This is a genomic window from Undibacterium sp. Di27W (assembly GCF_049340345.1).
GTDB lineage: Bacteria > Pseudomonadota > Gammaproteobacteria > Burkholderiales > Burkholderiaceae_D > Undibacterium.
In genome coordinates, this window is sequence record NZ_JBMPOS010000013.1 from 171,184 (window position 1) to 228,854 (window position 57,671).

At 50.4% G+C, this 57,671-nt stretch carries 57 protein-coding genes and 1 riboswitch (2 of these 58 only partly in view); of the genes, 31 read left to right on the forward strand and 26 right to left on the reverse strand.

Translation table 11 applies throughout. The features are described from left to right. Both ACO0LF_RS23855 and ACO0LF_RS23860 read left to right on the forward strand, forming a co-directional pair. On the forward strand, positions 1–343 hold the 3' end of the coding sequence (locus tag ACO0LF_RS23855) for an ADP-ribosylglycohydrolase family protein (RefSeq protein ID WP_423018544.1). The gene continues 554 nt to the left of window position 1, outside the view; the window shows 343 of its 897 coding nt (coding positions 555–897); its start codon lies beyond the left edge, outside the window; its stop codon occupies positions 341–343. 2 nt (positions 344–345) lie between these two features. Further along, on the forward strand, positions 346–987 hold the full coding sequence (locus tag ACO0LF_RS23860) for an alanyl-tRNA editing protein (protein WP_423018546.1): 642 nt from the start codon (positions 346–348) through the stop codon (positions 985–987). An 81-nt stretch (positions 988–1,068) separates the two neighbouring features. On the opposite strand, the gene ACO0LF_RS23865 is transcribed toward ACO0LF_RS23860, so the two are convergent. Then, positions 1,069–1,539 carry a hypothetical protein gene (locus ACO0LF_RS23865; RefSeq protein WP_423018548.1) on the reverse strand — a complete coding sequence of 157 codons (471 nt, stop codon included), beginning with the start codon at positions 1,537–1,539 and terminating at the stop codon, positions 1,069–1,071. A gap of 177 nt (positions 1,540–1,716) precedes the next feature. Between ACO0LF_RS23865 and ACO0LF_RS23870 the strand changes: the two genes are divergently transcribed. After that, complete coding sequence (locus tag ACO0LF_RS23870; RefSeq protein ID WP_423018550.1) at positions 1,717–2,877, forward strand: hypothetical protein; 1,161 nt, start codon at positions 1,717–1,719, stop codon at positions 2,875–2,877. A gap of 392 nt (positions 2,878–3,269) precedes the next feature. On the opposite strand, the gene ACO0LF_RS23875 is transcribed toward ACO0LF_RS23870, so the two are convergent. The 7 genes from ACO0LF_RS23875 to ACO0LF_RS23905 all read right to left on the reverse strand — a co-directional run bounded on the left by ACO0LF_RS23875 (position 3,270) and on the right by ACO0LF_RS23905 (position 11,281). Next, positions 3,270–3,695, reverse strand: a complete 426-nt coding sequence (locus ACO0LF_RS23875; RefSeq protein WP_423018552.1) for a YidB family protein — start codon at positions 3,693–3,695, stop codon at positions 3,270–3,272. Positions 3,696–3,833: 138 nt separating this feature from the next. Then, positions 3,834–4,559, reverse strand: a complete 726-nt coding sequence (locus ACO0LF_RS23880; protein WP_423018554.1) for a 16S rRNA (uracil(1498)-N(3))-methyltransferase — start codon at positions 4,557–4,559, stop codon at positions 3,834–3,836. Positions 4,560–4,595: 36 nt separating this feature from the next. Then, entirely contained in the window at positions 4,596–5,003 is a 408-nt protein-coding gene (locus ACO0LF_RS23885) for a DUF350 domain-containing protein (protein ID WP_423018556.1), read from the reverse strand. 8 nt (positions 5,004–5,011) lie between these two features. Further along, entirely contained in the window at positions 5,012–6,145 is a 1,134-nt protein-coding gene (locus ACO0LF_RS23890; protein ID WP_423018558.1) for a glutathionylspermidine synthase family protein, read from the reverse strand. Further along, positions 6,145–6,654 (reverse strand): hypothetical protein, encoded by a 510-nt coding sequence (locus tag ACO0LF_RS23895; RefSeq protein ID WP_423018560.1) that lies wholly within the window; start codon positions 6,652–6,654, stop codon positions 6,145–6,147. The genes ACO0LF_RS23890 and ACO0LF_RS23895 overlap by 1 nt, the downstream gene beginning before the upstream one ends. 27 nt (positions 6,655–6,681) lie before the next feature. Then, complete coding sequence (gene speE, locus ACO0LF_RS23900) at positions 6,682–7,917, reverse strand: polyamine aminopropyltransferase (protein ID WP_423018562.1); 1,236 nt, start codon at positions 7,915–7,917, stop codon at positions 6,682–6,684. 10 nt (positions 7,918–7,927) lie between these two features. After that, positions 7,928–11,281 (reverse strand): SNF2-related protein, encoded by a 3,354-nt coding sequence (locus ACO0LF_RS23905; protein WP_423018564.1) that lies wholly within the window; start codon positions 11,279–11,281, stop codon positions 7,928–7,930. 194 nt (positions 11,282–11,475) lie between these two features. On the opposite strand from ACO0LF_RS23905, the gene tkt reads away from it, so the two are divergent. From tkt to ACO0LF_RS23950, 9 genes are all read left to right on the forward strand, one after another. Further along, entirely contained in the window at positions 11,476–13,479 is a 2,004-nt protein-coding gene (gene tkt, locus ACO0LF_RS23910; protein ID WP_423018566.1) for a transketolase, read from the forward strand. Between the two features lie 14 nt (positions 13,480–13,493). Further along, complete coding sequence (locus ACO0LF_RS23915; protein ID WP_423018568.1) at positions 13,494–14,093, forward strand: GNAT family N-acetyltransferase; 600 nt, start codon at positions 13,494–13,496, stop codon at positions 14,091–14,093. A gap of 217 nt (positions 14,094–14,310) precedes the next feature. Next, the gene (gap, locus tag ACO0LF_RS23920) at positions 14,311–15,324 is read left to right on the forward strand and encodes a type I glyceraldehyde-3-phosphate dehydrogenase (RefSeq protein WP_423018570.1); all 1,014 of its coding nucleotides are present in this window, start codon (positions 14,311–14,313) and stop codon (positions 15,322–15,324) included. 129 nt (positions 15,325–15,453) lie between these two features. After that, positions 15,454–16,134 carry a signal peptidase I gene (gene lepB / locus ACO0LF_RS23925; protein ID WP_423018572.1) on the forward strand — a complete coding sequence of 227 codons (681 nt, stop codon included), beginning with the start codon at positions 15,454–15,456 and terminating at the stop codon, positions 16,132–16,134. Positions 16,135–16,285: 151 nt separating this feature from the next. Beyond that, the gene (locus tag ACO0LF_RS23930) at positions 16,286–16,759 is read left to right on the forward strand and encodes a BON domain-containing protein (RefSeq protein WP_423018574.1); all 474 of its coding nucleotides are present in this window, start codon (positions 16,286–16,288) and stop codon (positions 16,757–16,759) included. Between the two features lie 167 nt (positions 16,760–16,926). Continuing rightward, entirely contained in the window at positions 16,927–17,388 is a 462-nt protein-coding gene (locus tag ACO0LF_RS23935) for a cache domain-containing protein (RefSeq protein WP_423018576.1), read from the forward strand. Positions 17,389–17,894: 506 nt separating this feature from the next. Further along, on the forward strand, positions 17,895–19,994 hold the full coding sequence (locus ACO0LF_RS23940) for a S8 family serine peptidase (protein WP_423018578.1): 2,100 nt from the start codon (positions 17,895–17,897) through the stop codon (positions 19,992–19,994). 156 nt (positions 19,995–20,150) lie between these two features. Beyond that, on the forward strand, positions 20,151–20,771 hold the full coding sequence (locus tag ACO0LF_RS23945) for a hypothetical protein (protein ID WP_423018580.1): 621 nt from the start codon (positions 20,151–20,153) through the stop codon (positions 20,769–20,771). Between the two features lie 260 nt (positions 20,772–21,031). Next, on the forward strand, positions 21,032–22,564 hold the full coding sequence (locus ACO0LF_RS23950; protein WP_423018582.1) for a DUF4214 domain-containing protein: 1,533 nt from the start codon (positions 21,032–21,034) through the stop codon (positions 22,562–22,564). A 69-nt stretch (positions 22,565–22,633) separates the two neighbouring features. Here the strand turns inward: ACO0LF_RS23950 and ACO0LF_RS23955 are convergent, their stop codons facing one another. Beyond that, the gene (locus tag ACO0LF_RS23955; protein ID WP_423018584.1) at positions 22,634–23,413 is read right to left on the reverse strand and encodes an IclR family transcriptional regulator; all 780 of its coding nucleotides are present in this window, start codon (positions 23,411–23,413) and stop codon (positions 22,634–22,636) included. Between the two features lie 280 nt (positions 23,414–23,693). On the opposite strand from ACO0LF_RS23955, the gene ACO0LF_RS23960 reads away from it, so the two are divergent. The 16 genes from ACO0LF_RS23960 to ACO0LF_RS24035 all read left to right on the forward strand — a co-directional run bounded on the left by ACO0LF_RS23960 (position 23,694) and on the right by ACO0LF_RS24035 (position 38,934). Then, positions 23,694–24,092 (forward strand): diacylglycerol kinase, encoded by a 399-nt coding sequence (locus ACO0LF_RS23960; RefSeq protein ID WP_423018586.1) that lies wholly within the window; start codon positions 23,694–23,696, stop codon positions 24,090–24,092. Between the two features lie 11 nt (positions 24,093–24,103). Next, positions 24,104–25,138 (forward strand): nicotinate-nucleotide--dimethylbenzimidazole phosphoribosyltransferase, encoded by a 1,035-nt coding sequence (gene cobT, locus ACO0LF_RS23965; protein ID WP_423018588.1) that lies wholly within the window; start codon positions 24,104–24,106, stop codon positions 25,136–25,138. Positions 25,139–25,165: 27 nt separating this feature from the next. Then, the gene (locus ACO0LF_RS23970) at positions 25,166–25,933 is read left to right on the forward strand and encodes an adenosylcobinamide-GDP ribazoletransferase (RefSeq protein ID WP_423018590.1); all 768 of its coding nucleotides are present in this window, start codon (positions 25,166–25,168) and stop codon (positions 25,931–25,933) included. Continuing rightward, positions 25,934–26,482 (forward strand): histidine phosphatase family protein, encoded by a 549-nt coding sequence (locus tag ACO0LF_RS23975; RefSeq protein ID WP_423018592.1) that lies wholly within the window; start codon positions 25,934–25,936, stop codon positions 26,480–26,482. A 55-nt stretch (positions 26,483–26,537) separates the two neighbouring features. Continuing rightward, complete coding sequence (locus ACO0LF_RS23980) at positions 26,538–26,882, forward strand: PilZ domain-containing protein (protein ID WP_423018594.1); 345 nt, start codon at positions 26,538–26,540, stop codon at positions 26,880–26,882. A 104-nt stretch (positions 26,883–26,986) separates the two neighbouring features. Beyond that, a riboswitch (cobalamin riboswitch) is annotated at positions 26,987–27,226 on the forward strand. Between the two features lie 137 nt (positions 27,227–27,363). Beyond that, on the forward strand, positions 27,364–29,244 hold the full coding sequence (locus ACO0LF_RS23985) for a TonB-dependent receptor domain-containing protein (protein ID WP_423018596.1): 1,881 nt from the start codon (positions 27,364–27,366) through the stop codon (positions 29,242–29,244). A 129-nt stretch (positions 29,245–29,373) separates the two neighbouring features. Beyond that, complete coding sequence (locus ACO0LF_RS23990; protein ID WP_423018678.1) at positions 29,374–30,432, forward strand: FecCD family ABC transporter permease; 1,059 nt, start codon at positions 29,374–29,376, stop codon at positions 30,430–30,432. Continuing rightward, on the forward strand, positions 30,432–31,193 hold the full coding sequence (locus tag ACO0LF_RS23995; protein ID WP_423018598.1) for an ABC transporter ATP-binding protein: 762 nt from the start codon (positions 30,432–30,434) through the stop codon (positions 31,191–31,193). The genes ACO0LF_RS23990 and ACO0LF_RS23995 overlap by 1 nt, the downstream gene beginning before the upstream one ends. Before the next feature lie 8 nt (positions 31,194–31,201). Beyond that, a complete protein-coding gene (gene cobO, locus ACO0LF_RS24000) occupies positions 31,202–31,837 on the forward strand; it encodes a cob(I)yrinic acid a,c-diamide adenosyltransferase (RefSeq protein ID WP_423018600.1) in 636 nt (211 codons plus the stop codon). Next, positions 31,831–33,144, forward strand: a complete 1,314-nt coding sequence (locus ACO0LF_RS24005; RefSeq protein WP_423018602.1) for a cobyrinate a,c-diamide synthase — start codon at positions 31,831–31,833, stop codon at positions 33,142–33,144. Before cobO ends, ACO0LF_RS24005 begins: the two co-directional genes overlap by 7 nt. Further along, positions 33,141–33,719, forward strand: coding sequence for a bifunctional adenosylcobinamide kinase/adenosylcobinamide-phosphate guanylyltransferase (gene cobU, locus ACO0LF_RS24010; protein WP_423018604.1), 579 nt, complete (start codon positions 33,141–33,143; stop codon positions 33,717–33,719). Before ACO0LF_RS24005 ends, cobU begins: the two co-directional genes overlap by 4 nt. Beyond that, on the forward strand, positions 33,713–34,666 hold the full coding sequence (gene cbiB / locus ACO0LF_RS24015) for an adenosylcobinamide-phosphate synthase CbiB (RefSeq protein ID WP_423018606.1): 954 nt from the start codon (positions 33,713–33,715) through the stop codon (positions 34,664–34,666). Before cobU ends, cbiB begins: the two co-directional genes overlap by 7 nt. Beyond that, positions 34,659–35,702, forward strand: a complete 1,044-nt coding sequence (gene cobD, locus ACO0LF_RS24020; RefSeq protein WP_423018608.1) for a threonine-phosphate decarboxylase CobD — start codon at positions 34,659–34,661, stop codon at positions 35,700–35,702. The genes cbiB and cobD overlap by 8 nt, the downstream gene beginning before the upstream one ends. A 53-nt stretch (positions 35,703–35,755) precedes the next feature. Next, a complete protein-coding gene (locus tag ACO0LF_RS24025; RefSeq protein WP_423018610.1) occupies positions 35,756–36,673 on the forward strand; it encodes a cobalamin-binding protein in 918 nt (305 codons plus the stop codon). Further along, complete coding sequence (locus ACO0LF_RS24030) at positions 36,670–37,479, forward strand: cobalamin-binding protein (RefSeq protein ID WP_423018612.1); 810 nt, start codon at positions 36,670–36,672, stop codon at positions 37,477–37,479. The genes ACO0LF_RS24025 and ACO0LF_RS24030 overlap by 4 nt, the downstream gene beginning before the upstream one ends. Positions 37,480–37,494: 15 nt before the next feature. Then, positions 37,495–38,934, forward strand: coding sequence for a cobyric acid synthase (locus ACO0LF_RS24035; protein WP_423018614.1), 1,440 nt, complete (start codon positions 37,495–37,497; stop codon positions 38,932–38,934). Here the strand turns inward: ACO0LF_RS24035 and ACO0LF_RS24040 are convergent. From ACO0LF_RS24040 to ACO0LF_RS24060, 5 genes are all read right to left on the reverse strand, one after another. Beyond that, complete coding sequence (locus ACO0LF_RS24040; protein ID WP_423018616.1) at positions 38,931–39,338, reverse strand: hypothetical protein; 408 nt, start codon at positions 39,336–39,338, stop codon at positions 38,931–38,933. The two genes, ACO0LF_RS24035 and ACO0LF_RS24040, sit on opposite strands and share 4 nt — an antisense overlap. 77 nt (positions 39,339–39,415) lie before the next feature. Then, entirely contained in the window at positions 39,416–41,017 is a 1,602-nt protein-coding gene (locus ACO0LF_RS24045; RefSeq protein ID WP_423018618.1) for a PepSY-associated TM helix domain-containing protein, read from the reverse strand. A gap of 11 nt (positions 41,018–41,028) precedes the next feature. Next, complete coding sequence (locus ACO0LF_RS24050) at positions 41,029–41,325, reverse strand: hypothetical protein (RefSeq protein WP_423018620.1); 297 nt, start codon at positions 41,323–41,325, stop codon at positions 41,029–41,031. After that, positions 41,315–41,581 (reverse strand): hypothetical protein, encoded by a 267-nt coding sequence (locus tag ACO0LF_RS24055; protein ID WP_423018622.1) that lies wholly within the window; start codon positions 41,579–41,581, stop codon positions 41,315–41,317. The genes ACO0LF_RS24050 and ACO0LF_RS24055 overlap by 11 nt, the downstream gene beginning before the upstream one ends. 81 nt (positions 41,582–41,662) lie before the next feature. After that, positions 41,663–43,615: a TonB-dependent receptor domain-containing protein gene (locus tag ACO0LF_RS24060; RefSeq protein ID WP_423018624.1), complete on the reverse strand. Its 1,953-nt coding sequence runs from the start codon at positions 43,613–43,615 to the stop codon at positions 41,663–41,665. 190 nt (positions 43,616–43,805) lie between these two features. Between ACO0LF_RS24060 and ACO0LF_RS24065 the strand changes: the two genes are divergently transcribed. Next, positions 43,806–44,354 (forward strand): MarR family winged helix-turn-helix transcriptional regulator, encoded by a 549-nt coding sequence (locus tag ACO0LF_RS24065; protein ID WP_423018626.1) that lies wholly within the window; start codon positions 43,806–43,808, stop codon positions 44,352–44,354. A 24-nt stretch (positions 44,355–44,378) separates the two neighbouring features. After that, complete coding sequence (locus tag ACO0LF_RS24070) at positions 44,379–44,777, forward strand: DUF1398 family protein (RefSeq protein WP_423018628.1); 399 nt, start codon at positions 44,379–44,381, stop codon at positions 44,775–44,777. Positions 44,778–44,796: 19 nt separating this feature from the next. On the opposite strand, the gene ACO0LF_RS24075 is transcribed toward ACO0LF_RS24070, so the two are convergent. Then, positions 44,797–45,615: a hypothetical protein gene (locus ACO0LF_RS24075; protein ID WP_423018630.1), complete on the reverse strand. Its 819-nt coding sequence runs from the start codon at positions 45,613–45,615 to the stop codon at positions 44,797–44,799. A 137-nt stretch (positions 45,616–45,752) separates the two neighbouring features. Here ACO0LF_RS24075 and ACO0LF_RS24080 point away from each other — a divergent pair, with 137 nt between their 5' ends. Continuing rightward, the gene (locus ACO0LF_RS24080; protein WP_423018680.1) at positions 45,753–46,121 is read left to right on the forward strand and encodes a FapA family protein; all 369 of its coding nucleotides are present in this window, start codon (positions 45,753–45,755) and stop codon (positions 46,119–46,121) included. Between the two features lie 21 nt (positions 46,122–46,142). Here the strand turns inward: ACO0LF_RS24080 and ACO0LF_RS24085 are convergent, their stop codons facing one another. From ACO0LF_RS24085 to ACO0LF_RS24135, 11 genes are all read right to left on the reverse strand, one after another. Then, the gene (locus ACO0LF_RS24085; RefSeq protein ID WP_423018632.1) at positions 46,143–46,835 is read right to left on the reverse strand and encodes a tetratricopeptide repeat protein; all 693 of its coding nucleotides are present in this window, start codon (positions 46,833–46,835) and stop codon (positions 46,143–46,145) included. Positions 46,836–46,869: 34 nt separating this feature from the next. Further along, on the reverse strand, positions 46,870–47,544 hold the full coding sequence (locus ACO0LF_RS24090) for a hypothetical protein (RefSeq protein ID WP_423018634.1): 675 nt from the start codon (positions 47,542–47,544) through the stop codon (positions 46,870–46,872). 14 nt (positions 47,545–47,558) lie between these two features. After that, entirely contained in the window at positions 47,559–48,206 is a 648-nt protein-coding gene (locus tag ACO0LF_RS24095; RefSeq protein WP_423018636.1) for a CatA-like O-acetyltransferase, read from the reverse strand. A 73-nt stretch (positions 48,207–48,279) separates the two neighbouring features. After that, on the reverse strand, positions 48,280–49,215 hold the full coding sequence (tal, locus tag ACO0LF_RS24100; protein WP_423018638.1) for a transaldolase: 936 nt from the start codon (positions 49,213–49,215) through the stop codon (positions 48,280–48,282). A 33-nt stretch (positions 49,216–49,248) separates the two neighbouring features. Further along, positions 49,249–50,307, reverse strand: a complete 1,059-nt coding sequence (selD, locus tag ACO0LF_RS24105; RefSeq protein ID WP_423018640.1) for a selenide, water dikinase SelD — start codon at positions 50,305–50,307, stop codon at positions 49,249–49,251. Positions 50,308–50,461: 154 nt separating this feature from the next. Beyond that, positions 50,462–51,925, reverse strand: coding sequence for a DEAD/DEAH box helicase (locus tag ACO0LF_RS24110; RefSeq protein WP_422951117.1), 1,464 nt, complete (start codon positions 51,923–51,925; stop codon positions 50,462–50,464). 421 nt (positions 51,926–52,346) lie between these two features. Next, the gene (gene bcsZ, locus ACO0LF_RS24115; RefSeq protein ID WP_423018642.1) at positions 52,347–53,519 is read right to left on the reverse strand and encodes a cellulose synthase complex periplasmic endoglucanase BcsZ; all 1,173 of its coding nucleotides are present in this window, start codon (positions 53,517–53,519) and stop codon (positions 52,347–52,349) included. An 89-nt stretch (positions 53,520–53,608) separates the two neighbouring features. After that, entirely contained in the window at positions 53,609–54,403 is a 795-nt protein-coding gene (fabI, locus tag ACO0LF_RS24120; RefSeq protein WP_110257315.1) for an enoyl-ACP reductase FabI, read from the reverse strand. Positions 54,404–54,682: 279 nt separating this feature from the next. Further along, on the reverse strand, positions 54,683–54,931 hold the full coding sequence (locus ACO0LF_RS24125; RefSeq protein ID WP_423018644.1) for a tetratricopeptide repeat protein: 249 nt from the start codon (positions 54,929–54,931) through the stop codon (positions 54,683–54,685). A gap of 176 nt (positions 54,932–55,107) precedes the next feature. Further along, the gene (locus ACO0LF_RS24130; RefSeq protein ID WP_423018646.1) at positions 55,108–56,445 is read right to left on the reverse strand and encodes a TldD/PmbA family protein; all 1,338 of its coding nucleotides are present in this window, start codon (positions 56,443–56,445) and stop codon (positions 55,108–55,110) included. Beyond that, on the reverse strand, positions 56,445–57,671 hold the 3' portion of the coding sequence (locus ACO0LF_RS24135) for a TldD/PmbA family protein (RefSeq protein WP_423018682.1). Its footprint extends 180 nt past the window's final position; only the last 1,227 of its 1,407 coding nucleotides appear in the window; its start codon lies beyond the right edge, outside the window; the stop codon is at positions 56,445–56,447. Before ACO0LF_RS24135 ends, ACO0LF_RS24130 begins: the two co-directional genes overlap by 1 nt.

The following is a 57,671-nucleotide window of genomic DNA, read 5'->3' on the forward strand; positions in this document are numbered from 1 at the left end:
GGGCAAAATTATTGACTGTTTACCGCAAACTGAGGTGCGTTCGAAACTGGTTCGTGCCCAGTCCATGGCCAGGGCAGGGTCTATGGATTTTCCAGTCTCTGTTTTAGGTAATGGTCATCATATGTCGGCACAAGATACCGTGCCTCTGGCCCTTTGGTGCTGCGCCCAGGCGCTGGAAGATTTTGAAAAGGCGATGTGGCTGACGGTAAGTGCTGGTGGTGATCGCGATACCTTATGCGCGATAGTTGGCGGTGTTGTCGCATCGTTTGTTGGTAACGAAGACATTCCTGATAACTGGAAAATATGTCGAGAGGTTTTGCCTGCCTGGTATCTTGAGGATTGAAATTGACGAAGAAAATTTTTTGGGAAGATCCCTATCAGACCCATCTGCTGGCGCAAGTAAGCAAGATTGAAGGCAATGATATCTGTCTCGCATCAACGATTTTCTTTGCGTTTTCTGGTGGCCAGGAAAGCGACACCGGCAGTATCGCTGGCCATACTGTTCTGGCTGCACGTAAAGACGGGTATGAGCTACTTTATACCTTGCCGGAGGGGCATGGCTTGCACCCGGGGCAGGATGTGCAGGTCTGTATAGATTGGGAAAGACGCTACCGTCTCATGCGTTTGCACTTTGCCGCCGAACTGGTACTGGAATTATTTTATAAATCACTTCCAGGCATAGGCAAGACCGGTGCCCATATCGCGCAAGATAAGGCGCGCATAGACTTTGTCTGGGGTGAGAGCATAGCTCCTTTGCTACCCGCTTATGCGGAACAAGTACAAGCTATCATAGCTGCCAATCTCGACATCAACTGCGCTTTTGAAGATGAATCCACAGAAAGACGTTATTGGGAAATTGCAGGATTTTCGTGCGTGCCCTGTGGCGGTACCCATGTCAGGCGCACGGGTGAACTAGGACAGATCAGATTGAAACGCAATAATATAGGCCGGGGCAAGGAGAGGGTAGAGATTTATCTCGTACCTTAAAAGTTACATGAACGGTTCAAATCTATAGCTACTTAATGAATGAAAAAAATGCCGGGATACCCGCGTCTACCCGGCTACGCCCTACCGTACGCGTAAAGTATCGACGAATCGACAAAGGGACTGGTCATCCCACTGGCAGCCAATGAGATCACCGGGCACATGTCGGTATTCCACAATACCTTTTGGGTAAAGATCGCTGAATCTGGTGTAAAAGCGATTTAACTTTATACCCTTGGAGGATACGCCAGATACAGCCACTATACGATCATTTTGCCCTCCAATGCCGCCATCTGCAAACAAAATGTCGCCAACAAGAAAAAAACGGTGTGGACGCACCACTATCGCGAGTTGGCCGCATGTCTCGTTAATTGTCAAGTTGCTGTCCAATTGCGAATTCATCCACAACTCTTTGAGCATTTTATCATTAAGTCGCCGATAATTCCTGTTGAGGTATTCGTATGATCTTAACCAGTGTTGCCAGTCTGAGGCTTTGTTGAGTTTGTTTTTTTTGACATATAAAACAGTTTTTTCCCACTGCTCTTCAGGGGTCAAGTAAGTTTTTGCGCGAACCATTTTTTAGAATATGAATAATAACGAATTGAAAAATTTTACATGCGGCTATAAAAAAATAGACAGTGAGTACAAGTTAATGTACACCGATTGTCATTTTTCTTAAAACATGCAAGGTTCATTTTAGTTATTCGCAAGTTCGAATAAAGGAAGGCCAGATTGAGTACGGTTTATCGCTACAGGGCAAGACCAGACTTGTTGCCAGCGTATTGGGAGCATTGGTATGAGCCGAATGAGTTTATCATTTTTTTATCAAGGCTGGCCTCAAAGCTGGCGCAAACTGATCAAGAGTGCATGTTTGCAGTTTGGTTTGCTTCACACGATATGAAAGTTTGGGGGAGGCATATTGATTTTGATATCAGTGCCTTGCCCTGGAGGATGGCAAATATAGAAGAAGATAAAACCTTTCTATTGTCGGTGATAGCGGCAGCTATCAATGATGTGACCACAAAAAATACAAGCAATGGAAGATACTACAATGACTTGAAGATCGCGTTTAGCAGGTTTGGTTTGCTTATTCAGGCTTTTTTACCTGAACATGCCAATTTGGATCAAGAAATAATTTGGGCATACAACGATAATCAGGAACCCAAAGAATTTCTAAAGTGCCCAGAAGACCAAGTTTATTTGCATAAAAATGGGTGTGTTGTTTGTGGTGGTCGACGCAAGAACCCGCAAAGTGAGCCTGATCCCAGATTTTTGCAGACAGAAAAGAAGCTTGAAGATGTAAATCGATATGGCAGTGGTTTTGTTGCTGGTACGCTGGTGCATACAGACAGTGGATTAGTGGCAATTGAGAAAATTCGGGTTGGCGATAAGTTGCTATCAACTTTTGGATATTGGCATAGCCCTGAATATATCCCAGTCTTGAACATTACTGTACATGAGGCCAGTGAGGTTTGGCTACTTGAGTACCATGATGGGGAATTGCCGTTTGATAATTTAGTGCTTACTGGGAATCAGCTATTTTCAAGGCATAGTGATTGGTACACGGTAGATAAATTGGCAGGTGAAAACATTGATTGTCTTCATTCCAGATTTAAATTTAGTCACTCGCAAGAGGTTCATCGAGTCCGCAGAATTCTGAAAACCGACAAAGACAATATAGGCTGGACGCATGCTGATAGTTGTAAATATGGGTCAACGGTAGATTTACGGGATACTCAGATAAAAGTGAGTAAAACATATGAAGAAGACAGCGTTAATGATTCTGCCTATGAAATAAACGAATATTTCAGTTACAGGGTTTATAAGCTTGATCTTGGAAAGTCTTGGTATTTCTTTGTAGGAAAATCGGGTATTTTCACTAAATCCATGTGAGTTTCAGTTCAGGTGATGGAGGATATGAGAATGCTACAGCAATATAAAACAGTCTTGTAATGTAGTATCAGTCTGGATAGTATGGCGAAGGACTGTGAATGTGCGGTTGTTTTGTATGCGATCGCAGCAGGCAGGTGCAATAATAATGCGAAATGTACCGCGAAATATAATTAGGGTTGGATGCAGTAAAGTGGTTGGGGGTGTAGACCAGGATACGGAGCAAGCACTTAGCTTGATAAAGGAAGCAGCAGAATTAGGCTATCGGGATGCGATATTGGAAATGCAAAAGATAGCTTCGGAAAAGTAGTGCGTACAAACTCGGATTATTTGAAAAACGGCGACGAAACTCTTAAGCTTCGTCGCCGTTTTTGCTTATGGCACGCAGCAGATGATTACTTCCCAAACAAAGAAGAAAACTGTTGCAGTACCGCTGACGGGTTGATGTTGCCAGCTTCTGGTACTTGTCCGTGAGGTGTCAGGTGGTCGATGATGCCGGGCAAAAAATCAGCCAGATGGCTGGCCGCACCTTCATGGGAAATACCGGCTGCATCCGCCAGTTGCTGTAGCTGTCCACCGCCCAGGACTTGCTGGATTTGTGTCGCAGAGACGGGCATATTTTGTCCTGAGCTTACCCAGGATTGTACGATGTCAGCCAGGCCAGCCTGATGAAAGGCACTGATCAGTGATTGCAAACCGCCCACGCCACCTGGCTGTTTATCTCCCAGCATGCCAACTACAGCCTGCATCAACGCGGCCTTGCCGCCATCATTTTGATTCGTACTACTCAGCATGCTTAAAGCGCTATCGAGTAAGCCCATGATCTTCCTTTTTGAATTGATAAACTACCGCAAGTGTAAATCCGGGTATCGACAGGAATTGTGAATTCTCTATGAAATTTGACAATGTTTTACGGCCAGTGAAATCTTGCCTGGTGGCAGGACAGCATACACATATGCTTACATGCCACCCCAGGCGGCATTGAGTATGGCGATGGCAGCCAGGCCAGCAGTCTCGGTACGCAAGATGCGCGGGCCCATCCCTAATGCCAGTACGCCATGTTTGATGGCCAGGTTTTCTTCTTCGTCGGAATAACCACCTTCAGGACCGACCATGAGGCTGACAGCTTGTGCCGGATGGTGGCGTGACCAGTCAGCCAGTGATTGTTCTGCGCGTGGTGTCAGCAATATTCTTTGATGCATGTCTTGCTGTCCCAGCCACTGGTTAAAATTCATCAGTGGTGCCAGGTGGGCGAGGCGATTGCGACCGCACTGTTCGGCGGCGGCGACGATGATGCCTTGCCAGTGCGCCTGTTTTTTCTCGGCACGTTCTGCTGATAGTTTGACGACACAGCGTTGTGCCGCCAAGGGCTGGATGGCGCTGACACCGAGCTCCATGGCTTTTTCTATGATCCAGTCCATCTTTGAGGCTTCAGGCAAGGCCTGGACCAGATTCAGTGAATAAGGCAGTTCACACTCTTCTGGTAAAAAAACTTTGACTTCTGCAGTCACATTTTTCTTGGCGACCTGAGTCAGGGTGGCAACGTAACTGCCACCTTCGCCATTAAAAATATGAATGTTATCGCCTACATTCTGGCGCAACACAAAAACATGGTGCGCGACTTCATCTGGAAGCGCTATGGTGGCCCCTATGCTTAAAGGGAGAGGGCAGTAAAAACGTGGCATACAAATTCTCTATATTCGGTAACTTTACTTCATTGTTCAGTAGGTCATGCAGGCAGCGTTCAGCATACCTAAACCCAGGCTCAAAGCACCAAGGAAGATGCCAGAGGAAATTTTATTTTCTGGTATGTCCGAGACGATGCCAGGTATCAGCAAACGGGCGATGCCAAAGGCCAGCAATTGTATGGCCAGAGCGATCCCTCCCCAAAAGCACATATCAACCAGGCTGATGCTATTGGCAATGGCTGAGGCCAGCGCCGTGCAATAACCCAGCACTGCACCAGACAGGCTGGCAGCGGCCGCCATATTGCCTGCGCGTATCAAGGCGATTTCACGATAAGGTGTGATGAAGATATAGATGACTATAAATATCGCCAGCAAGACCAGGGCAGCACCAATATGGCTGAAGAAGGCAACTAACCCGTGTGTCATTAATTGTTCACTCATGGGGCATCCTATTCGACAAAATAATGAGGAATGAAACGGCTGGTGTTTTTAGTGATCAGGGTTTCATCTTCGCGTATGCCTATGCCTGCAGGTTCGTCGCCCACTATCCAGGCACCGATAGAGGTATAAGCAGGTGTGATGCCATCATCAAATTTGGGCTGCGGCGCATATGCCTGGTAGATATAGCCTTCTTCACCATAGTCACCTCCAGTATGCATGACTTCACCATTGGCGTAGATGGAAATGTTTTCCCCCTCGCGTGAATACAGCGGTTTTTTTACATGGTTGCCACTGATGCGCCAGGCGTCAAAATAAGCAGGCAAGAGATTGGGGTGATTCGGGAACAGCTCCCACAAGATCGGTAATATGGCCTTGTTCGACAAGATCATCTTCCAGGCAGGTTCTATGATGCGCATAGGGCGCTTGAGCAAATGATTGGAAAAATCTTCGCGGCACAGCCATTCCCAGGGGTAGAGCTTGAACAGATTATCTATCCTGCTGTCTGCGTCATCGACGAATATACCTTCATCTTCATCCCAGCCCAGGGATTCTATGGCGCATTGTTTGGTGGCAAAGCCTGCCTGTATGGCAGTGTCACGCAAATACGAGAGATTGCCTTCATCTTCTTCATTGCCGCCTGCGCAGGCGAAATGCAACAGACCCTTGCCAGGAAATTTTTTCCATTGCGCTATGAGTTTTTCATGCAGGGAATTGAACTGGTCCGCGTCGGGAAATACATCCTGCAACCAATACCATTGGGCGACACTGGATTCGACCAGGCCGGTAGGCGTGTCGGCATTGTATTCCAGCATCTTGGGCGCACCTGTGCCGTCCCAGCTCAGGTCGAAACGACCGTACAGGGAGAATTCTTTAGCGCGCCAGCTGTCTTCGACCTGTGACCAGAAAGCCTGAGGTATGGCAAATTTTTCCTGCATACCTTGCTTGACCACATGGTCCACCGCCTGCAGCGACATCTGGTGCAAGTCCAGGCTGGCTTGCTCGAGGGTGTCGACTTGCTCGGCAGTAAAACGATAGGCATAGCGTTCATCCCAGTACAGACCATCGATGGAATGGTAAGTAAATCCCAGGGATTCAAACTGCTGTTGCCAGCCTTGGCGTGGTGTTAAAGAGTTGCGTATCATTAACCGCCCCCACTGCTACCACGCGCCGTGCCGCCAAAACCACCGCGGCTGATACCGCTGCGACTGCTGGTGGTGGTGCTGCGACTGATGGCATGATCACTAGCGGTGTTGCTCACGCCAAAATTTCTTTGCACGGTGTCCCGATAACCAGGGGAATAATAAGGGCCGAAAAAGCTGTGGGAGTAGCCAGTGTAGTTACTGCCATTGCTGCCATTTGTGCCTGTGTAGCTGCTGCCTGTAGAGGTGGCGGGCATGCTGGCGGCATTCAAGTCAGTGCTGGAGGCCACGGTTTCACAAGCAGTGCCATCACCCCAGTCCTTGCGGCAGTCTTCGAGGCTTTTATATTGATCGCGTATGGTGGTCAGCTCCTGGCTACCACTGCTACCAGTGCCATCAGCGGTATCGCTGCTGACGCTGCATGCAGTCAGGGCGGCGCTGGTCACCAGCATGAGCGGCAGGGTGCGGCTGACTCTGCGTTTGCCATATTGTTTGGTTTTTCCGGCACTCACGATTTCTCCTGTTTCCCTATGTAGAGATTAGGGCATCAGGTCTTTGACATAATTGGGTAAAGCAAATAATGCCTGATGCACCTCGCCATTGTAATACTTTAGCAATGGCAAACCACGGTGTTTAATCTGAAGATTTACCGTTGACGGTGCTATGGTTGATGGATTGCTGCACTTGCTGGCAATTGCCATGCCCCACAATGCACCATACAGGGGAATGAAGACCGTATAGGGATGCAATTGTGGAAACACCATGCTGAGTTTTTTCAAAGTCTCAGCAAAACGTTGCGGGTGATAGTAGGGGCTGCCCAGATGCAATACCAGCATGCCTTGCGCAGTCAGTCTTTGTGCGCATGCCCGGAAGAATTCTTCTGTCATGCAGGTGGCTGCCAGTGAACTGCCGTTTGAGCTGACTGGATCGGTCAGGTCCAGCAGTATCAGGTCGAATTGTTCTGTACTGTGATGAACATAGGCAAAACCATCTTCGTAGCGGTGTTGTATTTTTGGATCATTCAGCGCACCGCGATGAATGCTGCCCAGGTGCTGACGCGCCATCTTGACAACTTCTACATCAATTTCACACAGGGTGATGCTGCTGATGCTGGGGTGCTTGAGTAATTCTTCGCAAGAGCCACCATCACCACCGCCTATGATGAGGGCGGTGCGTGGTTCTGGATGGCTCATGGCCGCAGGGTGTACCAGGCATTCATGATAAAAAAATTCATCTTTTTCTGAAGTCATCATGGCACCGTCTATGCGCATGAGCTTGCCAAAATCGGTGGTATCGGCGATCTCTATGTCCTGCATGGGGCTGCTGCGGCGTGCCAACACCTGATTGATGCGGGTGGCCATAAAACTGTCTTCCGTCAGGGCTTCAAAGGCCATGGCCGGGCCATGCTCGCCTCTGCGCAATTCCTGGCGCGAGACAGTGCCTGGTTTGAATACCGCAATCAGCGCGTCGACTATCTGCCTGGCTTTGCTACCATTGTCATGATTGAAATTGCAAACATACACATCCAGCGTCACTGCATGACGTTCTGGCCAGGTATGGATGGCGACATGGGATTCTGCCAGCAGCAATGCACCGGTTACACCAGCCGGGCTGCCATCTTCATGGCTGAAGGGGTGAAATTTTTCCCCAACGATAGTCAGGCCAGCAGCGACGGTGATCTTACTCAGGCAGAGACGCAGGCTTTCCGGGCTGACGAAATATTCTGGCGCTGCTTCACAATTGAAGCAGTCGGCGGTCAGGTGTAAGCCTTCCATAAAACTTTCTTTAACTCAAAGGTTCGAAAATACCCTGCAAATCTTCTGCAGTCAGTTGCGCGCTGGCGATTTCACCCTGATCGAGTATGGCGCGTGCCAGGTCAGATTTTTTGATCTGCATTTCCTGTATCTTTTCTTCCAGCGTGCCCTTGGCAATCAGGCGGTAGACGAATACTGGTTTGTCCTGCCCTATGCGCCAGGCACGGTCGGTTGCCTGGTTTTCTGCTGCCGGGTTCCACCAGGGGTCATAGTGGATGACGGTATCGGCTGCAGTCAGGTTCAGGCCTACGCCACCCGCCTTCAGGCTGATAAGGAATAAAGGAACATCGCCTTCCTGGAAGCGCCTTACCACTTCTCCGCGATGTTCGGTATCTCCCGTCAACATGGCATAAGTGAGCTTTTTTTCTTGCAGGGCTTCGGCAATCAGGTCCAGCATGCTGGTGAATTGTGAAAAGACCAGTATCTTGCGGCCCTCAGACAGCAATTCTTCTACCATCTCTATAAGTTCAGTGAGCTTGGCCGAGGCAGGGGCTTTGCCCTTGCCCGTAGTAGTGCCGGTAATTTTGACTAATCGTGGATCGCAACAGACCTGGCGCAGTTTGAGCAAGGCATCCAGAATAATAATCTGGCTGCGCGCCACTCCTTTTTTTGCGATTTCATCGCGTACTTTTTTATCCATGGCGACACGCACGGTTTCATACAGGTCGCGCTGTGCTCCACTGAGTTCTATATGCCGGACTATCTCGGTTTTGGCAGGTAATTCAGTGGCGACCTTGTCCTTGGTACGCCTTAGCAAGAAAGGTTTGATACGGCGGGTCAACAAGGCGTGGCGTTGGGTATCGCCCAGCTTTTCTATAGGAGTGCGGAAATCCCTGGTAAAGCTTTTGAGATCTCCCAATAAACCAGGCATGAGGAAATTAAATTGCGACCACAATTCACCCAGGTGATTTTGTAAAGGTGTACCAGTCAGGCACAGGCGATGATTGGCTTGCAGCAGGCTGGCAGTCTGGCTGGCCTTGGCCTGGGCATTCTTGATGTACTGGGCTTCATCGAGTATCAATAAATGATAGCGATGTTGTCGCAAGCTGTCTTCATCACGCGGCAATAAAGGATAGGTAGTCAACACCAAGTCAACTTCAGGGATTTTTTCAAATAGCTTGTTGCGGTCCTTGCCCTGCAAGACCAGCACCCGCAAGCCGGGCGTGAAACGTTGAGCTTCGCTGGCCCAGTTATCCATCAGGCTGGTGGGGGCCACTACCAGTGCGGGCTGGGTCAGTCTGCCTGCTTCTTTTTCTATCAGGATATGGGTCAGGGTTTGTATGGTTTTGCCCAGACCCATGTCGTCTGCCAGGATGCCGGCCAACTGGTATTCACGCAAAAACTGCATCCATGCGACACCTTCTTTTTGATAATCGCGCAGACTGGCTTGCAAGCCAACTGGCGGGCTGATGCTATTGATACCGCCAAACTCTGCCAGGCGCTGGCCAAAGACTTGCTGGCGTTCGCCGCCTATCCAGCGTAGCTGCGTGGTGGCTGCTAATTCTGCCAGGCGCGCTGCATCCAGCATGGGGAGTCGTATCGCATCACCCTGGTGTTCATTGAAATACAATTCACCCAGGACCAGCAAAATAGGCTTGATACGCGCATAGGGCAGGGCGACCCGGCTGTTGTCGGACAGGTTCAGCAAGACTTGTTCATCATCAGCACGCTGGTTCAATTGGTGCACACTAAAATCTTGCGGGGCCTGGCGTATCAGGCCAACCAGCAAGGGCAGCAGGGAAATTTTGGTCTGGTTGACGACGATGCCCAGTTCCAGATCAAACCAGGTAGATTGCTGGTTTTCTTCTGCAACTTCGGCATACCAGTCTTCTACCACCTCCAGGTCGTAGCGATAATTATCCATCAGGCGCAAATCCCAGCCTTGCGCATCAAGCAGGGGTAATTGCTGGGTAGTGAATTTCAGCCAGGCGTTCTGGTCTCCCAGCACAAGTACATCGCCCAGGTTATGCTCACTGATATCTTCCAGGGAAAATCCCAGGTCAAGCAGGGTTTGCATAGCGGCCTGTTCTGCCCGTTTGTCGCGGGTAATGCTTTCCACAATGTCACCATTGCGGCGCATGATGCTGTCGCCTGGCATGTCGAAGGGGATAAGGGCGTCATCGTAGGAGTACTGCAGCAGGGCAAAGTCTACGGTTTCCCATGGATTGCGCTCATGGCTGCCCATGAGCAGCGAGGGGCGCAACTTGATGTCGTCGCGCTGGATTTTCTGCAATTCAGCGGGCATGGGTATGGTGTTTTGCAGGCCTAGCTCCAGCAGCTTATGTGCCATGGCAATGCGGGTTTTTTGACGCTCCAGCGCAATTGCCGGTGCTTCTTCTACCAGCCTGATCAGGGCAGGTAAATCCAGGTCAGCAGTCGTGGCTGCATGCAATTTGCCGCAGCTCTGAGGCGTCACTATCCAGGGCGGATCGGTAGGCAGTAAATAATATTCTTGAGGCAGGCTGGCGTTTTCAGACGACAATTGCCAGCGCAGACGCATAAAGTCCTGATCTTCCTGCCAAACCAGATTGGCATGCTGATGCTCATGAAATTCCAGTTTTTTTATGGAACTTTGCTTATTCTCCGTGCTCAGCCAGTATAGTTTTCCTGCTTTTGCTATGCGTTCAAGCAAGACGGCACCCATTTTTTCTCTAGGATTGTAGTAAGAGTAATAATAGGAATTCATCGTGCTCATATTGAACAAGGCCAGCAAATCGTAGTCATCGCCCTGGATGAAATGACTGGTGCGCATCACGTCGCGCACGGCCTGGGATAATTTGGTGTATTTCAGTTCGCCCTTGGCATTGAGTTTGGCCTTGCCTGGTATCAGGCGAACTTCCTTGCCATTTGCCAGCGTCGAGAGGGTAAAGATCAAAAAACCTTCATCAGGCTTTTCCTGTTTGCCAGGGGCAGTATAGCTATCGGCATGCCTGGCATTTTGTGCAAATTCCAGTTCATGCAACCATTTTTGCTCGGCGAAGCTGAGAGAGGCCGCGTTTGCAGGCTTGCCCGAGGGGGAGTTTTTTTGCTGATGATCTAAAATATTAAGCAAAACGGCAACCGTGTGCTTGCAGTTGTATTCCACTGGACAACTGCAGCCACCGAGAACCTCCTCCAGACTTCCCTGGTCATCAAAGACAAGTTCAATTTCCTGAGTATAAATATTGCGTCCGCTGCCTTGTACTTCAGACTCAATAAAATCATTTTCAAAACTCCATCCTTTGACTTTATTGTCATTTGCATAGCTTATGCCGCGTATAAAGGTTTCGCGGGGGAATTGTTCAGCTAAATCTTCCAGGGTGAAGCGGTGATTTTTTGATGGCATGTGTGCGTTTTTACTGGTAAAGCAAAGTGTTGAAGACAGAAATTAGTCTAATTTGTTGCCTGTTTATACTTCTAAAGAGTCGCAATTGTAGTATGGACCTCATGCTCTGGTAAAATATCGGGTTTTCGCGGGGAGAGTTTCATGTCCCCAGCTCGCAACACTGACCAGTTTTCTCAAGACTACCTTCTGACACCATGATTTCATCTCTTCAGCCAGCAACACTCACCAAAATGGCCAATGCAATTCGTGCCTTGTCCATGGATGCCGTACAAAAAGCCAATTCTGGCCACCCAGGCGCGCCTATGGGCATGGCGGATATTGCTGTTGCTTTGTGGAAAGGCTTTTATCGCCACAATCCGGCCAATCCTAAATGGATCAATCGCGATCGCTTTGTGTTGTCGAATGGACATGGTTCGATGTTGCATTACTCTTTGCTGCATTTGACAGGCTATGACCTGCCTATCGAAGAGATCAAGAATTTCCGTCAACTGCATTCCAAAACTGCCGGCCACCCTGAAGTGCATATTACGCCAGGTGTGGAAACGACTACTGGCCCACTGGGTCAGGGCATTACCAACGCAGTCGGTATGGCACTGGCTGAAAAACTGCTGGCAGCTGAATTCAATCAGGGTGACCTGAAAGTGGTTGACCATTACACCTACGCCTTCATGGGCGATGGCTGCCTGATGGAAGGTATTTCGCATGAAGCCTGTTCACTGGCTGGCACACTGCAATTGAATAAACTGATCGCTTTCTGGGATGACAATGGCATTTCCATCGACGGTCATGTTGAAGGCTGGTTCACAGACAATACCCCAAAACGCTTTGAAGCCTATGGCTGGAATGTCATCCCGGCAATTGATGGCCACAATGCAGAAGCCGTGGCTAACGCGATTGCTGCTGCCAAAACATCTGACAAGCCTACCTTGATCTGTTGCAAAACCGTGATCGGCAAGGGCTCACCAAATATGGAAGGCACGCACAATGTGCACGGTGCCGCCCTGGGTGATAAGGAAATTGCTGCAGTACGCGCCCATATCGGCTGGGAATATCCACCATTTGAAGTACCGGCAGACGTGTATGACGCCTGGGATGCCAAAGCTGATGGCGCCAAAGCCGAAGCTGAATGGAATACACAATTTGCAGCCTACACAGCCCAGTTCCCGCAAAAAGCGGCTGAGCTGACGCGCCGCATGAATGGTGATTTGCCTGCCAACTTTGATGAAGTGGTAGCGAATGCGATTGCATCCTGCGTAGAGAAAAAAGAAAACATCGCTACCCGCAAGGCTAGCCAGAACGCGATCCAGGCATTTGCCCCATCCTTGCCAGAATTCCTCGGCGGCTCTGCCGATTTGACAGGTTCCAACCTGACCAACTGGAAAGAAAGCATCGCTGTCCGTGGCAACCAGGCAGGTAACCATATCAATTATGGCGTGCGCGAATTCGGTATGAGCGCGATGATGAATGGTATCGCCTTGCACGGCGGCTATATCCCGTTTGGCGCAACCTTCCTGACTTTCTCTGATTACAGCCGCAATGCCATCCGTATGGCAGCGCTGATGAAAATCCGTACCCTGTTTGTATTCACCCATGACTCTATCGGCCTGGGTGAAGATGGTCCTACCCATCAATCCGTTGAGCACGTCTCCAGCATGCGCCTGATCCCTAACCTGGATAACTGGCGCCCATGCGACACAGTGGAATCTGCTGCTGCCTGGGCGCATGCAGTCAAACGCAATGATGGCCCATCGACCCTGATTTTCTCTCGTCAAAACCTGCCTTACCAAGAACGTAGCGCCCAGCAAATCGCTGATATCCAGCGCGGTGGCTATGTCTTGCAAGACGTGGCTGACGCAAAAGCTGTATTGATCGCAACCGGCTCTGAAATTGAACTGGCTGTTAAATCCGCGGCTGAACTGGCGCAACAAGGCATTGCTGTACGCGTGGTGTCCATGCCATCGACCGATGTATTTGACCGTCAGGATGCCGCCTATAAAGCAGCAGTATTGGGCAAGGGCTTGCCACGTATCGCCATCGAAGCCGGTGTCACCGACTTCTGGTATAAATATGTAGGTTTGGAAGGCGCAGTAGTTGGTATCGATACTTTCGGTGAGTCAGCACCGGCAGGCGTCTTGTTCAAATACTTTGGCTTCACTGTTGACAACGTCGTTGCCAAAGTAAAAGCGACTTTAGTTTAAGCTGGAAGACGGAATTGACAGACATTACTGTGAGCAGCATCAAAGAGGTCAGCCTGCGTCGTGCTACCGTAGACGATGCAGAGGCAATTGCTGCCGTGCGCGTGGAAAGCTGGCAAGCTACTTACCGTGGCATGATCCCGGATAATTATCTGGATGAAATGCGCGTAGAAGACAGCATGCTGCAATGGCGTCAGATACTGCAAGCCATGTCGCAGGCAGAAGACCGCATCTGCGTGTATGTGGCGGAAAGCGAAGGCCATATCATCGGTTTTGCATCCGGTATGATATTGCCTGAGCCTAAGCTGGGTATGCAGGCTGAACTGACCGCCATTTATCTGCGACCAGCCTGGCAGCGGTCTGGCATAGGCCGTCGCATGCTGCAAAAAGTAGCTCGTACCCTGCAGGCGCAAGGTGCAGAGAGTTTGCTGGTATGGGTCATCTCCGGCAATGATATCGCCCGCAATTTTTATGAAGAGCTGGGCGGTGCACTGTTGATAGAGCAGGCATTCAGCTGGGATGGCATGGATTTGATGGAAGTGGGTTACGGCTGGAGTGATTTGTCGGTGCTGATGGCATCGGTGAATGCCATGCGTACTCCTTCTTCACTGCACTGATTGTATTTTTGAAGACCGAAAAGCTCACCACGGAGACACGGAGACACAGAGAAAGGCAAGAGAACGGCAGCATCTTTTGAAATTGCCATTCGGATATCTTTAGTTTCCTCATGTTTTTCCTCTGTGTCTCTGTGCCTCTGTGTTGAGAGGTCTTAAGCTGTAAGTGCTCCGATTTTTATTTGTATTTATTGTTGTTTAGTCCTTTGGAGATAAAACCATGACGATTCGCGTCGCAATCAACGGCTATGGCCGTATCGGCCGCAACATCCTTCGCGCTCACTACGAAGGTGGCAAGTTCAAGAACGAGATCCAGATCGTTGCGATCAATGACCTCGGCAATGCAGAATCCAATGCCCACCTGACCCGTTACGACACTGCCCACGGCAAGTTCCCGGGCACAGTCACGGTCGAAGGCGACACCATGATTGTCAATGGCGACGAGATCAAGGTATTTGCAGAACGCAATCCAGCCAATATTCCTTGGGGTGAATTGAATGTTGATGTCGTGCTGGAATGCACAGGCTTTTTCACGACCAAAGAAAAAGCGTCTGCCCATCTGGCTGGCGGCGCGAAAAAAGTCATTATCTCTGCCCCGGGTGGCAAAGACGTTGACGCAACTATCGTCTACGGCGTTAATCACAATGTATTGAAAGCCACTGACACAGTGATTTCCAATGCATCCTGCACGACCAACTGTTTGGCACCTCTGGCCAAGCCTTTGAATGATGCTATCGGTATCGTCAACGGTTTGATGACGACTATCCATGCTTACACCAATGACCAGGTATTGACTGACGTCATGCATGAAGACTTGCGTCGCGCCCGTTCAGCGACCATGAGCATGATCCCGACCAAAACGGGCGCAGCAGCTGCCGTTGGCCTGGTCTTGCCAGAGCTGAATGGCAAACTGGATGGTTATGCCATGCGCGTGCCAACCATCAATGTATCCGTCGTTGATCTGACTTTTGTTGCTGCCCGTGACACGACAGTGGCAGAAATCAACCAGGTATTGAAAGATGCCTCCGAAGGTGCCCTGAAAGGTATCCTGGATTACAACACTGCACCGCTGGTTTCTGTGGATTTCAACCACAATCCAGCTTCCAGTACTTATGACGAAACACTGACAAAAGTATCTGGCCGTCTGGTTAAAGTATCGAGCTGGTATGACAACGAATGGGGATTCTCCAACCGTATGCTGGACACTACTGTTGCACTGATGCATGCAAAATAATCTGCCTAATCTGTTGTTCAGATAGTTTTTGCAGCATGCTTAAAAATACCCCGAACTTTCGGGGTATTTTTTTGTCTATTGAGGATAAGCTTGGTTCATTGAAAGATATTTTTGTTTTGGGAGATTGCTGTGAAGCTCAAGAAACTGTTGGCTGACAATAAAGGTTTCATCGTACTCATGCTAGGCATGGTCTTTGTGCGTAGCGCGCTGGCTGATTACTACATCGTGCCCACCAGTTCCATGTACCCGACCCTGCTGGAAGGTGATCGCGTGATTTGTGACCGTCTGGCCTATGATGTCAAACTGCCATTCACTGATGTCATTCTCAAGCATATGTCTGACCCGCAACGTGGTGACGTTGTCACCTTCACTTCCCCCGTTGATGGTGTACGCCTGATCAAGCGCCTGGTTGCTGTGCCGGGTGATGTAGTGGAGATGCGTGAAGAAAAGCTGTTTATTAATGGGGTTGCCGCCAGCTATGAAGCGCTGGAGCCGCGCAGTGACGATCATCTGACGCCAAAACGCGAATACAAAGGCCAGCAATTGGTTTACAAAGAACAGCTGGGCAGCATGCATCATGAAATGATCGTCATGCCCGAGCGCGAAGCTCTGCGCTCTTTCGCTCCCGTCAAGGTTCCAGAGGGTGAATATATGATGCTGGGGGATAATCGCGACAATAGCCACGATTCCCGCTACATAGGCCTGGTCAAGCGTGAGTTGATTACCGGCCAGGTAAAACGCCTGATGTATTCGCTCAATGGCGACCAGTACTATTCGCCACGATTTGATCGCTTTGGGGCGAAAATTTAAAAATAGACAGATAAACACACCCAAGTAAATCAAGAGACAGTGCTAATTACAGCACTGGTTTTTTTATGGGCAAGCACCATTCTGGAAAATTGTTTAATATGCAAACTGTGATTTAGCAGCTTTCATGATGTAGCCACCAGCCGGAGTGTGCATGCCCCTCGCCGCAAATCAAAGTTACTTTGCTTTTGTGCTCTTTCTATTCGGTATTCTGTTCTCAGGAGCTGGGCAAACCGAAGAGATAAGAAGCAATTATTTCAATGACCCTTTTCTCAACGTCACCGCAGCTATCAAAGATTGCCCTGTCCCTGCCGGCCCCATGCTCAATGGGGCACAAGCCAGGGCTGAAGCGCATTCGAGAATAGAACGTGGCACTAGTTGTTATCAGTCCGGGCAATGTCGACTGCCAAATTCCTATCTGTATGACCAGGAAATTATTCCCAGGGTAAAACGTGCAATTGAGGCGGATGGGCGTTTTGCCGACACCAGCATCTGGCTAGAAGGGCAGCGGCGCTTTGTCTGGTTGAAAGGTTGCGTGCAAACGCCAGGGCAGGCGAAAGAACTGGAGAAACTGGTGCGCAAACTGGATGATGTGGAAGGGGTGGTGAATTTGCTCAACTACAAATAAGCGACATGCGCTATGCTGGTAAGAGATTTCACCACACAATAATTGAATTATTGCGCTGCACAGTGATTATCACTGGACGATGGAAATTAATTAATGAATGATTGATGCTGTAAAGCAATGCCAACCAGGTCCAGGCACACTAACTGGATATAACAAGGAGATGGGTCATGAAATTAATCAGTAAATTGTTTTTGTTCGCTGCAATAGGTTTCTTTATGTCTTCGTCGGCGATAGCAAGGGAAGAACGCGGTACGACTGCCCAAGCGCAAGCCATGGTGAAAAAAGGAATCGCGTATATTAAGAAAAATGGCAAGGAAAAAGCCTTTGCCGATTTCAATGATACTGCGAACAAGGACTTTCATGATCGTGATCTTTACTTGTTTGTCTACGATATGAATGGTCTCAGCCTGTCCCATGGCGCCAACCCTAAAATGATAGGTAAGAATTTGATGGACTTGAAGGTGGAAGGCAAACCTATCATCAAAGATATGATTACTGTCTTGAAAACCAAGAATGAAGGCTGGATCGATTATCAATGGCCAAATCCTGTGACCAAGGCACTGGAAACAAAATCCAGTTATTTTGAAAAGATTGATGATTACTTTGTTGGTGCCGGTGCCTACAAATGATTTGTAAGGCTCCCCAAAAACAGGCCATTGCAATGCAATGGCCTGTTTTTTTAGAACCTTGATTAAGTGTTGGTGGCTACACAGGAAGTGCATCAGCACAGAAACTTGATAAGAGTTCTCTTCATGTCGCAGGAACGGCTTTCGCCGCGAGCATTTGGCCATGTCGAGTTTTATGGTCACCAGGGGCAGCGGACACGCTATGGCAGCAGCTCGGCTGAATTGCTGGTACAGAATGTTGCTGCAATCAGATTTAAGGTATTCCATCTTAAATAAATCCAGGCATTTTTAAAACCAGACTTGCAGGCTCTTTGCATCAAATTCTTGCAGCCAATTTTGTGAAATCTGCTAAATCGTGTGTTGGTAGCTTGCCCTGCCATTGTTTGCCAGATTGGACTTACCACTCATTCCCATTTGCATTATCGTTTCAATTATTGAAAGAACAATTGATTTATAGATAACATTGCCATATAATGTAGTCTTTTACATAACCGAATGAGTAGGGATTCATGCAAAAATATATAATCGAACCAGTAGCAGTTATCGCCAAGGCGCAGCTTGGTAAGGGCCATGCTGTCATACAGGCGTGTAAATTGCCTTTGTCCATTATGATGCTGGCAGTGTTGGGCGCATGTGGTGGTAGCGGGGGGAACTCAACGGCTTCAGGACAAGGGGCGAATCAGGCGGCTCCTAAAAATGCTGTCGCGGTTGCACCGGTCACGACTACGGCGGCGACTACTTGCTATGACGGAGGAATTAATAACCCCATTTCTGGAAACGATTCCTTTTATGAAAATGCCTGGCATTTAAAAAACACAGGTCCTACCCAGGTCGTGTCTGCCGTCAGCAATAATGGCCTCGCAGGCATAGACGCCAATGTTGAAAATGTGCATAAAGACGGCAAAGGCTGCACTGGCAAAGGGGTAACGATCGCCATCGTGGACAGTGGACTGGAAATTGGACATGAAGATCTGGCTGCCAATGTCTTGCCCGGCAAGTCCTGGAACTTTACCAACAATACGGATGATCCTAGTCCTCCAGTTGTGCAATCCAACGTTGATCATGGAACTGGTGTAGCCGGTGTTGCTGCCGCGGTAGGCTGGAATGGTCGTGGCTCACGTGGCACGGCACCATTTGCCTCTCTGGTAGCTTACCCAACCGTAGGTGTGACACCTGTTGCTGGCACTAGTCCCAGTGATATGACTTATCTTTCTTTCGGTGCCAGGAATTTAGCTGATAGTGTGCAGGGCGTAGTGACTTCTTTTGGTAACAGAGCCGATACAACTTCTATCTTTAACTATAGTGCCGGTGCCGACTTTGCAGCACCTGCCGCTATTGATGATTTCTCTCCTCTTGAACTGGCATCTAAATGGGGCACTGGTAATCTGCGTTCGGGCTTGGGGGCTATCTATTTCCAGGCAACCGGAAATGAATTTAGCGGCATGACAGGTCAGCTGCCAGATGGCACGAGCATGATGGTCAATTGTCATTCGACATTATTATCTGACGCCAATGCATTGGGTGGTGAATTATCCAACGTCAAGGGTATGTCTTGTGGTAACCCTAATCATGAATCACGCGGCAAGCCTTATTTCTATCAAGTGGCGTCGATACATAATACCGGTAAGGCTTCGTCTTATTCCAACTCTGGTGCTTCCAACTGGGTTACTGGTTTTGGTGGTGAGTTTGGGACCCATGAAGCAGCCATCATCAGTACTGATAATTCTGGCTGCGCAACTGGTAGCAATAACATCAGCAATAAATCCGATCTGATAGCGCAATTTGGCGAAATTGCAGACAAACTGATTGCCGATTTGTTTGGTGCCTCATCCAAGGATGCGAATTGTAACTACACCGGGCGCATGAACGGTACTTCTTCTGCTACACCTAGTGTCTCTGGCGTGACGGCATTGATACTGGAGGCCAATCCCAAGTTGAGCTGGCAAGATGTGGGCTACATTTTAGCTAAAACTGCACGCAAGGTTGATGCGACCATTGCCACAGGTGCCAATGCGGTCAACTTCACACCCAGCATGGGGAATGGCCCCTGGAATATTGAAGATCCATGGATCGTTAATTCAGCTGGTTTCAATTACCAAAACCGTTATGGCTTCGGTCTTGTCGATGCAGATGCAGCAGTCAAGCTGGCTACCAAGTACACTGCGCCTGCGGGCAGACGTAGCGGTATTTTGTCAGCTACAGGAGAGCCGTCAACATCAGTAAGAGTCAGCCCTACAGTGGGCATCAATTCTTCGATGGTGACGTTTTCAAACGCCAGTGAAGTCAATGGTCCCCTCCGTCTTGACTTGACCCTGACAAATAATTCCGGCACGGATATCAATCCAGGGTATTTGCAATTCATCCTGGAGAATACGACAACCGGCACCAAATCCATCGTCATGCCAGCATTTACTTCCTGGTATGTGGGTGGAAAAAACTTCAAAATGCTGAAGGGTGCGCAACAGAAATTCCGTTTCCATTCAAACGCCTTTTATGGCGAACCTTTGGCTGGTAAATATAAAGTCTATGTCGTTGACTTTAGTGGTGCTTCTGGTGGTACAGGCAAGGCATTGGATGTGAAGACTGTGATAACTTCATTCAGTATCTAAAACCTCTGTATCTAACAATTTATAGCATCAAAAGAAAATAACTGCAGGAAATAACTGCAGATAGCCAGATTGAAGGCGAGTATGTCTCGCCTTCAATCTGGCATAGTGGCTATTTCCTGGTGTATTCCCGCAAATTGATTTTAAAAGTGCAAGGTAATGAAGAAATATTTGATAATCTCAAGCGTGTTGGTAATTGTTGTTGTGAGCGGGTGGTATTACTTCTCATCTGTAGCGGCAGTGACATCGGATGACGCAGCGGTATCTCAGCATGCATCGTCGCAGCCATCAGTACCTGCGCCTGTGCTAAGGGCCCAGGAGCAGTCAGCAAGTATATCTGCGCAGAGCGCGCAAACCGTGACTCAGGTTCAATCCAAAGAGGCACAGATGGCACTGCGAGCACAAAATGAAATTCGACTGGATCGTCGCCTACCCGAATACCATGCCATGAAAATTGATGATAGAAACTGGGCCATACTTGGCAGCAGAGAAGCGGACGGCATCAACGGCAAACAGACTGTGCTGGTCATGCGCGACGAAGTCAGTGGTCAGCTGGCTTACCGCCAATCCGCTTTGCGTTTCGTGCTTAAGGATGGGATGGATTATGAGGCTTTTATCCGTGAGCGCAGCAAGGCCAGACGTTTGTTTGTGAATCCCCTGTATGGAGAAATTGCGCTTGATGCGGCAGATATCACGGCTGAATATGCGGCCCTGGCGAAAGATGAGCGTGTTGCAAAGCTGGACTTTATACCTCTTGCGATTCCTGTTAAACCAAAATAGTTGCAGATGAAAAACGGTTCATGTCACTGATCAAATTGGCGTGCGTCACTGCGAGAAGGGCTGTGCTTGTCAGGTAACACACTTTAACGATTAATTATGTGTGCTGTAGCGAATTCACGACAAATCTGCCTATGTCGTGGAGTAGTATTACTCATCCCACTCTGACGCTTTTTGCAGCTTTTTTACAGCTTTATGTAGTTGTTTCACGTCAATTTTCCCAGTATTTCCCGAACAATATTTTTATATGAAGGAGCTGGATCATGCCGGATAAAACCATTATTGCCAAACCCTTTTCTGGTGACTACAGAATAGATGTCTTGATTGACGACATCAATTACCGCTGGAATGCGGGTAAAGCTTTGGGCTCACCGGTAGAAATCAGCTATAGCTTTATTAAGTCGCCGACTTCTTCGGCTTCTGATTCAGATAAAAATGGCTTCAAAGCTTTTACTGCGGAACAGATGGCGGCGGCCAGGGCGATCTTTACAGAAATCTCCCAAGTCCTGAACGTGACCTTCAAGGAGGTGGCTGACACTGATATTCAATCAGGCATACGCCTGGCAAATAATATCCAGGAAAAAAGCGCTGGTTATGCAAAACTTCCTGTGCCGACAGCAGATGGCACGGCATTTTCCGCTGGTAGCGGTGATCTGTTCATGTCGACGAGCTACATGAATGTCAGTTATGAAAGAGGCAGTGAAGCCTACAAAATATTAATACATGAGATCGGCCATGCGCTGGGGCTCAATCATCCAGGTAATTACAATGCGGGTGAGCCCCCCAGCACCGAAGCGGGCAACTATCTGGCGACTTCGGAAGATAGCAGCTGGATTTCCATCATGTCGTATAACGCGATTGCGCAAAACCAGCAGGGCGAGTTTTTTGCAACCTATGACATGCTGGCTTTAAAGTATCTGTACGGCAGCAAGGCCTATCACGCAGGCAATGATACCTATGCCTATGGCGATGTAGATGGCCGTACACTCAAGATCATCAACGATACCGGTGGGATTGATACCATAGACGTCTCCAAGGCAACGGTAGCTGCGACTATCAATCTGACGCCAGGCGCCTTGAGCTCTGTAGGGCGGATCGCCAATGGTGACGCCGCCATCAATAATTTGTCCATAGCGTTTGATGCGACGATAGAAAATGTCATTGGTAGCGCTTTCAATGACAAATTGACTGGTAATGCAGCCAATAATCTCATTTTCGCCAGTGGCGGGGATGATGTGATTAATGGTGGGGCAGGGCTTGATACAGAAGTGTACGCGGGCTTGAGAGCGGCTTTTACGGTCACGGGAAGCAACGGTGGTTTCAATGTTTCCAAGCCAAATGCACAAGGAATGGATACCCTCAGTAATATGGAGCGCCTGAAATTTTCAGACCTGTCGGTAGCGCTGGACATTGATGGTGTGGCTGGTCAGGCGTATCGCATTTACCAGGCTGCTTTTGGTCGCACGCCTGATCTGGCTGGTCTGGGTTACTGGATCAAGGACATGGATAAGGGGTCGAGCTTGACGACGGTGGCAGCAGGTTTCATGCAATCAAAAGAATTTCTGACGCTGTATGGTGCCAGTCCTTCGGTCGATACTTTCCTGACGACCTTATACAAAAATGTTTTAGGGCGCACCCCTGACCAGGCTGGTTATGATTACTGGAAAGGTGAATTGAGCGCCAATAGAATCAGTTTTGCAGGAACGCTGGCCAGTTTTACCGAAAGCCAGGAGAATAAACTGAAAGTGATCGGCGTCATCCAGAATGGCTTTGACTTCATTGAGTATACCGCTTAACACAAAACAAGAATCCAGGCCCCTGTCCCTTAAAGCCTGGATTCTTGGATACTTATTAGTAAGCCTGATTCATCTGTTCTCTACATAACCCAGGGTCAATGAAATTTGCCTGGCTGTCTCGGTCAGATTGCTCAGCCATTCTTCTTGCAGGCGATCAGCCGGTGCAGAAATCGACAAGCCAGCAATCATTTTGCCGCTATCGTCATGAATGCCAGCGGCCATGCAACGTACCCCTAGCTCCAGCTCTTCATTATCCCTGGCATAGCCATTTTCCCGCACGGCGGCCAATTCTTTTTCCAGCTTGGCCAGATCGGTAATCGAGTTTTTATTGTGTCCAGCCAAACCTGTGCGGGTTGCATAGGCGCGTATTGCCTTGGGTTCATCCAGGGACAGGAATAATTTCCCGGTGGACGTCAGATGTAGCGGGGCGCGCCCACCTATGGCACGCACCACTTGCATGCCAGAGCGTTCTGAGAAAGCCCGGTCTATATATACAATTTCATCACCCTGGCGCACCGACAGATTAATGGTCTGATTGGTTTGACGATGCAGTGAACGCATGAATTCCAGCGCCGCTTCACGCACATTCAAGCGGCTTTTGACGATATTGCCCAATTCCAGCAAGCGCATGCCCAGGCGGTAAGAGCCTGTGTCGGCACGGTCTACAAAACGAGTGACCACCATGTCATTGAGGATGCGGTGCGCGGTGGAGGGGTGCAAGCCTGTGACTATGGCCAATTCCTTCAGACTGACCGGGTCCTGGTAGCGCGATAGGGCGTCCAGCAAGGACACCATACGTTCAATTACCTGGATGGAAGTTTTATCTGAAGGGGATGTATCGTTTTTCATATGGTGGTTGGTGCGCTGCAATATATAAGTTATACCACAATGTGAAATGATCGTCACTGCTTCGTCGCCAAAATGCAGCACTAAGCCTGATAGCTCACAAACGTGCTTGCATTAATTTAATTTGCAGCCGGTAAATTCCCTTGTTTGCAACGTCCAGTCCTGTAAAATTCGCCACCTGAGTGAAGCTAAGTTGGTCTGGCCTTCATCTGCAATGCCGCTTATTCAACAGCTGAGTTAACAGTTTATGTAATAGGTCGGGTAACAAGCTTAAGGAATAAAAATGTCTGAAAAAGAACAAGCTGTCAGTGAATTCAAAAGCAAGAGTGGACTGCGCCGCATATTTTCGGCCATCCTATACTCCATAGATGGTCTGTGTTCTGCCTGGAAAAATGAGCATGCTTTCCGCCAGGAACTGGTACTGGTCGTAACGGGTTCTATCGTCGCCCTGTTCTTGCCAGTATCGGCTTTTGCCAAATTGATGATGATTGCCGTATTGATACTGATATTGATCGTAGAGTTGATTAACTCTGCAATTGAAGCAGTGGTAGACCGCGTTTCACTCGAGCGCCACACCTTGTCCAAGAATGCCAAAGACTTTGGTAGTGCTGCTGTCTTGCTGACGGTCTTGATCGCCCTGGCAACCTGGACTGTGATCTTGCTGGACCGTTTTTACTATTGATGACCTGGCCCATGAATATGTCTATCATTGCAACGGCCAACCCTGAGCTGGAAGCTGAACTTACTGCTGCCATCAATAACAAGACCAAGCCCTTGGGTAGCCTGGGTCGTCTTGAGCATTTGGCGGCGCAAATAGGCTTGATACAGCAAACTACGCAACCTGCATTGCGTGAACCGGCCATCATGGTGTTTGCTGGTGATCATGGCGTGGTTGCTGAAGGTATTTCTGCCTTCCCCCAGGATGTGACATGGCAGATGGTAGAGAATTTTTTGGCAGACGGTGCGGCAATCAATGTCTTTGCACGCCAGAACGGCATCGCTCTGCATGTCGTGGACTCAGGCGTCAATCATGATTTTGGTAGCCGTGAAAAACTGCTGAACAGGAAAATTGCCGCTGGTACGCGCAATTTTGCCAAAGGACCAGCAATGACTGCTGAGCAATGCCAAGCTGCCATGCAAAATGGCAGGGAACTGGTAGCAGGCTTGTCTGGCAATGTGCTGGGTTTTGGTGAAATGGGCATAGGCAACACCACTGCCGCCGCCGCACTCATGCATAAACTGACTGGCATCCCAGTGGCTGATTGTGTGGGAGCGGGCACAGGTCTATCCTCCGATGGCATACGTCATAAACAAGCGGTGATAGAGGCTGCCACAGTATTGCATGATAGCGTGCATGATGCAGCAGCAGTACTGGCGACCTTTGGTGGATTTGAAATTGCCACCATGGTGGGTGCCATGCTGGCAGCGGCAGAACGCCGCATGGTCTTGCTGATCGATGGCTTCATCGTCAGCAGTGCCTTGCTGGTGGCGGCCAGAATGCAGCCAGCGATTATCGATTATTGTGTGTTTTCCCATCTGTCGGATGAAAGTGGCCATGCCCGCATGCTGCAGGCCCTGCAGGTCAAGCCAGTATTGCAACTGGATTTGCGCCTGGGTGAGGGTACAGGTGCAGCTCTGGTCTACCCTATGCTGCAGGCCGCGGTGAATTTCCTGAACCAGATGGCGACTTTTGCATCCGCTCAGGTCAGCGAAAAAAGCAGCGCTTGAAATAATTCCTACATTGCGGGAGCTGGTTTGCATCAACTACGCCTATTCTTGATTGCCCTGCAGTTTTTTACCCGTATCCCCATACCTGCCTGGGTGGGGTTTGAGCCCGACTGGCTGCGTCAGTCCTCCCGCTATTTCCCGGCAACTGGCTGGATAGTCGGCGCGGTCTGCGCTGCCGTCTATGTCGCTGCGGCACAACTGTGGCCGCATGCGGTGGCGGTGCTGCTGTCTACTATCGCTGGTATCTTGCTGACGGGCGCTTTTCATGAAGATGGTTTTGCCGATGTCTGCGATGGCTTTGGTGGTGGCATGACGCCAGAACGCGTGCTGGAAATCATGAAGGATTCACGGGTGGGTGCCTATGGTGCCATAGGGATTTTTCTGGTGCTGGCATGCAAGTTGACCTTGCTCATCAGCTTGCCTGCAAGGCTGGTGTTGCCAGCCTTGTTATTGGCGCATCCCTTGTCTCGCCTGGCCTCATGTAGCCTGATCTGGCGTATGCGGTATGCCCGCCATGAGGGCAAGGCCAAGCCACTGGCGCAAGAAATGCATGCGGCTGAGTTCCTGATCGCAAGCCTGACGGTGTTGCTACCCGCTGCTTTGCTACTGTATTACTTTCCAGTGCCTCTCAAGACATTGCTGCTGGCAATGGCTTTACTGTTCTTGCTGACCTGGCGTATGGCGCATATGTTTCAGCGCAGGATAGCTGGCTTTACCGGGGATTGCCTGGGTGCTACCCAGCAAGTGGCTGAGCTTGCCATCTACCTGGGTTTGCTGGCTTTTCAGGTGCCTTGAATGCGCCTGCATGTCATCAGGCATACCCAGCCCTTGATACCTGCTGGCCTGTGCTATGGTCAGGCTGATGTAGCTGTATCAGACGCGGCTTGTATCGCACTGGCGAATCAGCTTGCTACCCAATTGCCTGCTGGCTTGCCAGTATTTTCCAGTCCCTTGCAGCGCTGTGCCAGTCTGGCAAAGCTGCTGCATGCCACACCAAGATTTCATCCCGGCCTCATGGAAATCAATTTTGGCAATTGGGAAATGCAGGCTTGGGAGCATATCCCGCGCAATGAGATTGATGCCTGGGCTGCAGCCCCAGCCACTTACAGACCGGGTGGTATTGAATCAGCAGTGGATGTTGCGCAACGCGTCATCCTCTGGCTGACAGAATTGCGCCAGCTGGATTTGCCAGAAGCGATAGTCGTGACTCATGCTGGCGTCATGCGCACGCTAAGCGCCTGGCAGGATGGCATGAATGCGCAGGAGGTGGCGCAGGTGGTTTGCGCACAAAATCTCAGCTTTGCCTTTGGTGCGTATAAGGAAATACTGGTATTCCATCCATAATGCAGATAGTATTTACGCAAGACTTACACGAAAGCCATGAAAGCATGGCCATCGCATGATAGAACTCAGGAGATCACCCCGTATTACTGTCACCTGGCGCGCAGGTGTCAAGTTGCCTGATGGCAGGCTGCTGTTAGCCAGGGTGGTCAATCTGTCAGCAGAGGGTGTACTCGTGCATGTGCCTGAAAATCTGCTACCCCAGCGCACTTATCCCATGATGATAGAAATTCCCGGCATCTACCAGGAGGCGGACATTCATAAGGTCAGTTGCAAGGGCACGGTCAGGCATGCCATCCTCAGTGGTGAGGTTTATCATGTTGGTGTGCAATTGTCGGAAATGTCTGAGTTGCATGCGCAACTGGTCTCTGCCTGGATCTCCAAGACGGCTCATTTGGCCTGAAAACAGCACTTGTTTATAGGGAAATAGCTTTGTTTTCAACAAGTTAAATCAAGGCTGCATTCGCTTTGAAACTCAGCTTAACTTGCGGCTACCCTCATCTGTCTATAGAATGGCGGGGTTTTGGTGCTCGCGGATATGCTCATATCTGCGGTTAAACGGGAAACACTAAGCGCTTGCCCAAGTGTGCTGCCCCCGCAACGGTGTACAAGTTGCTGCGAATTGAACACATACCAGTAGTTCTAGCCCGCAGCCAGCCATTTTCCAATACCACTGTGCAATGTGCATGGGAAGGTCAGATGGTGATGCTTGTCAGCCCGGATACCGGCCAGAATACGTGAAGTAATACGGACGGGGAACTCCTGAAACAGAAACGCACTGTTTGTCGTTGCACATGGTGTTGAATCTTGTCAGTTCTTATTGCTTTGTTAAAAGTGGCCTGCGGGGACGTCGGCTGCTTGCTCCATTTTTTTTCTGAAATATCATGACAACTGTATTCAAACCACTCGCCCTCAGTCTGGCTCTAGCCGCTGCATTCCCTTCCGCTACCGTATTTGCGCAAGCTACTTCCGTCAGTACAGCCTCCAACGTGGTCATTACCGCTGGCCGTCAGACACAAGCTGCCAAAGACGTATTGGCTGACAATGTCGTTATCACTGCAGAAGACATCGCCAAATCCGGCGCGGCTTCCATTGTCGATCTCTTGCAGCAACAACGTGGTATAGAAATTACCCGCAATGGTGGCCCTGGTACAACAGCTTCCGTCTTCATGCGTGGTGGTAGTAATGCACAAAACGTGGTGCTGATTGATGGCGTGCGCATAGGTTCCTCTACTACTGGTGGCGCAACCTGGTCTGCCATACCATTGTCACAGATAGACCGTATTGAAGTCGTGTACGGTCCTCTGTCCAGCCTGTATGGTGCTGATGCCATGGGCGGTGTGATACAGATATTCACTAAAAAAGGTACGGGTGAAATTTCACCTACCGTATCAGCAGGTTTGGGCAGTTATGGCACACGCAAACTGCAGGCAGGTATCACAGGTTCTGTTGGCAGCAATCTCAGCCTTAGCTTGAGTGCGGCGCACGAAGAGAGCGATGGCTTTTCCGCCAGCAAGCCTGGGGCAGGCATGTATACTTATAACCCGGATAAAGATGGTTACAAGATGGATAGCTTCAATGGCCGTCTGGTATGGGAAATCAGCAAGGGTTATGAACTGGGCGCCAGCATTTTGCATAGCCGTAATGATGCGCAGTTTGATGCCGGTACAGCGCAAGATGACCGTAGTGTCTCGACACTGGAAACCATCGCCGTTTTTGGTCGCGGCAAGTTCACCGACAACTGGTCTGCATCCCTGCAATATGCTCAGGCTGCAGATAAAGGGTATACCGATGCATCCTATGGCAAGAGCCAGATTGATACACGTCAGGATAGCCTGAGCTTACAAAATGATATTCGTATCGGTAAAGACGTATTGCAATTGATTGCAGAAACACGTGAAGAAAAAGTTGAGTCTGTTTCTGGCGGTATTCCCGCAGCAGGCATCAATGGCAGGAAACGTACAACGAATTCCTTTGCTGCATCTTATGTATTCAAACAAGATGCCCACCTGGCCAGCGCCAGCATACGCAATGACCGCAGCTCACAATATGGCTCCAATACGACAGGCAGCGTCGCCTATGGTTACCGTTTAAACGAAGCTTTGCGTGTCAATGCCAGTTACGGCACCAGCTTCCGTGCGCCAACTTACAATGAATTGTATTACCAGGGTTATGGCGTTGCCACCAACAGACCGGAAAAAGCAAAGAATGCTGAAATTGGCCTGTATTATGAGCAGGGTGATACACAGTTGAGCGCAGTGTACTATCAAAACAAGGCAACTGATTTGCTGGTTACGGCGGGTAAAGATGTCTGTCCAACTGGTTATCCTTATGGTTGTGCCTATAACGTCAATAAGGCGACTTTGTCTGGCCTGACTATAGGCGGCACCACCCGTTTTGCTGACCTGACTTTGCGTGGTTCCATTGATATTCAGGATCCTAAGGACGACACGACCGGTAAACGCCTGGCACGTCGCTCCAAGCAACACGGTACTCTGGCAGTGGAATATGCTCTGCAAAAAGATGCAAAAATTGGCGTAGAAACCATCTATTCTGGTGATCGTTTTGATGATGCAGCAAATACTAGTGCCAGAGTGCTGGGTTCTTATAACTTGCTGAATCTGTATGCAACTTATGAAGTAGCAAAAAACACGACGGTACTGGCACGCTGGAACAATGCCCTGAACAAAGACTATGAACTGGCAAAAAATTATGCAACAGCCGGTTCCAATGTATTTGTTGGTGTGAATTACGGTTTTAAATAATTTGTACGTCAGTCAAGGGGCATATTTTAATATGGCCCTTGATACTGCCTGTTTTTACGATATGCAGGCCATGTCTTTGACGTGGTGCTGCATATCAATTAGCACTTTTCCCTCTGGGCCTGACCGATGATGACGTCTCTTTTTTCTGCACGACAGCGACTCCCGGTCAACAAGTCTGCGGCAGCTCAACGTGCCGGGCTGGTCCTCCCGATTTTACTGGCTGCTGCCATAGGCAGCGTGCTGATCGCCTGTGTTTGCGGTTCGGTCTCGCTGAGCTTTGCCGAGTTATGGCAAGCCTTGCTGGAATTGCTGTATGGCCAGCCTACCACCTTGCCGGGCAGCCTGCTGGACTTGCGCCTGGGCCGTGCCCTGACTGGTTTTGTCACCGGTGCTACCCTGGCGTTATCTGGCGTCATGATGCAAGCCTTGTTGCGCAATCCCCTGGCGGACCCCTATGTGCTGGGCATCTCTGGTGGTGCTTCAGTCGGCGCGCTGGCGACCATATTGTTTTTTGGCTTGTCCTGGCTGGTCGATCTTGCCGCTTTCGCTGGTGCCATCAGTGTCGCTTTATTGCTGTTTGGTCTGGCTTATCATGATTTGCGTGGCGCTGGCAGCACCGATGGCAGTGCGCCTATTCTCTTGCTGACGGGCGTCATCGTCGCCACTGGCTGTGGTGCCGTGATCACCTTGATGCTGTCCATCGCACCTGATAGCCGTTTGCGCGGCATGGTGTTCTGGATGATAGGGGATTTATCGAATTCGCAATCGCGCTATTTGCCCTGGGTCATATTGGCGATCATCGCTGTGTTTGCCATGCGCAATGCCAGGTCCATCAATGTCGCTGCCATGCATGCAGACAATGCCAGTACTCTCGGTGTCAATATAGGCCGCCTGCGACAATTACTGTTTTTGAGCGCCGCCTTGTTGACTGCCAGTGCCGTCAGCAATGCCGGTAGCATTGGTTTTGTTGGCCTTATCATGCCCCATGCCTGCCGTTTTGCCTGGGGGCCGGATCACCGCTTGCTGATACCTGCCGCCAGCCTGGCAGGAGGCTGTTTTTTAGTACTGGCTGATACCGTGGCGCGTACTGTCGTCGCTCCCCAGCAATTGCCGGTAGGGGTGATCACTGCCATGGTGGGCGTGCCGGTATTCCTGCTGCAACTGCATCAACTGCGGCGGAGGCGTTAATGGATATCCGCGCCCTGAATTTATCGGTAGGCAAGCGTGTCCTGGTACGTGATTTGAATTGGCAAGTGCAGCCTGGTGAATGCTGGTGCATCATAGGCCGCAATGGCGCGGGTAAAAGCACCTTGCTGCGTACCTTGGCAGGCATGCGCACTGTAGAAAGTGGTCAGATTTATTTGCAGGACAAGCGCCTGCAGGATTGGTCATTGACGCAACTGGCACGCCAGCGTTCTTTTTTACCGCAAGCCCGGGCTGATGCTTTTGGTTATTCTGCACTCGACACTGTTCTGAGCGCGCGCCATCCTTACCAGGATGCGCATTATTGGGAAAACAGTGAAGACATGGACTTTGCCATGGCGGCGCTGGCTGAGCTGGATGTCGCTGACCTGGCCGAGCGTGATGTACGCAGCCTGTCTGGCGGCGAAAGACAGCGTGTCGCCATCGCCGCCTTGCTGGCCCAGGATGCCAGATGGATGCTGCTTGATGAACCAGCCAATGCTTTAGACCTGGGGCATCAGGTCAGCGTCATGCAACTCTTTGCCCGCCTGTGTCGTGAGCAAGGCAAGGCAGTCATCATGGTAAGCCATGATTTGAACATGGCCTATCGTATTGCCACACATGCCCTGTTGCTCATGGGTGATGGTAGCTGGCTGGCCGGGCCTGCTGAAGATATCTTCAAGGTGTCATCGCTGAGTACTTGTCTTGGACATCCCATAGAACGCATCACCCACGGTGAGCACAGCTTATTTCTCCCGCAAAACTGAAGATTACTATGACTGAAACATCGCCCAAGCCAGACACCCCGACTGACAACATCAACACCCGTCATGAACGTCGCATGCAACGCAAAAAGGTGATGATGGATGAAAAGATAGAAAAGGCGCAACGCAAGACCGGCGTCTTGCTGGTACATACCGGCAATGGCAAGGGTAAAAGCTCCAGCGCATTTGGCATGGTCATGCGTGCCATGGGACATGGCATGAAGGTAGGTGTGGTGCAGTTCATCAAGGGCGCAATGTCCACTGGCGAAGAAATTTTCTTGCGCCGCTTTCCTGATGAAGTTGAATTCCATGCCATGGGCGAAGGCTATACCTGGGTCACCCAGAACCGCGAACGCGATATGGAAAAAGCCGCCGCCGCGTGGGAACAGGCAAAACGCTTTTTGACTGATCCGACCATAGGCCTGGTCGTGCTGGATGAACTTAATATCGCCCTCAAATACCATTACCTGGATTTGCAGATGGTCATTGATGATCTCGATGGCAGGCCAGAAATGCAGCACGTTGCCGTCACCGGCCGCGGTGCCTTGCCAGAGATTATCGCGATTGCTGATACCGTCACAGAAATGAATGTTATCAAACATGCTTTCAAAGAAGGCATCGTGGCGCAGGCGGGCGTGGAATGGTAAGGCCCAGCGCCAAGGTCGTACTGATATCGGCCATTGCATCAGGTCAGGGTAAAACCACGACGACTGCAGCACTGGCGCGCAAGCTGGTGAAGCTTGGAAAGACGGTACGTGTATTTAAAACCGGTCCAGACTTTATCGACCCCATGATGCTGGAGCGTGCCTGCGGCTCTCCGGTACATTCACTGGATTTGTGGATGGTAGGGCAGGCTGATTCCGAAGGCATGCTGGCACGCGCAGCGCTGGATACCGATGTTATTCTCATCGAAGGCGTCATGGGCTTGTATGACGGCAACCCCTCATCGGCTGATCTGGCGCGTGCCTTTGGCGTGCCCGTCGTGGCGGTACTCGATGCTTCTGCCATGGCACAAACTGTCGGGGCACTGGCCATGGGTTTGCGTGATTTTGGTCCTGTGCACCTGGCTGGCGTTATCGCCAACCGCATCGCCTCAGAAGGCCATGCCAAAATGGTGGCTGCTGCCATGCGTGATATACCCATGCTCGGCAGCCTGCACCGTCAGGAACAAGCCTTGCCTGAGCGCCACCTGGGTTTGGTGCTGCCACAAGAAGTGGATCACATCGAAGCCATACTTGATGCCATGGCCGACAGCCTGGAACTGGACATGCAAGCCTGGGGTGCCTTGCCGGATACCAGTTTTGAATTACGCGAACATGCATCACAGCATCTATCTCAATCAGCCGCCAACCTGGCTGGCAAGACCATCGCCATCGCGCGTGATGCCGCATTTGCCTTTATCTATCCAGCCAATATTGAATGCCTGATCGGGCTGGGCGCAGAGCTAATTTTCTTTTCACCTTTGGCAGATGAAGCGATACCGCCGCAAGCGGATGCTCTGTACCTGCCCGGTGGTTATCCAGAATTGCATGCAAAGACGCTGACGCAGGCCAGCAACTGGCTGACGTCGCTGCACGCTGCCCATACGCAAGGCATGCCTGTATTGGCTGAGTGCGGCGGCATGATGGCGATCACTGAAGGTCTGGTAGACAAACAGGGGCAAAGCTGGTCCATGGCAGGTATTTTGCCAGGTAAGGTCATCATGCAAGAAAGACTGGCAGCGCTGGGCGCACAAGCCTGGACTACATCGCAAGGTGAATTGCGCGGGCATACTTTTCATTATTCACGCTTTGAAACGGCATTGACTGCCAGCAGCCATACCATCAAGCACTCTACCCAGCAGCAGGGTGAAGCTATTTACCGTGTCGGCAATGTACGTGCTTCTTATTTTCATGCCTACTTTGCATCCAATCCAGCGGCAACGGCTGCGTTGTTCTTGAGAGACGTAATATGAAACCCGCGCTCCGTACCAGCCTGATTTTTGGTGGTGCGCGTTCGGGCAAGAGTGCCTTTGCCGAGCAACTGGCGGGCAGACTCAGTGATGGTCAACAAGAAGTGTTTTACCTGGCAACTGCCAAGGCAGGTGATGCTGAAATGCAGGAGCGCATTACCCATCACCGCGCACGCCGCCCCACACATTGGGGCACACTGGAACAAAGCCTGGAACTGGGCGCGACCATCATGGCGCATAGCCGCGCAGACAATATCATCCTCGTCGATTGCCTGACGGTCTGGTTGTCGAATCTCTTGTTTTCAGAAACGACAGATTTCCCTGAGATAGGTCACATCAAGCCACCAGCACAATTTGCCGTGCAACGCCAGGCCTTGCTGGATGCACTGTTGCAGGCACCCGGGCAGATTATCCTGGTGTCGAATGAAGTCGGCATGGGCATAGTCCCTATGGGAGCAGTGTCGCGCTGGTTTGTCGATGAAGCGGGGCGTTTGAACCAGGCCGTAGCGGCCATCGCAGACAATGTGGTCTGGGTCGCTGCCGGTTTGCCGCTGTATTTAAAAGGCCAGCCATGCTGATGCAAGATGGCCTGTTCATGGTGTTGTGCCTGCTGCTGGGCATTTTGCTAGACCTTGCGCTGGGTGAGGTGCGCAAATTTCATCCGCTGGTGGGTTTTGGTAATCTGGCCAATGCCATAGAACGCCGTCTGAACACGCCAACAGCTAGCCGCTGGACCGGTGCTCTGGCATGGTGCCAGGCGGTTTTGCCACTCATTGCATTAAGTGTAATCGCGATTTTGTTTGCACAACATGTCAGTCTGTGGCTGACCGCTATATTGCACATCATATTGCTGTATTTTTGCCTGGGTTTGCGCAGCCTGCACGAACATAATGCCGCCATCGCTACTGCCTTGCAGGACGGTGATTTGCCAGAAGCCAGAAAACGCACTTCGTATATCGTCAGTCGCGATACAGAGGATGCAGACGAGGCTTACCTCGCCAAGGCCAGTGTCGAATCTGTATTGGAAAATGGCTGCGATGCTGTCTTTGCCACCTTGTTCTGGTTCATCTTGCTCGGTGGCCCTGGTGCAGTCTTGTACCGCCTTGTGAATACTCTCGATGCCATGTGGGGTTATCGCTCCGTGCGCTTCCTGCGTTTTGGTTGCGTGGCCGCACGCATGGATGATGTCATGAACTGGATACCTGCACGACTGACTGCATGCACCTATGCGACTTTGGGCAAGACCCGTCTGGCATGGCAATGCTGGCAGCGTCAGGCACCTGACTGGCCCAGTCCGAATGCGGGCCCGGTGATGGCCGCTGGTGCTGGGGCGCTTGGTCTGGCGCTGGGTGGTGCAGCCAGTTACGACGGTGTGGCAGAGGTCCGCCCACCGCTGGGTGAAGGCGATTCAGCAAAGGCGCTAGATATTTTTCGTGCTCTGCGTCTGGTAGAAACTGGTGCAGCCTTGTGGTGTGGTATAGCTTTGCTGGCAGTCTTATTTTTGAGTGGAGTCATCCATGCTTGAACACGGTGGCAACCTGCGTGATGCAGTGAGGCATTTTGGCCGTCCACTGGAAGACTGGCTAGACTTATCGACAGGCGTCAATCCTCACTTTTATCCGGCACCGCAACTGGCAGCGAATGCCTGGCATCGCTTGCCTGAATATTCCGATGCACTGGTGCAAGCGGCTCAGGCTTATTATCGCGCACCACAGATGCTGGCAGTGGCGGGATCACAAGCGGTCATACAGGCCTTGCCGCGCTTGCGCCCGGTAGCAAAGGTCGTCGTGTCTGCCCCTAGCTATGCAGAACATGCTTACCAATGGCGGCAAGCTGGTCATGCGGTAACAGAGTGCATATATGCAGAACTGGATGCAGCCGTCGAACACGCAGATGTCGTGGTGCTGTGCAATCCCAATAATCCTACTGGTGAATTCATTCCACCAGACCAGCTTTTGCATTGGGCTGCGCAATTGGCTGAACGCGGTGGTTGGCTGGTGGTTGATGAAGCCTTCGCTGATACCGTGCCCGATATCAACGTAGCGTCCCTTGCAGACCAGCCTGGCCTGATCGTCTTACGATCGGTAGGTAAATTCTTTGGCTTGGCAGGCATACGCCTGGGCTTCGTCGCTGCTGAAAAAAATCTGTTACTGCAATTGGCAAATTATCTTGGCCCCTGGAGTGTCAGCGGGCCAGCCCAGCAAATCGCCATCGCTGCCTTGACTGACCGGCAGTGGCAGGTGCAGACAGCGCAACTTTTGCAGCAAGAAGGCGAACGCCTGCGCCAGCTTTTGAATGCGCATGATATGCATTCATCAGGCACTGATTTGTTCCAGTGGTGCAGTCATGAAGACTTGAATAATCAATCGGAACAGTTGTGGCAATTCATGGCAGAGCGTGGCATCTGGCTGCGCTGGTTTGCGCAGGGGCCACACAGGCCGCATGGCTTGCGTTTTGGTTTGCCGGGGAGTGAGGCGGGATGGTTGCGTTTGGAGGCTGGCCTGGGCGAATGGGCGAAAATTCAAAACCACTCACCACAGAGACACCGAGACACAGAGTAAGCACAGAGAGAATTCAGAGATGTATTTCGTTTATATTTGAATATGGGAAATTTATGTCCAGGTTATTAAACTTAATGATGGCTGTTGGGTTTTCTGCATTGAGTACTCATGTGCAAGCCTCTATTACGGTGACTGACGATTTGGGCAATCAGGTCACCTTGGCGAAGCCTGCGCAGCGGATTATCAGTTTGTCGCCGCATGTGACGGAGATGATTTATGTTGCAGGCGCAGGTGACAGGATCATAGGTACTGTCAAGTATAGTGATTATCCGGCGGCGGCAAAAAATATTCCGCATGTTGGTGATAACCGCCAATTGGATATTGAACGCATACTGGCGATGAAGCCGGATTTGCTCATAGTCTGGATGCATGGTGCTTATGAACGTCAGTTGGAAATGTTGCATAATTCTGGCATTCCTTATTTTTTCAGCGAGCCGCACAAGCTCGACAATGTGGCAGAAACTTTGCTCAAATTTGGCAGTCTGTTTGGTACAGAGAAACAGGCGCAGGTAGCGGCAGCAGAATTCAGGCAACAAGTACAGCAACTGAATAGTCAGTACCAGAATAAAAGCAAGGTCAAGGTTTTCTATCAGGTATGGGGTAAGCCACTTTACACTTTGAATGACAGCCACATCGTCAGCGATGCGATACGCACCTGCGGTGGTGAAAATATTTTCGGCAAATTAGCCACCACGGCACCCGTGGTCGGCACAGAAGCAGTCTTGCAGGAAAATCCTGAAGTCATCATCACTGGCGATAGTAAGACCCAGGCCGTCAGTGGTGTTGAACAATGGAAGACTTTCCCTAGCTTGCTGGCGACAAAAAACAATAATTTGATCTCAATAGAAGGTGACCTGGTCAACCGCTCAGGCCCGCGCATTATTGAAGGTGCCAAGCTGATATGTCAGGCACTGGAGCAAGCCAGGCAAAAGCGTGATAAAGCCTTAACACCAGCACAAGGAAAAAAATGACGACAGAGAGCCTGTATCAACGCATTGCCTGCCTGTCTACTGAAGCGGTAGAGGTCTTGTATGCCCTGGGAGCAGAAGACTATGTGGTTGGCATCTCAGGTTATACCACGAGACCAGCCCGTGCTCGTGATGAAAAGCCCAAGGTCAGTGGTTTTTCTTCTGCGCAGATAGACCGCATTCTGGCTGTGAAGCCCGACCTGGTGATTGCCTATTCAAATATGCAGTCAGAACTTTCGCGTGAACTGATCAGCGCAGGCATAGAGGTACATGCCTTCAACCAGCATGATGTGGCCGGTATTTTGCATATGATCAGGGTAGTGGCAAACCTGGTCGGCAAGCAGGAGCAGGGGGCGGTGCTGATTGCAGAACTGGAATTGCAAATTGCAACTGTCAAACAGCAAAGTGCAGGCTGGACACGCAGGCCAAAAATTTATTTCGAAGAATGGAATGAGCCGCTGATGTCCTGCATAGGCTGGGTATCAGAACTGATCCATATCGCTGGTGGTGAAGATGCTTTTGCTGACCTGGCGCAGCATCATAGTGCCAAAGAACGCATTATTGCCGACCCGGCAGAAATCATACGGCGTGCACCAGATATCATCATCGGTTCCTGGTGCGGCAAGAAGTTCCGGCCTGACAGCGTGGTTGCTCGCGAAGGCTGGGGTCATATTCCTGCAGTAAGAAATGGCAGGGTATTGGAGATAAAATCGGCAGACGTACTTTCGCCAGGTCCTTCAGCGATACAGCATGGGCTGGTGCAATTGCATATACTGATCGCTGAATGGCAGTCCGCACAAAACTCTTGAACAAGAATTTATTCCATGAAAATATCCACGTTAATGGTGCAAGGCACGACTTCTGATGCTGGCAAAAGCACGGTTGTTGCAGCACTATGCCGTTTATTGTATCGCCAGGGTGTGCGCGTCGCGCCGATGAAGCCGCAAAACATGGCACTCAATAGCGCCGTGACCATAGACGGTGGCGAGATAGGCCGCGCCCAGGCCCTGCAGGCCATGGCTGCTGGCTTGCCTGCGCACACTGACATGAACCCGGTTTTGCTGAAGCCTTCTTCGGACACTGGTGCGCAAGTCATCATCCATGGCAAGGTCAGGGCAGACATGGATGCGCGTGATTACCACCAATACAAAACTATTGCCATGGGAGCTGTGCTGGAATCCTATGAACGCCTGCAACAGCAATATGAGGCGATTATCGTTGAAGGCGCAGGTAGTCCCGCCGAAGTGAATTTGCGTGACCGCGATATTGCCAATATGGGCTTTGCTGAAGCGGTGGATTGTCCTGTCATCCTGGTCGCTGATATAGACCGTGGTGGTGTGTTTGCCCATTTCGTCGGCACTCTGGATTGCCTGTCTGAGTCAGAGCAAAAACGCATCATAGGCTTTGTCATCAACCGTTTTCGCGGTGATATCCGTCTGCTGGAACCTGGACTTGAATGGCTGGAGAAAAAGACTGGCAAACCTGTATTGGCAGTACTGCCTTACCTGCATGGCCTGCAACTCGATGCTGAAGATGCGATACAGTCCAGCCAGGGCAATGCGGGTAAATTCCGCATCATCGTGCCTGCGATACCGCGCATATCTAACCATACAGACTTCGATGCACTGCGTGCCCACCCTGATGTCGATCTGCAATTCATAGGCCCGGACAGGACAATACCGCCTGCCGACCTGATCATCCTGCCAGGCAGCAAAAACACCCGTGCCGACCTGGCGTTCCTGCAGACACAGGGCTGGCAGCCAGTGCTGGAAAAGCATTTGCGTTATGGTGGCAAAGTCATAGGCATATGCGGTGGTTATCAAATGCTGGGCCAGATCATCAGCGACCCGCACGGTGTGGAAGGGCAGGCCGGTGATTCTGATGGCTTGGGCCTGCTCGACATCACTACCGAACTGACACAAGAAAAACGTTTGCAACAAGTGACAGGTGTTTGCGCATTCAACGCCAGCACGGCACAAGTCAGCGGCTACGAGATCCATATGGGTATCACCTATGCCAGCAATGATACACAACCAGTATTCACCATCAATGGCGAAGACGAAGGCGCACGTTCACCAGACGACCTGATACTCGGCACCTACCTGCACGGCTTGTTCGACCAACCCGACGCCTGCGCTGCCTTGCTGGCCTGGGCAGGGCTGGAAAGCGAGCATAAGGTTGATCTGGCAGCTTTGCGCGAACTTAGCCTGAACCGGGTGGCAGATGCCTGCGTGCCGCTGCTGGATGCCTTGCAGCGTCTTTAATTTGCCATTGCCGATTTCTCAATCGGCAGTAATTGCGCAATCCCAAAAGCGATTTCAAACACGGTGAAGGCCAGTATGATCTGGCTGGCTCCATGAGCGACAGCATACAGCTGCCACATACTGAAAAGGATGCGTCCGGCAGCATCATAGCGGCCATATTCCATGCGCGTGTCACGCAAGCGCAAAATGGCCCAGATGGTGACAATAGACCCCAGCAAGTTTGCCATCAGTACGTGGGCAGCGGCAAATGCCGGGAATTCGCCTGCGATACCCAGGCTACTATTGAGTTGTGACAGACTTTGGTGAACCAGTGCAAAACTCCACGGTGTAGCAAAGCCTATAGTAACGATCAAGTCATACCAGGCACTGGCGCGCACGATGCGCAGATAGGTTTTCAGTCGCATATTTCTCTCCGGAATTAGGAGAGACTATCTTGAACCCTGGTGTCTACTCCAGGGTCAAGTTAAATTTTGGGTAAATGTCATGTGCTTGCCTGCAAAGACCAGACACTATCCTTTGCTTCGTCCCTGATACGCTTGCCAGTTTTGCATGCTGCATAGATAAATGCCAGCGCCATTGCAATGGCAACAAGTTCCACACCCAGGCCAGTCAGGCTGCCATTGGATGCAGATCGCAAAGCCATGAATGCAGAACTACAAGGAATAGACAGCGCAGCAATCACGCACAGCCATAGCAAGTCAACTGAAGAGCGGGCAGCTCCGCGCAGATATGCCCATGCCAGTGCACCGAGGAAAACGCTGTAGTAGACAAATAAATAGACGAAATTGATATTCTCAGCCGTGGCAGCAAATAATTTGCCAGCCACCAGGGTGAAGCATACGCCGGACACAGTGCCCAGGCATACACCGACCGTGCCGGCAGCCATCAGCCTGGTAGACAGAGTTTGCATAGGAAGTACCTGATTTGGCCGTTGTACTTTACGACGCTTTTCCAGCCACAACAAATTACCCGAATAAAACAGGAATGCACCACTGAGGCCAAAAGCAAAATACACCCAGCGCATCATGTCGCCGCCATAACTGCCGAAGTGGAGAGAAAAGAAGGGGCCGACGATGGCGCTCCAGGTACTTTCCTTGCCCGGCAACATGCTGGCATTGATGACTGAGCCTGTATAAGGATGGACGACGAGATAGCCCGCTTCTGGCCCTTGTACCAGATAACGTGGATTGACCAGAGCCACTCTGGCCATGGGGCGTGGGCTTTCCAGGCCAAAGAACTGTATCTCTGAAATTCTTGAATCACCTGCTTCGGCCTTGACCTTGCTGATGATAGCAGTTAGCGGTAGCATGTCTTTGGCTGCATAGGGTTTGGCAGCAGCAGGCGGTGGTGTGCCAAACATGGCCTGGTTTTTATAGACCACTTCTGCCAGGCTGTCGTAGAACTGATCATGAAAGGCAAAGACGATGACGGTGAGACTGATGACGATATGGTAGGGCAGGCTGGCTATGCCTATGATATTGTGGGCATCCAGCCAGAAGCGTTTGCGGTTTTTGCCAGGACGCAGCGCAAAGAAATCTTTCACCATGGTCGGCAGTAATAAAATCACACCGGATACCAGGGCCAGGAAGTACAAAATACCTGCCACGCCCATCAGATAGCCGCCCAGGTATTCGTCGCCTATTTCTCCAGGTATTCCCCCCGTCCTGTGCAACATGTCTATCATTTGCGCCAGGATGGATGGCAGCTCTTCTTTAGCTTGCAGCTTACCCTCTTGGTCCAGGTTGGCGGTCCATTGTTTGCCTGAGAAATCCAGCTCACGGCCGGGTTTGCCTGCGGTCCAGCTCATGGTTGCGGCTGTGTTTTCATGCTCGCCCAGATGCATGATGAAACCCTTGCGTGCAGCAGGGTGCTGTGCCAGCGCCTGTTGTGCCAGGCTGTCGATTTTTTGTTCACTGACCATGATTGCTACTGGTGCAGGTGGGCTGACCCAATGGTCCAGTGGCCGTTTGAACATGGTCAGGGCACCGGCAAAAAAACCGATGAACAGCAAGAGGCCTGCGCTTATTCCTACCCAGGTATGCAAGGATTGATAGATGCGCAGGATGTCACTTCTGATTTTCATTCATCGCCCAACTAAGTTTTAACAAGAAACAACAGGACATAAGCCAGTACATTGGCGAGCAGCAATCCTGTTAATGCACGCACGCCGCTACGCACCAGATAGATCAGACTGAGTATCAGCATCCATATCGGGGCGATGAGCCACATGACGAATTGCACTTTTTGTGGTGCGGCAATCCCGCCTGGGCCCAGCCAGGCAAACAAACCAGATAGCGCCAGCGCCAGGGTAAAACCCAGCACCAGGCCTGACAAAGTCTTGGTCCACCAGTCAGCCTGCAAGGTTTTTGCTGCCCTGGTTTTATTTTCCATGTGTCTTTTTCTTCTTGAGTAAGGAAAGGAAGGGTAAAAGACTCAAAACCAGCATGCTGATTACCAGCCAGGCAAAAATGGTGGTCGTTGGGCTATATACCTGCCAGCCACAAGCCAGGGCCATCATGATCATGAGACTGGCTATGGTCCGCCAAGGCTTCACGGGCAAGGCTTGCGCTAGCCAGCCCTGATGCCTGTGACTCAGATACAGCAGCGTAGAGCCAAGCACAGTCAAAAGTAAAAACAAAATAGACATGAAACTATTCCTGCTATAAAAAACATGAAACTCTTTAGAAAAAAACTGCCGGGAACAAGCGGCAGTTTTTCTTTATCTCAATCAGAAAGCCAGGGTGGCGCTGACGTAGTAATTACGCCCCAGTTCAAAGTAGGCAAAGTCTTTGCTCTTTTGTTCCAGGCTCACATTGCTGAGATTCTTGACACCGACGCGTAAGGTTAGATTATCTCGTACGCGGGCTGACAGATTCCAGTCCAGGCGGGTATAGGATGGCAGCTCAGCATTTGAATAAAACTGGCGGCCTATATAATGCGCAGTCAAGCCAGTTTGCAGCAGTGATGTCGCCTTCCAATTGACACCCAGTAAGGCGACATCGGCGGGGCGGTTATCTAGTTTGGTTTCCTTGCCACGCTCATCGATATAGTCAGCCTTCAGGTGCGTGTAATTTGCATTGATGGAGAAGGCTGGATTGATTTCCATATCGCCTTGCAATTCAATACCACTGGTCCTGGCTTTGGCGACGTTGATCCAGTTGCGCGTGTTTTTGACGCTATCGTAATTGGAAACGATCATGGAATCCACGTCGTTCTTAAACACCACGGCGCTCATATTCCAGCCTTTTTGATGTGCTTCAAAACCGGCTTCAAAGTTAGTGCTGGTTTCCGGTTTTAAGTTGGGGTTGCCAGATAAGTAACAGGCACCAGCACAACTGATGACACTGTACTCCGGGCTCAATTGATAAGCGTCCGGTGCCTTGAATGCCTTGCTGATGCCACCTTTGACAGTAACAACATTGTTGACTTGGTAAGACAGATAAGTCTTGGGTGAAAAATGATTACCAAAGGTATTGCTATCATCCACGCGGCCTGCCAATGTCAGATGCAAGTCCTTGCTCAGACTGATTTCATCTTCCAGAAATATGGCAGAACTGCGCGTAGAGACTTTCCCGGTTTTCAGATAAGTGAGTGGATCTTTGATGACCTGGCGACGCAAGTCTATACCGGCAGTCAGGCTATTAATGCCTAATTCTGTATTCGCATACACTTTTGCGTATGTGTTATTTTCCTTTAGCAAGCGCTGCTGCGGCTTGTTGTAGCGACTATTGAAATCATCGATAGCCGTATCTTCCTGGCTCAGGAAGGCTGTCGTTGTACACCAGTCCCAGGATGCTTTGTGGGTGACGCCATAGGTATAGCGATTTATTTCTTGCTCACGATAATCCTTGGCCTCGAATTTATATTCAGGATAGTAGGCGTAATAGTACAGTGCGTAGGGGCGCTTATCCTTGTTGTAGCCAAAGTCGAAGTCCAGAGACTGCGCATCAGATAGTTTCCAGGTCGTTGTCGTTACCAGGTTTTGCGATTGTTTTTTCTCCAGACGGGCAGGGCGGGTGGGGTCAAATGCAGATGTGCTGAACCATGGTTGCCTGTCATACACTTCGCCAGAGATGGCCAGGCTAAGCTGATCATTGATAACGCCACTGGTAGCGGCACCTATACGGTATTGGTCACCCTGGTCACCGGTGGCAACCTTGCGATATTCTGTGTTGAATGTGCCGGTCCACTCTTTGCCGGGGGTCTTGGTGATGATATTGATGACACCGCCAATCGCATCTGAGCCATACAGTGCTGCCATGGGGCCGCGCACGATCTCTACTCGCTTGATACTGTTCAAAGGGATGGAGCTGAAGTCGAAATCGCTACCGCGCCACAAAGCGCCGCCAGAGGAAATGCGCTTGCCATTGACCAGTATCAAGGTATATTTGCCAGCCAGACCGCGTATCTGGATTTCATCCCGGCCTGTACCATCGGTCTGATTATTCACGCCTACGGTATCACGCAATAAATCGGCCAGGCTATTGACTGGTGATTTGACAATGTCTTCCGCAGTAACTACGGTAGTGAACGCTGGTGCAGATGCAATACTGTGATTGCGCAAGGTCGCTGTGACCACTACTTGTTGCCCATCAACTGCTTCTTGTGGTCCAGCATAGACAGTTGGCCCTACTGCCAGATTGGCCAAGATGGCGGCGATTAACTTCCTTTTGAAACGCATGCTTCCCCCTGTGGTTTAAGGGCAACATGTTAATGTAAATAAACGTTGAATACAAATGATTCTCATTTGTATTATTGAATATGCTTATTACCTTGGCTGATGAAATACATGAAGCCTAGTTTTAATCTACAAGGATGACAAAGCTTATAAACCTTACAAGCCTCGTTTGCGCCTGTCTTAGGAAAAATTCTTGCAATTAGTTTCCTTGGAAACTAAAATACCTGCATCACATTTTTATGAAAATATGATCATGCGGGATGTAGAAAAATCAAAAAGCTCATCGGGCGGAAAATCTGTCAGCACCCTGGATTCTCACCTTGGATTTTGGCTGCGCTATGTGTCTAACTATGTGTCCGGGCGCTTTGAAAAAAGTGTGGAAGGGGCAGGGGTCAGTATTTCAGAATGGGTCGCTTTACGCACGCTGTACAGCAAAACAGAATCGACGCCAGCGGATTTGATGCAGGAACTGGGCATGACCAAGGGGGCTATCTCAAAAATTCTTGGTAGTCTGGAAAAGAAGGAATTGCTCAAGCGTGAAACCTCCCTTATCGACAGGCGCGCCCAGCACATTTCGCTGACCAGAAAGGGCAAAAATCTGGTGCCTGAACTGGCAGCTCTGGCTGATGAAAATGATGAACTATTTTTTGGTCATATGTCGCCACAGCAGCGCATGGACTTGATGTCAGGCATGCAGAAAATCATAGACTTGCATGGTATGAGAAAAATACCCGTTGAATAATCTTGAAATGAAAAGGAGCAGGTGATGAATGAAGCAATACAGTTAATAGATGCAGTAGCCAGGAACTCTTATGCAGGCCAGATGACTTTTGGCGAAGTTGTCGGCAAGCTCATCGGTGCAGGCGTGGAGTCTTATTTTGCCGATTACCGCTCGGGACGCACAACGTATTACTTGCAGGATGGCAGTGTTCATGCAGTTGATTTTGGGAGAAAAGAGTACCCCATTCCTGCTGCATTCGATGCAATTGCTTTACTCGCTGCAATCCGGGGAGCGCAACGCGATGCAGTGCGCTATCCAGAATTTATCCAGCTATCCATGGCTGCTGGCTGTGTAGGCTATATTGTCTGGATAGCAGGTCGCCATGTCAGTTATTTTGGGCATGCTGGTGAGGTGCATGTAGAGCATTTTCCATCGGCAAATTAAAAACAGGCCTCAACATCGCTTATTCCAGGCCGACATGAAAATGTTCTGTCGCCCATGATCGCCATTCTTCGGGAGCATGGGTACTGTCCAAGAGTTTTTTCACATATTCGGCGTCATCAAATGCTGACATACCCCAAAGCCGGAATGCATCGACATAACCCATGTCGTCATCGAAAGTATCGGCAAAATCACTTAAGCTCAGACCAAGTTGCCAGGGAGGTGTCAACTGGTTTGCGGCCAGCATTTGCGCCAATGTCAGCAGCCCTTGCTTAAGGTCGGGGGCGATAATACGCGCATCCTGCAAGGCAGATGTGCAGGCAGCCCATACTGTTGGCACCTCTGGCAGTTGCCAGTCCGGGTCTTGCCTGAGTTCGGCAAGCTGACGTGACCAAAACCACAGATAACGCGTCCAATTGCGCGCCACTTCTTCCGGGGTTTCGTTAAGCTCCCACGGCCAGGCTACGCGGTCCTGCTGCGCCAGCCAGGTAGGATAGGCAATGTCTGAGGCGATCAGGCCCAGCTCCTGAAGTCCTTTGAGATATGCCTGATCCCTATCATCTTCCGCATGTTCTGCTTTGTACATAGGATGCAAGGTATCCTGAACAAAGTCAGCCCAACTGTAAGGCGCTGCCGGGTGGCGTTTCAGGTACGCCAGCCGCAGCTCGAATTCATCGGGCATTTGTCGTATAAAGCTCTTCCATTTTTTTAGCCAGGTTTCTCCAGCACCCATGCGCCAGCCTATGGTGTAGCGATCATAGTCTGGAAATTTTTCCCAGGGTGGTGCGATATCGCCATGGACATCGAGATCTGCTAAGTAAGTGACTTGATTATTTTGCATTGTATATTTGGTGGGCTCATTTTTTCGCCAATTTTTCAGTCGTTAAAAAGTGTCGTTAAACTGTGCTTTTAAATGGCATTGCTGTCTAATTTGCATTTATACAGGGTTTTTGCACGCATTTCAGTATCTACCAAAGTATAGCTAGTCATGAACTTGCCAGCGTGGCCAATGACAGGCAATACCAGACAGAGCGCAAGGCAACAGAGCTGGATCAATTGATCAAGACGCAGGTATTTTTTGCCACTCATCCGGGCAAGGCTGCAGGGGGTGTTCGTGAAAAAGTCGAAGCCAAGCGTCTGCATTTACCGGCGGAACTTGATGCCCTGGAAAAAGAGCTGGATGAACTGGAAGCAGAACAAGAACTGGTTGACAAGGCCAGTGTCAAGATCATTAAAAAAATCCATGAAGGCGTAGAGATGCAAATAGGTAAGCAGAAATGGCAGATCAAGGAAGATTCCGGGCCTGGCAATTATCTATTACATGATGGGCATATCACCATCATATAAGGGCTGAAGTCTGCTGTGCTGCTATTCCGCTGCCTTCTCAGGCTTCCAATCCTGCGCCAATGACTGGGCCTCTGCGACTTCTTCCTTGCTCATTTTGGCGGCGACATATTTCCTGAATACTGCGCTGTCTTCATAATCGCCCGCCAGGCTCAGCCATTTATAAGCTTCAACCAGGTTCTCTGTGACGCCGCGACCTTTTAGATAAAGCAGGCCTAGTTGATACTGGGCGCTGGCATTGCTTTGATTCGCAGCTTGCTGGAATAAAGTCCTGGCCTTGTTATAATCGCGCCCCACGCCTGTGCCTGTGACATATAAAATGCCAAGGCTGTATTGCGCATCAGCATAACCCTGGTCGGCAGCTTTTTTGAACCATGTAGCAGCGACGCCATGATTCGAGAGCATGCCTTTGCCTTTTGCATACATACGCCCTATATTCACTTGCGCTCTGACATTGTCTTTGCTGGCAGATTGCTCAAACCAGCGGAGTGCCTGCTTATAGTCTTGTGGCACACCTTCTCCATTTAAAAACATCAAGCCCAGATTGAACTGCGCATCGGCATTGCCCTTGGCTGCTGCTGCCTTGAAGGATTCAAGTGCAGAATCAAAGTCGCCTTGTTCGTAATAACTGACGCCATCGCTGAAGTCATCAGCGCAAGCAGTGCCCATAGCCAGCGCGCAGCTCATTAAAAAGATGGCAGGATTAAGTTTGCGCATGATGTGTCCTTGGGAAGGATGTGGGTTTTACTTTCTAATTTGCTGGCTTGGGAATCCAGTCATTATTGCTTTGTTTTATTTGCATCTTCCCTTTCTTAAAGGGAATCTGGATATCAATATTGCCTTGCATCTGCTCCCTGAAACATAAGCCCTCTTTAGCAGGTTCAGTATAACGCGTACTGAATTCAGCGTCGGCATAAAGAGTGACATGCATGGAAGTGTTCATTTTAACCATGCAAGCTGTTTCAGGATTGACCCATATCTTGATACTGATTTGCTTGCCAGCGCCGTCATCCTTAAGCAGAAAGACACCAAGGTTTTTCCCGTCGAGGACCTCGTTCTCAAGGCGCTTGATCTTGACGTCTTCTTCAAAGAGGCTGGACTTGAGTTCATCCAGCCCGGTAAGCATTTTGCTGATCGCATCCGCAGATTTTTTTTGCTCGGGCAAGGTTTGCCAGTTGCTGTCCGTGTTGATGCTTGCATATTTGGCTTCCTGCTTTTCCCAGCCACTTAAGCTGGATTTGATATAGCTAGTCTTGTTGCCCTGGTCTTTGCGTTCTGCATCAAGTTGGGTTCTTATCTCTTTGGGAGCCCATAGATTGCTTGCCTTGTATTGCGCCAGGACTTTGTTCCAGAGTGGGTCGGTTTCCGTAGCGGCGCTTGCATTTGACAAGATGGCGAGGCTTAATAAGAGCAGGAATTTTTTCATCAATGCCATCATGTTTATTTGAGTTTGTCAGATAGTCCAGATAGGGCAGCTTCCAGGCTTTCAGCAAATTGGTGCACATGATAGGCATCAACCAGCCCATGATGGACAAAAATCGCGACAGGTAGCATCAGGCGCTGATCTTGTTTGAAAAATTTGCCAACGGATATCTTGGGCACGCTGTCCTTGCGATCATACTGCCGTGCATGGGTTAGTCCGGTGAAGCTGATCCAGGGTATGGCAGAGAAGTGTATGACATCTTCACGTGCGCATTCATCGTTAAAGCAAAGGCCGCTGCTGTTCTTGATTTTATCCATGGCGATGTTTGCCCCGGCAGCGAAAGCGGCAAAATCTTTTTCATAATAAATAGGGCAAAAGCCAAAGGTATGGTCGGCACGTTGCACGGTCGCATTTGCGTGTATCACTTCATAATCAAACACTTTGCCATCTTCTATGCGGTAGCGCATGGCATCGGTGCGCATCATGGCACTTAATATCTGATGCAGATAAAACAGGAAGAAGGAATGCTGTTCTTCTTTGCAATGCTGGTAAGCCCAGGTGCAATCCACATTCAGGTTCAGGCCATGGAAGGGTTCATCCATTTGGGAAAAGAAGGCGTAATGTTCGCGTCGGTTCCAGTTTGCTATGTCTAACTGCTTTTTCATATCCAGGTCATTCAAAATAAAAAAGGGGCAGAAAATTCTGCCCCCTCATCATAACCTGTCAGATGGTGTTGATTCAACGCATTGCGGCAATCATCTTTTCCAGTTTGACAGTATCGGCACAGAAGGCTCGTATGCCTTCTGACAGTTTTTCTGTCGCCATTGCATCTTCATTGAGATCAAGGCGGAAAGTCTTTTCATCCATGCTGACTTTTTCCAGATCAGACGAAGCGGCCAGCTCCTTGCTCAGTTTTTGCGTGACATTGCTATTGCTATCACTGAGTTTTTGCAAAAGATCAGGGCTGATGGTCAGCAGGTCGCAACCTGCCAGTTCCAGGATTTGTGAAGTATTGCGGAAGCTGGCACCCATGACTTCTGTGTTGTAGCCAAACTTGCGGTAGTAAGTGTAGATTTTTTTTACGGACAAAACACCCGGATCATCTGCACCAAAAATTTCCTGACCTGTCTTGTTTTTATACCAGTCATAGATGCGGCCTACAAAAGGCGAAATCAGTTGCGCGCCTGCTTCAGCACAGGCAATTGCTTGTGCCAGGCAAAAAAGCAGGGTCATATTGCAGCGTATGCCTTCTTTTTCCAGTACTTCTGCAGCGCGTATGCCTTCCCAGGTTGAGGCTATTTTGATCAGGATGCGCTCACGCGGTATGCCTGCGGCTTCATACATGGCGATCAATTGACGACCTTTGGCAATAGTGCCAGCTGTGTCGAAAGACAGGCGGGCATCGGTTTCTGTAGAAACACGGCCAGGGATGACTTTTAGAATTTCCAGGCCAAAAGCAATCAACAGGTGATCGATGGTTTCATCGATGGACTTGCCCGCTGTGTCTTTGACGGCTTTTTCCAGCAAGGGCAGGTATTCCGGCTTTTGCACTGCTTTCAGGATCAGGGATGGATTAGTCGTCGCATCGCGCGGGGCGTAAGCCTGGATAGCCTGGAAATCGCCAGTGTCAGCGACCACAGTAGTGTATTGCTTGAGTTGTTCTAATTGGTTCATGGTATTTGCAAAAGTGGGGGCAAAATCAAAAAATCAGGGCAGGACAGTAATTAAAGGCTCACCTGTAACAATATCACCAATCACAGCAGCTTCCAAGAAGCCGCCTTGGCGGAAAATCGCTAAAACATCGTCTACTGCTGCCGGATCGCAAGCGACCAGCAGGCCGCCGGATGTTTGCGGGTCCGTCAACAAGGCTTGCTGGGCAGGGCTGATCTGCGCGTCGAGCTTGACTGATTGACCATAGGCATCCCAGTTACGGGCAGAGGCGCCAGTGATATAACCATCTGTTGCCAGTTGTTCTACATGCGCCAGCAAGGGCACCGCCGACATATCCAGGCGTGCTGCCAGCCTGGAGCCGCGGCAGACTTCCAGCAAGTGACCGAGCAGGCCAAAGCCTGTGACATCGGTCATGGCATGTACGCCTTCAAGGGCAGAAAGTGTCTGCCCGGGTTTGTTCAGTTTGGTGGTGCTGGAAATCATGGTGGCATAGCCGGCTTCGTCCAGCACTTGCTTTTTGAGTGCGGCGGACAAGATGCCTACACCCAGCGGTTTACTGAGTATCAGCTTGTCGCCCGCTTTGGCATCAGCATTGCGTTTGACTTTGGATGGGTGGATCAAGCCCATGACAACCAGGCCATAGATGGGCTCGATAGAATCGATGGTGTGGCCACCGGCGATCGGTATACCTGCTTCGGCGCAAATGCTTTCACCGCCCTGAAGTATCTTGCCTATGACATCCAGCGGCAACTGATTGATGGGCATGCCGACCAGGGCCAGCGCCATGATGGGGGTGCCACCCATGGCGTAGATATCTGAAATGGCATTGGTGGCAGCAATACGACCAAAATCAAAAGGGTCGTCGACGATGGGCATGAAAAAATCCGTCGTGGCGATCAGCGCCTGCTCGTCATTGAGTTTGTAGACTGCGGCATCGTCTGCTGTTTCTATACCGACCATGAGGGCAGGTGGGACAGGAAAGCCGGAGGATTTCTTTAATATTTCAGCAAGTACGCCAGGCGCAATCTTGCAGCCACAGCCGCCACCATGCGAGAAAGAGGTAAGTCGGACTGGAGCGTCAGTTTCTTTACTCATGAGGCTTATACTTTTGTGTTGGTCAGAAGCTGAGGATTATACGACGGACCGGTGAGTATAAAAAAAGCGACCACCAAAGTGATCGCTTTTTCATGATATTGCTTATGCAGCAATGTCTATGTTGCTTGCTCTACTGAGGAAAGCTATTGGCAAATCAGTAGTCGCCAAATGTACGACGTGCGCCGCTGTCATTCGAACGATTGCCTTTGTAGCCGCCGCCTTCTTTGCGTGGGCCAGCGCTAGTGCCAGTCGATGCGCCAGCTGGTTTGCTGAAGCTGCGTTGACCTGGCTTGTTATTGCCGTAACCGCCGCCACCACCTGCGCCAGCGCCGGTTTTACGGGCATCGCCTGGTTTCCAGCCGTTAGGCTTGCGGGCTGCAGAGCGGGCTGGTGCTGCAGATTTCTTAGGTTCAAAACCTTCGATGACATCGACAGGGATCAATTGCTTGGTGAAGCGTTCGATACGTTTGACGTGCATGCCTTCAGCATGGTTTACCAGGGAAATCGCCAGACCTTTGCGACCAGCACGGCCAGTACGGCCAATGCGATGGACATAATCTTCCGGGAATTTAGGCAAATCGTAGTTGAATACGTGCGTAATTGCAGGAACGTCGATACCACGGGCAGCAACGTCAGTCGCTACCAGTACACGTACCTGGCCACGGCGCAATGCGTCCAGAGTGCGGTTACGTGCACCTTGATGCATGTCGCCATGCAGGGCAGCAGCAGCAAAACCAGCGATGTTCAGGCGGTCAGCGATGGTGTCTGCATCACGTTTTGTGGCTGTAAATACAACAGCCTGGTCAACAGTAGTGTCGCGCAGCAGGTGATCAAGCATGCGGTTTTTGTGGGACAGGTCATCCACAAAGTGTACGCGCTGCTGGATGTTTTCATGCTTGCTGGCAGAACCGGCGATCTGGATGACCAGAGGCTCAGTCGTGATGCGTTTAGCCATGTTACCGACTACGCCGTCCAGTGTTGCAGAGAACAGCATGGTTTGACGTGTAGGAGGTGTGGCTGCAACAATTTTTTCGATATCGTCGATGAAACCCATGTCCAGCATGCGGTCAGCTTCGTCCAGAACCAGCATTTGCAGTTCAGAGAAGTCGATCTTGCCAGATTCCATATGGTCAATCAGGCGGCCAGGTGTTGCCACCAGGATTTCTGGATTGCGGGACAACAATTGCATCTGTTTAGGATAAGGCATCCCACCCAGGATGGACACAGCCTTGATACGGCGTGAATAAGCGCTGTATTTGTCAGTTGCAGTAGTAACTTGCAAAGCCAGTTCGCGGGTTGGAGTCAACACCAGCATTTTTGGTTTTGCAGCAACGAAACGTGGTTTGTCGCCACGTGAACGGGCAGCCTGACGTTCTTGATTAGGGGTTTTGCTGCTGGCAGCGTCGTAGCTGACAACTTCAGCAGTAACCAGTTTGTGCAAAGCAGGCAGCATGAAAGCGGCAGTTTTGCCGGAGCCGGTCTGGGATGAGACCATCAGGTCACGACCTTCAATCGCGGCAGGGATTGCCTGTTCTTGTACTGAAGTTGGCTTGGTATAGCCAGAGTCAGTCAGAGCGCGGATGATGTTGACGTGTAGACCTAGTGCTTCAAAACTCATGAATTTCTTTCGTGATTGGGACGTTTGCAAAATGCGGCAGCAATGCCAAGCTCACCGGCGATAAGGCCGGTTTGCAGCATGTTTTGCCGGAACGTTTGCTTCTGTCCCAGTATAAATTAGCGCGTTGCTAACGAACGCGCGCAACAATGCAGCGCCAACCAAACGAAATGAACACAGAAAATCCAACAAGGGACGACAATGAAATTTCGGCACAAAAGCTTTGCGCCGGGATGATGTCTATGGATTACTACCAGACATGCGAGGCGGGAGGGCTTTTACATGCACCATCCTGAGGATGTGCACAGGCTTGCGATGCTACTTGGTTTTGGCTGTAATTTTTATATTGCAGCGCAAAAAACGAAACTATACAGGATTTTTCAGGAAAAAGCAGCCAGTTTCCAAAGAATATCTTGCTTCTGGCTCAAAATAGTTTCCAGCAAAAATGCTGCCAGTAAAAGTCGGCGTTTCCATGCATGTCAAAGCGAAAACGTTTTTCTTGCCAGCCCAGGGCAAACAAGGACAAAACCTGATCGTAATAAGCATCCGGTTTGATGGCTTGTGCCTGCAAGCGCAATTGCTGCTGCACCAGTGTCTTTTGTACGCCATTGACCTCCAGCAGGGGCAGCAGGGCCGCAGAGAAGCCGCTGGAGCCTGGCCCATTGATCTCGCCGCTCAGGATGTCGATAAACTCTGGTGGGTAGCCCTTGCTGTCAACCAGTTGCGCCATGGGGCGCAGCAGTTTAAGCAAATTCGTTCTTTCAGCATCCTGGCTGGCCATCATGCCTGCCCACAGATAAACCCGGATGGCGTTATAGCCACCCTGGCCTTTTTCTACGCCCTGACTATCCGGTAAAAAGCCTTTTTGGACATCGTAAATAATCCAGTCGGCAGCATAGCCTCTGGGGGCACTACCAGCGATGAGACGCATAGCCGGGGCTATCATGCGCTTCCAGCGTTCATCGCTTTCTTTTTGTTCAAACCAGCGCAGCAAGGGCAGAGGCAGGTAGCTGGCGTTGAGTTTCCATTGATTGTTGGGCAGGTTAAAGCCGGTCGGCGCTGGCAATAAACTCAGGCCCAAACCAGGTAGATCTGCGGTTTCTTCATTCAGTATTCTTTGCGCCAGCAAGCTCGACAGGGCAGTATAGCGCTTGTCTTTCCAGGCTTCTCCAGCGACTCCCAGGCTATAGGCTATCCACAGGTCGGCATCAGAAGCCGGGTTTTTGTCGATGACGCCCCAGCTATTATCTTCACGCTGCCCCCATTGCCAGGCTGGTAGGCGCGCCGTCAGGTCACCGGCTGCCAGGTTATTCTCTGTCCAGGTCAGAATGCGTTGAAAGGCGGCTTTGTCGTTGGCACTCAATGCAAAGAACAGGGCATATGCCTGACCTTCCGAGGTCGTTGGCTTGCGTGCGCCGCTGTGATCGATCACACGGCCATCGTCTGCGATGAAAGTTTTCTTGAAATGCTCCCAGCCTGGCCAGGTGTCATTGCAGGAAGCCGCCATGGCAGGACCAGTCAGAATCAGACACAAGCAGACAATGATCAGTAGCAGTTGTTTGGCAAGCCGGGATATGTCGTTCAAGACGTTGAACATGAGGATAGATTTATTTATTTCACAGCAGCATTGCATTACGGGATGAAAATGCTGTCCCGTAATGCAATGTTCAGGCTGGTGCAGACTGATTATTTATCGTAAGAATCAGCGTTCAAGCCCATGACATGCGAGAAGCCGCCATCGACATAAGTGATTTCACCAGTAATGCCGTTTGCCAGTGGTGACAGCAGGAAAGCCGCAGTATTGCCCACGTCTTCGATCGTCACATTGCGGCGCAGAGGTGCGTGTTCGGCAACAAAGCCCAGCAATTTACCAAAGTCCTTGATGCCGCTGGCAGCCAGGGTTTTGATAGGGCCAGCAGAAATGCCGTTGACGCGTATACCTTTTTTACCCAAATGTTCTGCCAGGTAACGTACCGATGCTTCCAGTGAGGCTTTGGCCATACCCATGGTGTTGTAATGCGGGATGGCGCGGATAGCTCCGAGGTAGGACAGGGTCAGCAGGGCTGAGTCTTCACGCAATAGCGGCAGCGCAGCTTTTGCCATTGCCGGGAAACTGTAAGCAGAAATATCATGTGCAATGCGGAAAGCTTCGCGGGAAAAACCATCAAGGAATTCACCGGCGATTGCTTCACGCGGTGCAAAGCCAATCGCGTGCACCAGACCATCGAGTTTGTCCCAGGATTTGCCCAGGTCAGCAAATACTGCTTCAATTTGTTCATCGCTGGCGACGTCACAGTCAAAGATCAGTTTGCTGTCAAATTCAGCAGCAAAATCAGTGATTCTGTCTTTAAAACGCTCTCCGACATAGGTAAAGGCCAGTTCGGCACCTTCGCGTTTGCATGCCTGGGCGATGCCATAAGCAATCGAACGGTTAGACAACAAACCGGTGATCAGAATTTTTTTGCCTTGCAGAAATGCCATGTTGACTCCAGGTAGGGCCGCATCAAGTTAATGGCTGGTCGGCACAATGCCAGGCTAAACCTGCCCTTGATACGTTTTAAAATTTTTTGATACTGCACAAAGTGAGGCTGGGCAACTTGTGCCCAAGCTCACAATAGGTCGGAATTGTAGTGGCTAAGACCAAAACGGGCAAATATTAAGTTTGCTGCGATGGCAATAATGAACCTAATTTGGCAATTCCGGGCAATATTGCTACTGCAATTGCCCGGTTTTTGACTGAATGACTATCAATACAGCTACTTATTTTGCAGATTTGGAGGTCTCCAATTCCTTCAATTGTTGCTCTGCATGCTTGTTATCCGGGTTTAATTTCAGGGACTGACGGTAATTGACGATGGCCAGATCTTTGTTGCCAGCGGCCTCATACGCTTCACCGAGGCTGTCAAAGGCATTGAAGCTGTTCGTTGATAAATGGGTGTTCAGCCTGAAAATCGCTAATGCAGCCTTGAGTTTATTCTGGTGCAATAATTCATAGCCCCAGGCATTCAAATCACTATCCTCAAGAATAAATTCAGGATTCAGTTCAGTGCACTCACTGAACGGGCCTTGCGTACAAAAGAAAACCACTTGCTTTGAAAATTCATGCTTCTACTTTCAAAAAAATGCTGAGGCAGTTCATGTGCTATCAGTGTCTGGCCTGATAGAAGACTTGCCTGTATTCACGATTAAAGTGCGAAGTGCATTTCTTTGAGCAAGGCACCTGGCACGACTGCGCCGCCGGTATGGCGTTCACCATAAGAGCGGTCGTCCATGATGACCTCAGTTTCTTGTGTTAGTTCCAATAAATTCTCACCAAGTATCCTGAATAAGGAGTCATCAAAGCGCATGACATTGAGCGGTGCCTTGATTTCCCCGTCTTCTACCCAGAAGGTGGCAAAGCGGGTCATGCCGGTGATGCGGCAACTGGCACGGTCAGAAAAATTCAAATACCAGAGATTGGCGATATAGATACCGGTGCCGAGTTTGCTTAGCACCTCATTAGTGGCCAGTGTGCCGGCGCGCATGACCATGCATACAGCGTTTTCATCGGCCCCGGCACCATTTGCGCTCAAGCCGAATTCTTTGGCGCTCCTTGGTGAAATCATACTGCCACTGAGTTTGCCCGCGCTGATCAGGGGAATGATGTCGGGCTTGACGAAGCCCTGCTCCTGGAAGGCTGGAGCCAGCCCAATACGGCTGTCTTCTGCAATATCAAGCATGGGGTGAAGGCGCAGCTCTCCCGCCTGCAGGCGGCGCAGGCAGCTATGGCGCGTGCGCAAGGCTTTTTCTGATAGCCCTCCCCAGTTCAGCATCATGATTAATTCATTGAGAGCAGTCGGGCTCAGGTAGACGCGATAATTACCGGGTGGCACAGTCACTGGCGTACGTGCCAGCAAGAGCAGCTTTTGACGGGCATCCGCCATCTTGTGCCGGACTTGCGCAACGTCCCAGCTAGTGCCTGCATAATTGGATTTAACCGCCTTGTCCGCCGTATGAAACAGGCTCCAGTCAAAATTGACATTACTGCTCTCATACCAGTTGCGCTGGCCCAGGGAATTGGCAAAGCCGCGATACTGTGTACCGGTGCTGAGCAAGCCTACCATGTCCACCCCTTGGGTTGCGGTGAGGATCTGTTCCAGCATCTCAGTCACTGGCGGCAGGGCAGAAGGCAGAATTTGCTTGGTGTTTGTTAGCTCGGTGGCAAGCAGCAAATGCGGGTCGTCTGGCAGGTCGGGCAACAGGCTGCGCAAATCAAGCAGGCTGGCGTCGATGACAGCTTGGTCTTGCTCCAGGTTACCGCTAAGATTGAAGCGCATGCTGGCATGTCTTTGTCCGCAGATTAATTGCAGGCTCAGGCTGATTTGCAATACATGGCCAGGCTGACGTATGGCGCTATGATTAAAACGCACAAAGTCGCTAGTCTCGGCAGAAAACCAGCAAGTACTGCTTTCATTGCCACTACTTTCATTGCCTGCCAATATAGTGTTGACGTAATTGGCCAGTGCCAGGAAATAATCGTACATCAGGCTTCCCCTCCAAATACTTCCACTTGCTCAAACAAACAGGCTGGAGAGGCATGGCCGACCCGTATCACTTGCGAGGGCTCGCCCTTGCCGCAAAACGGTGTGCCCATGACGGCCATGGTGCTGGCATCGCCCACCATTTTCAATGAGCGCCAGAAGCTTTCCGAGATGCCGCGATAATTGGCATTCTTGACCAGTTCCTGCAATTGGCCATCCCTTATCATGCGGCCATATTCGCAGCCGAACTGGAACTTGTTGCGTGAATCATCAATTGACCAGGAGACATTGGTATCCATGAGCACGCCGTGTTCAACACTGGCAATCATCTCCGCCAGGCTACTGTCACCGGCTTCTATATTCAGGTTGGCCATACGGTCTATCGGTGGACGGTTCCAGTCACAGGCGCGCGAATTGGCAACGCCAGCCATGCCTGCCCGTGCTTGTGACAAGGCACTGCCCAGCGGTTTTTCCAGTATGCCATTCTTGATGATCCAGGTTTTTTCGGCTGGTGTGCCATCATCATCCCAGCCAAAACTGGCAAATTGTTCTTGTCTGTCCGGGTCATAAGTGACATTCAACAGATCAGAGCCATAGCGAAAATGACCAAACATATCCGGCGTGACGAAGCTGGTGCCGGCAAAATTGCGCTCGTCACCGAGGATGCGGTCCAGCTCCAGCGGGTGTCCTATCGACTCATGGATTTGCAACATCATTTGCTCAGGCATCAAGAGCAAGTCCATACGGCCGCTCGGGCAATTCGGCGCATGCAATAAAGCCAGTGCTTCGCTGGCGACACGCTGGCCCGAGCCATAAAAACCGGCTTGTTGCAAAACCTCCATGCCGCCCTGGCGGCAAAAGCCATTGTATTGACCACCGAGGCTGCGTGTCTGGGTTTCGCTACCCTGGTTGGCAGTGACGCTGAGATTGGGGATCAGGTAATCAAATTGCTGGCGTATATCGGCACCGGCACTACTGACAAATAATTGTTCTGTCCTGGTCTGGCCTATTGAAGCGCTCCAGTCGACGATATGCTGGTTGATCTGGCAAGCGGTGGATTCCTGCATCAGCAAATTGATCAAGTCTTTTCTGCTCAGCCTGGTAGTAGCCGGGCTGGCAGGGCTGCTATAGCTGCCAACCACGGATGATTGCGGCAAGCTGCTGAAATTGGTTACGCTTTTACCTGCACTAAGCTGTGCCCACTGCCGTGCTTGCTGCAGTGCCGCCTG

Coding starts and splice junctions, on each gene's coding strand:
- ACO0LF_RS24130 (WP_423018646.1), bottom strand. CDS start 56,445: ATGTACGATTATTTCCTGGCACTGGCCAATTACGTCAACACTATATTG.
- gap (WP_423018570.1), top strand. CDS start 14,311: ATGACGATTCGCGTCGCAATCAACGGCTATGGCCGTATCGGCCGCAAC.
- ACO0LF_RS23960 (WP_423018586.1), top strand. CDS start 23,694: ATGTCTGAAAAAGAACAAGCTGTCAGTGAATTCAAAAGCAAGAGTGGA.
- ACO0LF_RS24060 (WP_423018624.1), bottom strand. CDS start 43,615: ATGCGTTTCAAAAGGAAGTTAATCGCCGCCATCTTGGCCAATCTGGCA.
- ACO0LF_RS23930 (WP_423018574.1), top strand. CDS start 16,286: ATGCCCCTCGCCGCAAATCAAAGTTACTTTGCTTTTGTGCTCTTTCTA.
- ACO0LF_RS24085 (WP_423018632.1), bottom strand. CDS start 46,835: ATGCGCAAACTTAATCCTGCCATCTTTTTAATGAGCTGCGCGCTGGCT.
- tal (WP_423018638.1), bottom strand. CDS start 49,215: ATGAACCAATTAGAACAACTCAAGCAATACACTACTGTGGTCGCTGAC.
- cbiB (WP_423018606.1), top strand. CDS start 33,713: ATGCTGATGCAAGATGGCCTGTTCATGGTGTTGTGCCTGCTGCTGGGC.
- speE (WP_423018562.1), bottom strand. CDS start 7,917: ATGGAAGGCTTACACCTGACCGCCGACTGCTTCAATTGTGAAGCAGCG.
- ACO0LF_RS24070 (WP_423018628.1), top strand. CDS start 44,379: ATGAATGAAGCAATACAGTTAATAGATGCAGTAGCCAGGAACTCTTAT.
- ACO0LF_RS24110 (WP_422951117.1), bottom strand. CDS start 51,925: ATGAGTTTTGAAGCACTAGGTCTACACGTCAACATCATCCGCGCTCTG.
- tkt (WP_423018566.1), top strand. CDS start 11,476: ATGATTTCATCTCTTCAGCCAGCAACACTCACCAAAATGGCCAATGCA.
- ACO0LF_RS24030 (WP_423018612.1), top strand. CDS start 36,670: ATGACGACAGAGAGCCTGTATCAACGCATTGCCTGCCTGTCTACTGAA.
- ACO0LF_RS24045 (WP_423018618.1), bottom strand. CDS start 41,017: ATGAAAATCAGAAGTGACATCCTGCGCATCTATCAATCCTTGCATACC.
- ACO0LF_RS24005 (WP_423018602.1), top strand. CDS start 31,831: ATGGTAAGGCCCAGCGCCAAGGTCGTACTGATATCGGCCATTGCATCA.
- ACO0LF_RS23890 (WP_423018558.1), bottom strand. CDS start 6,145: ATGATACGCAACTCTTTAACACCACGCCAAGGCTGGCAACAGCAGTTT.
- ACO0LF_RS23880 (WP_423018554.1), bottom strand. CDS start 4,559: ATGCCACGTTTTTACTGCCCTCTCCCTTTAAGCATAGGGGCCACCATA.
- ACO0LF_RS24090 (WP_423018634.1), bottom strand. CDS start 47,544: ATGAAAAAATTCCTGCTCTTATTAAGCCTCGCCATCTTGTCAAATGCA.
- ACO0LF_RS24075 (WP_423018630.1), bottom strand. CDS start 45,615: ATGCAAAATAATCAAGTCACTTACTTAGCAGATCTCGATGTCCATGGC.
- ACO0LF_RS23995 (WP_423018598.1), top strand. CDS start 30,432: ATGGATATCCGCGCCCTGAATTTATCGGTAGGCAAGCGTGTCCTGGTA.
- ACO0LF_RS23985 (WP_423018596.1), top strand. CDS start 27,364: ATGACAACTGTATTCAAACCACTCGCCCTCAGTCTGGCTCTAGCCGCT.
- ACO0LF_RS24050 (WP_423018620.1), bottom strand. CDS start 41,325: ATGGAAAATAAAACCAGGGCAGCAAAAACCTTGCAGGCTGACTGGTGG.
- bcsZ (WP_423018642.1), bottom strand. CDS start 53,519: ATGTTCAACGTCTTGAACGACATATCCCGGCTTGCCAAACAACTGCTA.
- ACO0LF_RS23885 (WP_423018556.1), bottom strand. CDS start 5,003: ATGAGTGAACAATTAATGACACACGGGTTAGTTGCCTTCTTCAGCCAT.
- ACO0LF_RS23975 (WP_423018592.1), top strand. CDS start 25,934: ATGCGCCTGCATGTCATCAGGCATACCCAGCCCTTGATACCTGCTGGC.
- ACO0LF_RS24040 (WP_423018616.1), bottom strand. CDS start 39,338: ATGCGACTGAAAACCTATCTGCGCATCGTGCGCGCCAGTGCCTGGTAT.
- ACO0LF_RS23905 (WP_423018564.1), bottom strand. CDS start 11,281: ATGCCATCAAAAAATCACCGCTTCACCCTGGAAGATTTAGCTGAACAA.
- cobD (WP_423018608.1), top strand. CDS start 34,659: ATGCTTGAACACGGTGGCAACCTGCGTGATGCAGTGAGGCATTTTGGC.
- ACO0LF_RS23950 (WP_423018582.1), top strand. CDS start 21,032: ATGCCGGATAAAACCATTATTGCCAAACCCTTTTCTGGTGACTACAGA.
- ACO0LF_RS24095 (WP_423018636.1), bottom strand. CDS start 48,206: ATGAAAAAGCAGTTAGACATAGCAAACTGGAACCGACGCGAACATTAC.
- ACO0LF_RS24055 (WP_423018622.1), bottom strand. CDS start 41,581: ATGTCTATTTTGTTTTTACTTTTGACTGTGCTTGGCTCTACGCTGCTG.
- cobT (WP_423018588.1), top strand. CDS start 24,104: ATGAATATGTCTATCATTGCAACGGCCAACCCTGAGCTGGAAGCTGAA.
- ACO0LF_RS23980 (WP_423018594.1), top strand. CDS start 26,538: ATGATAGAACTCAGGAGATCACCCCGTATTACTGTCACCTGGCGCGCA.
- fabI (WP_110257315.1), bottom strand. CDS start 54,403: ATGGCATTTCTGCAAGGCAAAAAAATTCTGATCACCGGTTTGTTGTCT.
- ACO0LF_RS24035 (WP_423018614.1), top strand. CDS start 37,495: ATGAAAATATCCACGTTAATGGTGCAAGGCACGACTTCTGATGCTGGC.
- selD (WP_423018640.1), bottom strand. CDS start 50,307: ATGAGTAAAGAAACTGACGCTCCAGTCCGACTTACCTCTTTCTCGCAT.
- cobU (WP_423018604.1), top strand. CDS start 33,141: ATGAAACCCGCGCTCCGTACCAGCCTGATTTTTGGTGGTGCGCGTTCG.
- ACO0LF_RS23955 (WP_423018584.1), bottom strand. CDS start 23,413: ATGAAAAACGATACATCCCCTTCAGATAAAACTTCCATCCAGGTAATT.
- cobO (WP_423018600.1), top strand. CDS start 31,202: ATGACTGAAACATCGCCCAAGCCAGACACCCCGACTGACAACATCAAC.
- ACO0LF_RS23935 (WP_423018576.1), top strand. CDS start 16,927: ATGAAATTAATCAGTAAATTGTTTTTGTTCGCTGCAATAGGTTTCTTT.
- ACO0LF_RS24025 (WP_423018610.1), top strand. CDS start 35,756: ATGTCCAGGTTATTAAACTTAATGATGGCTGTTGGGTTTTCTGCATTG.
- ACO0LF_RS23940 (WP_423018578.1), top strand. CDS start 17,895: ATGCAAAAATATATAATCGAACCAGTAGCAGTTATCGCCAAGGCGCAG.
- ACO0LF_RS23990 (WP_423018678.1), top strand. CDS start 29,374: ATGACGTCTCTTTTTTCTGCACGACAGCGACTCCCGGTCAACAAGTCT.
- ACO0LF_RS23875 (WP_423018552.1), bottom strand. CDS start 3,695: ATGGGCTTACTCGATAGCGCTTTAAGCATGCTGAGTAGTACGAATCAA.
- ACO0LF_RS23945 (WP_423018580.1), top strand. CDS start 20,151: ATGAAGAAATATTTGATAATCTCAAGCGTGTTGGTAATTGTTGTTGTG.